Source organism: Actinomycetota bacterium (assembly GCA_019347575.1).
Classification (GTDB): Bacteria; Actinomycetota; Nitriliruptoria; order Nitriliruptorales; family Nitriliruptoraceae; genus JAHWKY01.
This window is the reverse complement of the sequence record JAHWKY010000001.1, coordinates 230,686-288,356: the sequence shown is the minus strand read 5'-3', so window position 1 is coordinate 288,356 and position 57,671 is coordinate 230,686. Positions and strand designations below refer to the sequence as shown.

General features: G+C 71.0%; 55 protein-coding genes, 2 tRNA genes and 1 pseudogene (2 of these 58 only partly in view). 21 read left to right on the top strand and 37 right to left on the bottom strand.

Going from position 1 to position 57,671, the window contains the following annotated elements; translation table 11 throughout:
• A protein-coding gene (locus KY469_01295; protein ID MBW3661706.1) for a hypothetical protein crosses the window boundary here: on the top strand, nt 1–487 show its 3' portion. 227 nt of this gene lie to the left of the window's left edge; 487 of the gene's 714 nt are visible here — the last part of the coding sequence; its start codon lies beyond the left edge, outside the window; it ends in the stop codon at nt 485–487.
• A gap of 57 nt (nt 488–544) precedes the next feature.
• Here KY469_01295 and KY469_01290 read toward each other — a convergent pair whose 3' ends face one another.
• The 4 genes from KY469_01290 to KY469_01275 are packed head-to-tail and all read right to left on the bottom strand — an operon-like array spanning nt 545 to nt 4,431.
• Nucleotides 545–1,324 (bottom strand): SDR family oxidoreductase, encoded by a 780-nt coding sequence (locus tag KY469_01290; GenBank protein MBW3661705.1) that lies wholly within the window; start codon nt 1,322–1,324, stop codon nt 545–547.
• Nucleotides 1,317–2,219: an SDR family NAD(P)-dependent oxidoreductase gene (locus KY469_01285; GenBank protein ID MBW3661704.1), complete on the bottom strand. Its 903-nt coding sequence runs from the start codon at nt 2,217–2,219 to the stop codon at nt 1,317–1,319. The genes KY469_01290 and KY469_01285 overlap by 8 nt, the downstream gene beginning before the upstream one ends.
• Nucleotides 2,216–3,241, bottom strand: coding sequence for an acyl-CoA/acyl-ACP dehydrogenase (locus KY469_01280; GenBank protein ID MBW3661703.1), 1,026 nt, complete (start codon nt 3,239–3,241; stop codon nt 2,216–2,218). The genes KY469_01285 and KY469_01280 overlap by 4 nt, the downstream gene beginning before the upstream one ends.
• Nucleotides 3,242–3,243: 2 nt before the next feature.
• A complete protein-coding gene (locus tag KY469_01275) occupies nt 3,244–4,431 on the bottom strand; it encodes an acyl-CoA dehydrogenase family protein (protein ID MBW3661702.1) in 1,188 nt (395 codons plus the stop codon).
• Between the two features lie 165 nt (nt 4,432–4,596).
• Here KY469_01275 and KY469_01270 point away from each other — a divergent pair, with 165 nt between their 5' ends.
• The 3 genes from KY469_01270 to KY469_01260 all read left to right on the top strand — a co-directional run bounded on the left by KY469_01270 (nt 4,597) and on the right by KY469_01260 (nt 7,141).
• The gene (locus tag KY469_01270; GenBank protein MBW3661701.1) at nt 4,597–5,529 is read left to right on the top strand and encodes a cyclase family protein; all 933 of its coding nucleotides are present in this window, start codon (nt 4,597–4,599) and stop codon (nt 5,527–5,529) included.
• Between the two features lie 165 nt (nt 5,530–5,694).
• Nucleotides 5,695–5,949 (top strand): hypothetical protein, encoded by a 255-nt coding sequence (locus tag KY469_01265; GenBank protein ID MBW3661700.1) that lies wholly within the window; start codon nt 5,695–5,697, stop codon nt 5,947–5,949.
• A 40-nt stretch (nt 5,950–5,989) separates the two neighbouring features.
• The gene (locus tag KY469_01260; protein MBW3661699.1) at nt 5,990–7,141 is read left to right on the top strand and encodes an NAD(P)/FAD-dependent oxidoreductase; all 1,152 of its coding nucleotides are present in this window, start codon (nt 5,990–5,992) and stop codon (nt 7,139–7,141) included.
• A 16-nt stretch (nt 7,142–7,157) separates the two neighbouring features.
• Here KY469_01260 and KY469_01255 read toward each other — a convergent pair whose 3' ends face one another.
• Nucleotides 7,158–9,446 carry a carboxypeptidase gene (locus KY469_01255; protein ID MBW3661698.1) on the bottom strand — a complete coding sequence of 763 codons (2,289 nt, stop codon included), beginning with the start codon at nt 9,444–9,446 and terminating at the stop codon, nt 7,158–7,160.
• A 350-nt stretch (nt 9,447–9,796) separates the two neighbouring features.
• On the opposite strand from KY469_01255, the gene KY469_01250 reads away from it, so the two are divergent.
• Genes KY469_01250 through KY469_01240 form a run of 3 tightly spaced genes read left to right on the top strand, consistent with a single transcriptional unit; the run spans nt 9,797 to nt 11,917 of the window.
• Nucleotides 9,797–10,255 (top strand): nuclear transport factor 2 family protein, encoded by a 459-nt coding sequence (locus KY469_01250; protein MBW3661697.1) that lies wholly within the window; start codon nt 9,797–9,799, stop codon nt 10,253–10,255.
• A gap of 1 nt (nt 10,256) precedes the next feature.
• The gene (locus tag KY469_01245) at nt 10,257–11,036 is read left to right on the top strand and encodes an SDR family oxidoreductase (protein ID MBW3661696.1); all 780 of its coding nucleotides are present in this window, start codon (nt 10,257–10,259) and stop codon (nt 11,034–11,036) included.
• Nucleotides 11,036–11,917, top strand: a complete 882-nt coding sequence (locus tag KY469_01240) for a TIGR03619 family F420-dependent LLM class oxidoreductase (GenBank protein ID MBW3661695.1) — start codon at nt 11,036–11,038, stop codon at nt 11,915–11,917. Before KY469_01245 ends, KY469_01240 begins: the two co-directional genes overlap by 1 nt.
• A 51-nt stretch (nt 11,918–11,968) precedes the next feature.
• Here the strand turns inward: KY469_01240 and KY469_01235 are convergent, their stop codons facing one another.
• From KY469_01235 to KY469_01205, 7 genes are all read right to left on the bottom strand, one after another.
• Nucleotides 11,969–13,540 (bottom strand): AMP-binding protein, encoded by a 1,572-nt coding sequence (locus tag KY469_01235; GenBank protein MBW3661694.1) that lies wholly within the window; start codon nt 13,538–13,540, stop codon nt 11,969–11,971.
• Nucleotides 13,537–13,983 carry an SRPBCC family protein gene (locus tag KY469_01230; GenBank protein ID MBW3661693.1) on the bottom strand — a complete coding sequence of 149 codons (447 nt, stop codon included), beginning with the start codon at nt 13,981–13,983 and terminating at the stop codon, nt 13,537–13,539. Before KY469_01230 ends, KY469_01235 begins: the two co-directional genes overlap by 4 nt.
• 32 nt (nt 13,984–14,015) lie before the next feature.
• Nucleotides 14,016–14,924 carry a TIGR03619 family F420-dependent LLM class oxidoreductase gene (locus tag KY469_01225; GenBank protein MBW3661692.1) on the bottom strand — a complete coding sequence of 303 codons (909 nt, stop codon included), beginning with the start codon at nt 14,922–14,924 and terminating at the stop codon, nt 14,016–14,018.
• 65 nt (nt 14,925–14,989) lie between these two features.
• Entirely contained in the window at nt 14,990–16,234 is a 1,245-nt protein-coding gene (locus tag KY469_01220) for an acyl-CoA/acyl-ACP dehydrogenase (GenBank protein MBW3661691.1), read from the bottom strand.
• An 8-nt stretch (nt 16,235–16,242) separates the two neighbouring features.
• The gene (locus KY469_01215; GenBank protein ID MBW3661690.1) at nt 16,243–17,328 is read right to left on the bottom strand and encodes a MaoC family dehydratase N-terminal domain-containing protein; all 1,086 of its coding nucleotides are present in this window, start codon (nt 17,326–17,328) and stop codon (nt 16,243–16,245) included.
• The gene (locus KY469_01210) at nt 17,325–18,458 is read right to left on the bottom strand and encodes a CoA transferase (protein ID MBW3661689.1); all 1,134 of its coding nucleotides are present in this window, start codon (nt 18,456–18,458) and stop codon (nt 17,325–17,327) included. The genes KY469_01215 and KY469_01210 overlap by 4 nt, the downstream gene beginning before the upstream one ends.
• 56 nt (nt 18,459–18,514) lie before the next feature.
• Nucleotides 18,515–19,705 carry an acyl-CoA dehydrogenase family protein gene (locus tag KY469_01205; protein ID MBW3661688.1) on the bottom strand — a complete coding sequence of 397 codons (1,191 nt, stop codon included), beginning with the start codon at nt 19,703–19,705 and terminating at the stop codon, nt 18,515–18,517.
• A gap of 222 nt (nt 19,706–19,927) precedes the next feature.
• On the opposite strand from KY469_01205, the gene KY469_01200 reads away from it, so the two are divergent.
• Together KY469_01200 and KY469_01195 are read left to right on the top strand one after the other, a co-directional pair.
• Nucleotides 19,928–21,325 carry an HNH endonuclease gene (locus KY469_01200; GenBank protein MBW3661687.1) on the top strand — a complete coding sequence of 466 codons (1,398 nt, stop codon included), beginning with the start codon at nt 19,928–19,930 and terminating at the stop codon, nt 21,323–21,325.
• Nucleotides 21,326–21,533: 208 nt separating this feature from the next.
• Nucleotides 21,534–22,133 carry a hypothetical protein gene (locus tag KY469_01195; protein ID MBW3661686.1) on the top strand — a complete coding sequence of 200 codons (600 nt, stop codon included), beginning with the start codon at nt 21,534–21,536 and terminating at the stop codon, nt 22,131–22,133.
• A gap of 18 nt (nt 22,134–22,151) precedes the next feature.
• Here KY469_01195 and KY469_01190 read toward each other — a convergent pair whose 3' ends face one another.
• From KY469_01190 to KY469_01170, 5 genes are read right to left on the bottom strand one after another with little or no spacing between them, the layout of a single operon-like run.
• Nucleotides 22,152–22,802 carry a hypothetical protein gene (locus tag KY469_01190; protein MBW3661685.1) on the bottom strand — a complete coding sequence of 217 codons (651 nt, stop codon included), beginning with the start codon at nt 22,800–22,802 and terminating at the stop codon, nt 22,152–22,154.
• Nucleotides 22,802–23,335, bottom strand: a complete 534-nt coding sequence (locus KY469_01185; protein MBW3661684.1) for a hypothetical protein — start codon at nt 23,333–23,335, stop codon at nt 22,802–22,804. The genes KY469_01190 and KY469_01185 overlap by 1 nt, the downstream gene beginning before the upstream one ends.
• A 56-nt stretch (nt 23,336–23,391) precedes the next feature.
• The gene (locus KY469_01180; GenBank protein MBW3661683.1) at nt 23,392–24,606 is read right to left on the bottom strand and encodes a M15 family metallopeptidase; all 1,215 of its coding nucleotides are present in this window, start codon (nt 24,604–24,606) and stop codon (nt 23,392–23,394) included.
• Nucleotides 24,603–26,417 (bottom strand): zf-HC2 domain-containing protein, encoded by a 1,815-nt coding sequence (locus KY469_01175; GenBank protein MBW3661682.1) that lies wholly within the window; start codon nt 26,415–26,417, stop codon nt 24,603–24,605. The genes KY469_01180 and KY469_01175 overlap by 4 nt, the downstream gene beginning before the upstream one ends.
• Complete coding sequence (locus KY469_01170) at nt 26,407–26,943, bottom strand: sigma-70 family RNA polymerase sigma factor (protein MBW3661681.1); 537 nt, start codon at nt 26,941–26,943, stop codon at nt 26,407–26,409. Before KY469_01170 ends, KY469_01175 begins: the two co-directional genes overlap by 11 nt.
• A gap of 181 nt (nt 26,944–27,124) precedes the next feature.
• On the opposite strand from KY469_01170, the gene KY469_01165 reads away from it, so the two are divergent.
• Together KY469_01165 and KY469_01160 are read left to right on the top strand one after the other, a co-directional pair.
• A complete protein-coding gene (locus tag KY469_01165; GenBank protein MBW3661680.1) occupies nt 27,125–27,337 on the top strand; it encodes a hypothetical protein in 213 nt (70 codons plus the stop codon).
• Nucleotides 27,338–27,351: 14 nt separating this feature from the next.
• On the top strand, nt 27,352–27,585 hold the full coding sequence (locus KY469_01160) for a general stress protein (GenBank protein ID MBW3661679.1): 234 nt from the start codon (nt 27,352–27,354) through the stop codon (nt 27,583–27,585).
• Here KY469_01160 and KY469_01155 read toward each other — a convergent pair whose 3' ends face one another.
• The 4 genes from KY469_01155 to KY469_01140 form a co-directional block, all read right to left on the bottom strand.
• Nucleotides 27,586–28,194 (bottom strand): NAD(P)H-dependent oxidoreductase, encoded by a 609-nt coding sequence (locus tag KY469_01155; protein ID MBW3661678.1) that lies wholly within the window; start codon nt 28,192–28,194, stop codon nt 27,586–27,588.
• 51 nt (nt 28,195–28,245) lie between these two features.
• A complete protein-coding gene (locus KY469_01150) occupies nt 28,246–29,412 on the bottom strand; it encodes a bifunctional 3,4-dihydroxy-2-butanone-4-phosphate synthase/GTP cyclohydrolase II (protein MBW3661677.1) in 1,167 nt (388 codons plus the stop codon).
• Nucleotides 29,413–29,610: 198 nt separating this feature from the next.
• The gene (locus KY469_01145; protein ID MBW3661676.1) at nt 29,611–30,171 is read right to left on the bottom strand and encodes a VTT domain-containing protein; all 561 of its coding nucleotides are present in this window, start codon (nt 30,169–30,171) and stop codon (nt 29,611–29,613) included.
• A 32-nt stretch (nt 30,172–30,203) separates the two neighbouring features.
• Nucleotides 30,204–31,745, bottom strand: a complete 1,542-nt coding sequence (locus tag KY469_01140) for an ABC transporter substrate-binding protein (protein ID MBW3661675.1) — start codon at nt 31,743–31,745, stop codon at nt 30,204–30,206.
• A gap of 131 nt (nt 31,746–31,876) precedes the next feature.
• On the opposite strand from KY469_01140, the gene KY469_01135 reads away from it, so the two are divergent.
• The 4 genes and pseudogenes from KY469_01135 to KY469_01120 all read left to right on the top strand — a co-directional run bounded on the left by KY469_01135 (nt 31,877) and on the right by KY469_01120 (nt 34,859).
• Nucleotides 31,877–32,686: an SDR family oxidoreductase gene (locus tag KY469_01135; protein MBW3661674.1), complete on the top strand. Its 810-nt coding sequence runs from the start codon at nt 31,877–31,879 to the stop codon at nt 32,684–32,686.
• Between the two features lie 6 nt (nt 32,687–32,692).
• Nucleotides 32,693–32,915 (top strand): annotated as a pseudogene (locus KY469_01130) (IS110 family transposase).
• Nucleotides 32,916–32,972: 57 nt separating this feature from the next.
• Nucleotides 32,973–33,296, top strand: a complete 324-nt coding sequence (locus KY469_01125) for a winged helix-turn-helix domain-containing protein (GenBank protein MBW3661673.1) — start codon at nt 32,973–32,975, stop codon at nt 33,294–33,296.
• Nucleotides 33,297–33,431: 135 nt separating this feature from the next.
• A complete protein-coding gene (locus KY469_01120) occupies nt 33,432–34,859 on the top strand; it encodes a hypothetical protein (protein MBW3661672.1) in 1,428 nt (475 codons plus the stop codon).
• Between the two features lie 378 nt (nt 34,860–35,237).
• Here KY469_01120 and KY469_01115 read toward each other — a convergent pair whose 3' ends face one another.
• The 4 genes from KY469_01115 to KY469_01100 form a co-directional block, all read right to left on the bottom strand.
• The gene (locus KY469_01115) at nt 35,238–36,095 is read right to left on the bottom strand and encodes a helix-turn-helix domain-containing protein (protein MBW3661671.1); all 858 of its coding nucleotides are present in this window, start codon (nt 36,093–36,095) and stop codon (nt 35,238–35,240) included.
• A 31-nt stretch (nt 36,096–36,126) separates the two neighbouring features.
• On the bottom strand, nt 36,127–37,161 hold the full coding sequence (locus KY469_01110; GenBank protein ID MBW3661670.1) for a GDSL family lipase: 1,035 nt from the start codon (nt 37,159–37,161) through the stop codon (nt 36,127–36,129).
• Nucleotides 37,162–37,201: 40 nt separating this feature from the next.
• On the bottom strand, nt 37,202–38,011 hold the full coding sequence (locus KY469_01105) for an SDR family oxidoreductase (protein MBW3661669.1): 810 nt from the start codon (nt 38,009–38,011) through the stop codon (nt 37,202–37,204).
• 109 nt (nt 38,012–38,120) lie between these two features.
• On the bottom strand, nt 38,121–39,257 hold the full coding sequence (locus tag KY469_01100) for an LLM class flavin-dependent oxidoreductase (protein ID MBW3661668.1): 1,137 nt from the start codon (nt 39,255–39,257) through the stop codon (nt 38,121–38,123).
• Between the two features lie 240 nt (nt 39,258–39,497).
• Here KY469_01100 and KY469_01095 point away from each other — a divergent pair, with 240 nt between their 5' ends.
• The 4 genes from KY469_01095 to KY469_01080 all read left to right on the top strand — a co-directional run bounded on the left by KY469_01095 (nt 39,498) and on the right by KY469_01080 (nt 45,356).
• Nucleotides 39,498–41,012 (top strand): cupredoxin domain-containing protein, encoded by a 1,515-nt coding sequence (locus tag KY469_01095; GenBank protein ID MBW3661667.1) that lies wholly within the window; start codon nt 39,498–39,500, stop codon nt 41,010–41,012.
• A gap of 147 nt (nt 41,013–41,159) precedes the next feature.
• Entirely contained in the window at nt 41,160–42,590 is a 1,431-nt protein-coding gene (locus KY469_01090) for a DUF1800 domain-containing protein (protein MBW3661666.1), read from the top strand.
• Nucleotides 42,590–43,897, top strand: a complete 1,308-nt coding sequence (locus KY469_01085; protein ID MBW3661665.1) for a DUF1501 domain-containing protein — start codon at nt 42,590–42,592, stop codon at nt 43,895–43,897. Before KY469_01090 ends, KY469_01085 begins: the two co-directional genes overlap by 1 nt.
• A gap of 1 nt (nt 43,898) precedes the next feature.
• On the top strand, nt 43,899–45,356 hold the full coding sequence (locus KY469_01080) for a hypothetical protein (protein MBW3661664.1): 1,458 nt from the start codon (nt 43,899–43,901) through the stop codon (nt 45,354–45,356).
• 157 nt (nt 45,357–45,513) lie between these two features.
• On the opposite strand, the gene KY469_01075 is transcribed toward KY469_01080, so the two are convergent.
• The 4 genes from KY469_01075 to KY469_01060 all read right to left on the bottom strand — a co-directional run bounded on the left by KY469_01075 (nt 45,514) and on the right by KY469_01060 (nt 49,294).
• Nucleotides 45,514–46,971 carry an acyl--CoA ligase gene (locus tag KY469_01075; protein MBW3661663.1) on the bottom strand — a complete coding sequence of 486 codons (1,458 nt, stop codon included), beginning with the start codon at nt 46,969–46,971 and terminating at the stop codon, nt 45,514–45,516.
• Between the two features lie 6 nt (nt 46,972–46,977).
• Nucleotides 46,978–47,616, bottom strand: a complete 639-nt coding sequence (locus tag KY469_01070; GenBank protein MBW3661662.1) for a TetR/AcrR family transcriptional regulator — start codon at nt 47,614–47,616, stop codon at nt 46,978–46,980.
• 119 nt (nt 47,617–47,735) lie between these two features.
• The gene (locus KY469_01065) at nt 47,736–48,380 is read right to left on the bottom strand and encodes a cysteine hydrolase (protein MBW3661661.1); all 645 of its coding nucleotides are present in this window, start codon (nt 48,378–48,380) and stop codon (nt 47,736–47,738) included.
• A 77-nt stretch (nt 48,381–48,457) separates the two neighbouring features.
• Complete coding sequence (locus KY469_01060; protein ID MBW3661660.1) at nt 48,458–49,294, bottom strand: LLM class F420-dependent oxidoreductase; 837 nt, start codon at nt 49,292–49,294, stop codon at nt 48,458–48,460.
• 119 nt (nt 49,295–49,413) lie between these two features.
• Between KY469_01060 and KY469_01055 the strand changes: the two genes are divergently transcribed.
• Together KY469_01055 and KY469_01050 are read left to right on the top strand one after the other, a co-directional pair.
• A complete protein-coding gene (locus KY469_01055; protein ID MBW3661659.1) occupies nt 49,414–50,055 on the top strand; it encodes a thymidine kinase in 642 nt (213 codons plus the stop codon).
• A 694-nt stretch (nt 50,056–50,749) separates the two neighbouring features.
• A complete protein-coding gene (locus KY469_01050; GenBank protein ID MBW3661658.1) occupies nt 50,750–50,947 on the top strand; it encodes an HNH endonuclease in 198 nt (65 codons plus the stop codon).
• Nucleotides 50,948–51,015: 68 nt separating this feature from the next.
• On the opposite strand, the gene KY469_01045 is transcribed toward KY469_01050, so the two are convergent.
• The 8 genes from KY469_01045 to cimA all read right to left on the bottom strand — a co-directional run.
• A tRNA-Glu gene (locus KY469_01045) sits at nt 51,016–51,089 on the bottom strand.
• Between the two features lie 67 nt (nt 51,090–51,156).
• Nucleotides 51,157–51,228 (bottom strand) — tRNA-Gln (locus KY469_01040).
• Nucleotides 51,229–51,285: 57 nt separating this feature from the next.
• A complete protein-coding gene (locus KY469_01035; protein MBW3661657.1) occupies nt 51,286–52,626 on the bottom strand; it encodes an MBL fold metallo-hydrolase in 1,341 nt (446 codons plus the stop codon).
• Nucleotides 52,627–52,642: 16 nt separating this feature from the next.
• A complete protein-coding gene (gene gltX / locus KY469_01030) occupies nt 52,643–54,163 on the bottom strand; it encodes a glutamate--tRNA ligase (GenBank protein MBW3661656.1) in 1,521 nt (506 codons plus the stop codon).
• Nucleotides 54,164–54,254: 91 nt separating this feature from the next.
• Complete coding sequence (purB, locus tag KY469_01025) at nt 54,255–55,631, bottom strand: adenylosuccinate lyase (protein ID MBW3661655.1); 1,377 nt, start codon at nt 55,629–55,631, stop codon at nt 54,255–54,257.
• Nucleotides 55,632–55,699: 68 nt separating this feature from the next.
• Nucleotides 55,700–56,053, bottom strand: a complete 354-nt coding sequence (gene arsC, locus KY469_01020; protein ID MBW3661654.1) for an arsenate reductase (glutaredoxin) — start codon at nt 56,051–56,053, stop codon at nt 55,700–55,702.
• Between the two features lie 44 nt (nt 56,054–56,097).
• The gene (locus KY469_01015) at nt 56,098–56,901 is read right to left on the bottom strand and encodes a fumarylacetoacetate hydrolase family protein (GenBank protein MBW3661653.1); all 804 of its coding nucleotides are present in this window, start codon (nt 56,899–56,901) and stop codon (nt 56,098–56,100) included.
• A gap of 69 nt (nt 56,902–56,970) precedes the next feature.
• On the bottom strand, nt 56,971–57,671 hold the final stretch of the coding sequence (cimA, locus tag KY469_01010) for a citramalate synthase (GenBank protein MBW3661652.1). It continues 919 nt past the right edge of the window; the window shows 701 of its 1,620 coding nt (coding positions 920–1,620); its start codon lies beyond the right edge, outside the window; the stop codon is at nt 56,971–56,973.

Sequence of the window (57,671 nt, the reverse complement as noted above, 5' to 3'; positions counted from 1 at the left end):
CCCCGACGCTCCTGGCGTCGACGGTCCCACCGTCGCCGACGAGGCCTCGAACGGTCGCAGCGGCGAAGGCACCGACGCGGATGAGAGCGCGGATGAGAGCTCCGAGTTCGGCGACCGCGTCAGCGACGACGCCGCTGACCCCGATGACCCTGGCGTCGACGGTCCCACCGTCGCGGACGAGGCCTCCAACGGCACCAGCAGCGAGCCCGGTAGCGGGGACAGCGCCCCGCCCGCCAGTGGCGAGGAAGGGACCGACCGCGCGGATGACACCCCCGCGCCCAACTCCGTGCCGTCGCCGGTTCCGCCGGAGGATGCCGGCAGCGACGCCGAGGGCACCGCACCCGAGGACCCCGAGGACAGCGGCGACGCCTACACCCCCGAGGACCCCGAGGACAGCGGTGACGAGTACCGCCCCGAGGACCCCGAGGACAGCGGCGACGCCTACACCCCCGAGGACGTCCCGTCGCAGCCCACGAGCCGTCCGTAACCCCGAGCACCATGCGATCGGCCCCCGCCATGGCGGGGGCCGATCTGCGTTCGCGGGTCACGGGTGCTGGCTACTGACCGAGAGGACCTCACCGGTCAGGTAGCTCGACAGGTCGCTGGCGAGGAACACGACGACGTTGGCGACCTCCCACGGTGTCGCGGAGCGACCGAGCGCCGCGTCACGCTCGAGCTCGTCGAGCAGGTCCTGGCCGGTGACCTTCGCGAGGTGCTCGTGGATGGCGAGGCTGGGGCTGACGGCGTTCACCCGGACGCCGTGGGGCGCGGCCTCGATGGCGGCGGCGCGGGTCAGCGCCATAACCCCGGCCTTGGCCGCCCCGTAGTGCCCCTGCCCCGCCTGGGCGCGCCAGCCCAGCACGGATGCGTTGTTGATCACCGTTCCCTGCTTCCGCGGGATCAGGTGGCGCAGCGCGGCGCGGGTGCAGCGGAACGTCCCGGTCAAGGTCACGTCGATGACGCGTGCCCACTCATCGTCGGTCATGTCGACGAGATCGGCTCGGCCGCCGAGGCCGGCGTTGTTGAACACGATGTCGAGGTGGCCCAGCGCGCCGATCGCCCCCTCGAACAGCGCATCCACCTGATCCCGGTCGCTGACGTCGCAGGCGACGGCGTGGTGGGTCCGGTCGGTCTCGTCGTTGAGCTGCTCCAGGGCCTCACGCAGGCGGCGCTCGTGGCGGTCGCTGAGCACGATGGTCGCGCCCTCCTCGGCCATGCGCTTGGCGGTCGCGAACCCGATGCCGGTCCCGGCGGCAGCCGTGACGAGCGCGTGCTTGCCGGCGAGGAGGTGGCGAGGCTCGGGGTACGGAGGCGGCTCAGGCACCTGGACTCCTCTCCCACTCGTGGCCCGCGAACTCACGGACGAGATCGTCGAGCTCCCAACGGCGGTCGCGGTCACGCTCCTCGGCGTAGGGCCAGCCCCGGAGGAGCTTCAGCTCGCCGCCGCGCACGAACACGACCTGGCCCGTGGCGGGGTTGAGGTCTCGCGGGGCGGCGAGCCAGGCGACGACGGTCGCGACGTTGGCCGGGTCGAACACATCGAACGCATCAGGATCGTCCGGAGCGGCGACCATCTCGGCCATCGCCTCGACCTCGGTCGTCATCCGGGTCCGCGCCGCCGGTGAGATCGCGTTGACGCGGACGCCGTAGCGCTCGAGTTCATCGGCGAGCGTCACCGTCAGCCCGGCGATACCGGCCTTGGCCGCCGCGTAGTTCGACTGGCCGGGCTGGCTGAACAGCCCGGCGTTGCTCGTGGTCATCACGACCGCCGCGTCGACGGCATCGCCGGCCTTCGACCGCTCGCGCCAGTACCCGGCCAGCACCCGCGTGGGGCAGAAGTGCGCACGGAGGTGGCCGCGAACGATGGCGTCCCACTCGACCTCGTCCATCGACACGAACATGCGGTCGCGGAGCATCCCGCCGGAGTTGACCAGGGCATCGACCTGCGCGAACTCGTCGAGCGCCTGCGCCAACGTCGCCTCGGCGCCGGACATCGTCGCGATGTCCTCGGCGTTGCCCACGGCCTCGGCCCCGAGCGCGCGGACCTCCTCGACGACCTGCTGCACGCGTGTCGGGTCGTTGCCGCTGCCGTCGCGTGACGTGCCGAGGTCGTTGAGGACGAGCCGAGCTCCCTGACGCGCGAACTCACGCGCGTACGCCGAGCCGAGCCCACCGGCGGCTCCGGTGATGACGCAGACGCGGCCATCGAGCGCGGTCACCGAGACTCCTCGTCGAACAGGTCCGCCGCGATGCGACGCCGGTGCTCCCGAGCCGAGCCGTACGCCTGCTGCAGCGCCAGCCCCCGTTTGAGCCACAGGTGCAGGTCGTGCTCCCAGGTGAAGCCGATGCCGCCGTGGAGCTGCAACGCGACCCGGTTGGCGAGGCTCGCGGCGTCGTTGGCCGCGGCCTTGGCGACGGCAGCGGCGTGCGCGCGGTCGGGACCGTCGTCGTCGATAGCCCCGGCGGCGTGCCACACCGCCCCGCCCGCAGCGGTCAGCGCGACATGCACGTCCGCCAGCTGGTGCTGCACCGCCTGGAACGCCCCGATGGGTTGGCCGAACTGCTGGCGCGTGCGGGCGTACTCGACCGTGGTGTCGAGCAGACGCCGGGCGATCCCCGTTTGGAGTGCCGCGGTGCCGACCGCGCCACGGTCACGCGCTGGCTCCAGGATGGCCGGACGGTGCGTGACCGCGCTCCGGCTATCCACGATGGCGTGGGCATCGAAGAGCCTGCGGGCGCGGTCCTCCGTCACGACGGGTTCGGCGCCGAAGTCGGTCAGTGCGAAGAGGCTGCCCTCGATCTCGGTGAGGAGGAGGTCCGCGACATCGGCGTCCACGACGTACGGGGCGCCACCGAGCTGGACGGTCACGATGGCATCGCCAGCGGCGATGCGTTCGAGCCAGCCGTGTGCCCACGCCCCGCCGGGAGTCTCCTCGGCGAGGCGCGCGATCTCGGTGAGCAGCGGCACCCCGACGGCGACGGTCTCGAGCAGAGGCTCGGGCAGAGCGGCGTAGCCAGCCTCGCCGAGCACGAGCACGACCTCGCGGAAGCCCCCTCCACCACCTCCATGTTCCTGGGGGACGGTGAGGCCCGTGAGCCCGGCGTCGGCCAGCCGCTTCCAGACGTCGCGGCCGCGGTCCTCTCCGTCCCACAGCGCGCGGAGCCGCTTCGGCGGCGACGCCGCGGCGAACAGGTCGCGGGCCATCTCCCTCAGCGCGTGCTGTTCCTCGGTCGGGAACACGCTCACGCCTTCGGCAGCGCGAGCACGCGACGGGCGAGGATGTTGCGCTGGATCTCCGACGTGCCGGCGTAGATCGTCGCCGCGCGCGCGTACCAGTAGCGCGAGTGCCAACCGGCGACGTCGCGCAGCGGGGCGCGGTCGTCGAGGACCTCGCCGTGCGCCCCGAGCAGCTCGAGGCCGAACGCGTAGAGGTCGCGCTCGAGCTCCGACCACAGCAGCTTCGTCACCGACGCCCCGTCCCCGAGCGAGCCCCCGGCCGCGAGCGTCGCGACCGTCGCAGCTGCCTGATGGCGGTAGCACTCGACGCGGACGTGCAGACCCGCGATGCGGTCGCGCACGACGTCGTCCGTGTCGAGCCCAACGGCCCTCGCGATGTCGATGAGGTCGCGCAGGTCACGCTCGTAGCGGGCAGGCGGGGCGGCCGGGGCGTCACGCTCGGCGGCGAGCGTGGTCATGGCCACGGGCCAGCCGTCGTCGATCTCGCCGATGACCTGGTCGATGGGGACGCGGACATCGGTGAAGAACACCTCGCTGAAGCCGGCGTGTCCATCGAGTTGGATGATGGGGCGGACCTCGACGCCGTCGCTGCGCAGGTCGATGGCGACGAACGTGATGCCGGCGTGCTTGGTGGGTCCGTCGGGTGTCGAGTCGGCGCGCGGGGCGCTGAAGTTACTGGTGCGCACGAGCGCGAAGATCCAGTCGGCGTACGCCCCGTAGCTGGTCCAGATCTTCTGGCCGTTCACGACCAGGTCGTCACCGTCGCGCTCGGCGCGGGTGCGCAGCGATGCGAGGTCGCTGCCGGCATCGGGCTCGCTGAAGCCCTGCGACCAGATCGTGCGCGCGGCGAGGATGTCGGGCAGCCAGCGCTGTCGCTGTGCATCGGTCCCGTGCGCGAACAGCGTCGGGGCGAGCAGGTTCGTGCCGAGGACGGTCACGCGGTCGGGACCGTCCGCGCGGACGTACTCCTCCTCGAAGATCGCCTGCGTGACGACATCCGCGCCCCGACCGCCGTACTCCTCGGGCCAGTGCAGCGCCTGGAAGCCGGCCTCGTGCAGCTCTCGCTCCCACGACACGTGCTGCTCGAACGCTTCGGGTGAGCCGGGAGGCGGCAGATCGGGGACGTGGTCGGCGAGCCACGCGCGTGCCTCGTCGCGGAACGCGACGTGCGCTGAGGTAAGGGGCGGATCCACGACGGCCGAGCCTACCTGACGCCCCGTCAGGTCCCGTCCCGTGATCCTCCGGCCCCGCCATCTGGGCCCCCGCAGCTACCGCCTACAACGCCCTCGACGAACTTGAATGGTTGGATGCATCTGAGTGCCCCCAAGTATCCAAGTTCGTGAGGGACGGAGGTCGGGATGGCGGTACCTGAGGTGTTCGCGGAGCTCGCGGGGCGCGTGAACAACTGGGGACGGTGGGGCGACGACGACGAGTTCGGGACGCTGAACCTCGTCGACACCGTCGCGGTGAAGCGCGGCGCCGAGGCGGTGCAGAGCGGCGAGCGCATCTCGCTGGCGCTGCCCTTGCACGCCGACGGGGTCCAGACCGGGCTGGTCCCACCGGGGCGGCAGAACCCGGTGCACACGGTGGTCCAGGCCAACCACCGCCCGCACGACGATCCCGACTCCGTCGCGAGCAGCGACGACCGGCTCGAGCTGTGGCTGCAGGCCGCGACGCACTGGGACGCGCTGTCGCATGTCAGCTACCGGGGCAACCACTACAACGGCATCCCCACCGACGCCATCACGATGGAGGAGGGGGCGACCCGGCTCGGCATCGAGAAGGTCGAGGCGCTGGTATCGCGGGGCGTTCTGCTGGACGTCGCCAGAGCGCTCGGCTCCGAGCGGCTCGAACCCGGCTACGCCATCACGCCCGACGACCTCGACGCCGCGCTCGAACTCGCCGGCACGCAGCTGGAGGCGGGAGACATCGTGCTCGTCCGCACGGGGCAGATGATGCTCGCCCACGCCGGCGACCGGATGGGCTACCTCTACCCCGCCCCCGGCCTGTCGATGCACTGCGCCCCCTGGTTCCATGAGCGTGACGTCGCCGCCGTGGCCACCGACACGATCGGCCTCGAGGTGTACCCCAGCGAGATCGACGACTGGTCCCTGCCGGTCCACCTGCTCCACCTCGTCGAGATGGGGCTGCTGCAGGGGCAGAACTTCGACCTCGAAGAGCTCGCGGCCCAGTGCACCACCGACGACCGCTACACGTTCCTGCTCTCGGCACCACCCGAACCGGTTGTCGGGGCGTTCGGGGCGCCGGTGGTCCCCATCGCGGTGAGGTGACCCGGGGCGCGCAGCGCCGCCGGTGGCTCACCCGCGTGACCACCGTGCTCAGCCACCTCGTCTCGGCGGAGAAGATGCGCAGCCGCCGGGCCGCGCGGACGCGGTCGGGGACGCTCGCGAACGACCCTGCGCCACGTCCCCCTGCTCCTCGTCGGCCTCGGGCTCGTGACGCTCGAGGTGGTGCTCTGGGTCACCGGCGTCGTCGGTCCTGCCGTCGCCGCGGGGATCGTCCCGGTCGCCCTGCGCGTGGCGATGGTGCGCTACGAGATGGTCAGTGTCACCCGGACCTCTGGAGCCCGGCAGCGGGTCCACCGCAAGTCGGTGTACGTGACCGCGAAAGCGTTGCGGGACACGCAGATGTTCGCTGCTGGTCACCTCCTCGCCGTCATCGTCCTGCCGCGCGTGGTCGAGGCGCTCTGACCACCGCTACGGTGACCGTTCCTCGACCCAGGAGGGGCGTGTGGCGCGGGTGCTGGTCCTCGGCGGCGGCTTCGGCGGACTCGCCGGGGCGCACGAGTTGCGGACCCTGCTCCCCGACGAGCACGAGGTCACGGTCGTCGCGAGGGACGATCGTTTCTTCGCGGGGTTCGCCAAGCTCTGGGACCTGGGAGACGTCCGCCCGCTCGAGCAGGGCACGCGGTCGCTCACAGCGCTGAGCGAGCACGGGATCGGGTTCGTGCAGGCGACGGTCGACCGCATCGAGGCGGCAGCGGGACGGGTCGCGACCAGTACCGGCGATCTCGACGCGGACTTCCTGCTCGTCGCGCTGGGCGCGGTCGACGACCCCGATCACCGCGGGGCGCTCGCCGGTCCCGCTGCCCTGAACGTCTACGACGCCGACGCACTGCCGACGATCAAGCGCGCGCTCGACACGCTCGAGGGCGGACGCGTGATCGTCGGGGTACTCGGGGCGCCGTTCAAGTGCCCGCCCGCCCCGTTCGAGGCGGCCTTCGTCGTGGAGGAGCGACTCCGCCGCAACGGCAGCCGCGACCGCATCGAGGTGCACGTCGCCCACCCCGCCCCGATGACCCTGCCCGTGGCCGGGGCAGAAGCGAGCACCTTCATCGCGGAGGCGCTCGCCGAGCGCGGCATCGGACTGCACCTCGAGCACGGCTACGCCGCGCTCGACGGTGACGTCCGCACGGTCGCGTTCTCGAACGGCGAGACGATGGAGTTCAGCCTGTTCCTCGGCGTCCCGCGCAGCGTCCCTCCCCCGGTCGTGGCGGACAGCGACCTCGCCGGTGAGGGGGGATGGATCCGCCCCGACCGACTCACGCTCCGCACGGAGATCGACGGGGTCTACGCGGTCGGCGACTGCACGTTCATCCCCACCGCTGCCGGCCAGCCACTACCGATGGCGGGCGTGTTCGCGCGGGGCGAGGCGATCTCGGCGGCACGCAACATCGCGGCCGAGATCGTCGGAGGTGAGGAGTCGCACTTCGACGGCCACGGGTCCTGCTACCTCGAGCTGTGGGACCAGCGCGTCGCCGTCGTCGAGGGTGACTTCTACGCCGACGGTGGCCCCGTGGTCGGCCTGTCGCAGCCGACCACGGAGGCTTTCACCGCCAAGCAGCGCTTCGAGCAGCAGCTCCTCGACGCGTGGCTCGGCTGACCGCGGCCCGTGCGGTTCAGCCGCAGATCGCGCCCACGTCGACCTGCTCGCCCCGCTCGACCGCGACCCCAGCCTGCCCCGCGAGTCCCTCGGGCGTCATGCACGTGAGCGTCCAGCTCTCGAAGCTGCGAGGTGTCCGCTCGCCGATGACGTCCTGCGTCGACGCGTTCAGCGAGTACGCGGCCGTGGGGTTGATGATGTTCGTCACACGGAGGGTGTAGCTCCCCGCGGGGACACCTGCGCCGTCGGGACCGGTCCAGGACAGCGAGTTGATCGGTCCGAACTCGGTCGCCTCCGCGACCACCGCACCGTTGGGGTCGACCAGGCGCAGGTGGTACTCGGCGTAGTTGAACACCGTGCCGCTCAGGGTCGCGGCGGCACGGACGGTCGCGGTCAGGATGTCGGCGTCCTCGGTCACGACGAACGTGTGGTTGTTGGCGCGGATCCCGAGTGTCGGTGGGGTGACGTCGTTCACGGTCAGCTCGTCCTTTGGGTCGCTGAGGATCGGCGCCATCCGCGACTGCACGAAGGGGCGCGTCGAGGGGTTGACGTGCCACTCGAAGCTGCCGCCGTCATCCACGATCATCGCGGTCGCAACGGTGTCGCCGACGAGCGTGCCGTTCCACAGCGGGAAGACGCCGGTGCGCTCGAGGGTCAGCGTGGCGCCCGCCGGCGCCGTACCGGTGATCAGCGAGTGCGTCGTGGCGTCGACGGCGTTCTCGAACGCGATGAGCATCGCCTCACGGTTGCCGCCGCCCACCGTCTCGTGCTCGTGCTCGCCGCAGTCCGCAGCGTTCTCCGTCGTGACCGCGCCCGCGTTCTCGGGGGTCACGGCCTGAGCAGCGGCCGTCTCGCCGGTGTACTCGGCGATGACCTCCTCGAACGGCGGGTGGAACTCGGTAGGCCCGATCTCGAACGTGTAGCCGAACCCGCCGGTGGCGTTGTAGCTGTAGTCCTCGGTGGTGCCGGTGGTGTCGTACAGCTCCCAGCCGAACTGGTTGCTGTAGCCGTTCTGTGCGGCCATCAGCTCGCCCAGCCACTGCGCCCCGCGGTCACCCTCGGCGGTCGGGAAGCACTCGTCAGGCGAGAAGCCGACCGGGTTGCCGTCGGGGTGGATCGTGCTCGGCTGCACGCCGACGGGGCGAAGGATGAGGTTGGAGAAGGTGTGGTGGGTTATCAGGGTCGTCACCTGACGCGTGGAGATCAGCGAGCGGATGGCCTGCGTCTCGGGCTCCGAGAACGGGCCTGCGCCTCGGTAGGTCGCCGCCCACGGGTCCGGGGAGGCACCCGGCCCACCCCACAGGGCGCCGTAGTTACGGTTGAGATCGATGCCGGTCCCTGACCCGCCGGGCGAGGCGACCAGAAGGCACGTGCCCGCGGGGTGGGTGAAGCCGTCGAGGTAGCGGCAGTTCTTGCGCTTGTAAGCGTTGCCGGGCGTGGCGAGGATCGCGGTGGTGCCCGGGCCGAGGACGCTGTCCGGCACGCTGGTCACGGGGTCGTAGGTCTCGTCACGCAGGTCGATGAGGTCGCCCGAGGTGCGCGACGCGTCGAAGCCGTCGGGGTTGGACACGGGCACGATGATGGCCCGACCGCGGGTGAGCAGGTCGACGATGCGCTCGTGGTCTGGATGGTCGGGATCGGTGTAGCCCTGCAGCAGCTCGTAAGCGAACTCCATCGGCAGCTCCGCCGAGGGCCACTCCCTGGCGTGGTGGGCGCCGAACATGAGGAACACGGGGCGGCCGTCCTCGGGCTCGTTGACGTCGACGCCGATCTCGATCCCGGTCAGGTCCCGACCCTCGAGGGACTCGCCGATCGAGATGCGTTTGGCCACGTCGGGATGGTCGGAGACGAGCTGGTCGATCTCGTTGCCGAAATCCTCGAGCACCCGGTAGCTGTTGCGCCCGGAGGGCAAGTCGGTCGCGGGGTTGGCTGCCGCGAAGGCCGCGTCGAACTCGCGACGCTCGACCTCGCGCGCCACCAGATCGCCAATGCGAACATCCCACGTGAGCCCGGCCGCCCGCAGGGCCGCCTCGTCAGCCGAGGAGTGCAGCACGACCTCGACGTAGTCATGGCCCGCATGCTCGGTCAGGTCCAGGCCCAGGTCGGTGAGCCGGTCCTTGTCCGCTCGCGTGGGCGTGTCCACCGTGACGAGCTGCGGGGTGAAGTCGTCCGCGGCGGTCGGGGCGGATGCCGAGTCCGAACCGCCGCTCGCCGGCGCGAAGGCCAGCGCGAGCGCGGCTGCGGCGCACAGGGCGAGGGCGGTGCGCCCGCGGGTGACGACGGAGCGTCGCGGGGAGAGGAGCATGGAGGCTTCCCTTGGTCGCGGGCAGCGTCGGGCGACGCGCCGTCGGTTGCTGGACTTCTGGTTCGTACTTCGACGGCGCACGCCCGAGTTCCTTGTCGAGCGAAGGGAACTTTCTCGTGCGCTGTACGGTCCGGCGCTCCCCGGTCCGGGTCAGCCCGCGTATCCGCCTCCGACCACCTTGACCTGACGGAGCGTCAGGTTTCGGGCTAGGCTCGGAGGCGTGACCGATCAGGCCTCACCCCCCAGGCCGGCAACGCCGGCCCCTCCCCCCTCCAGGGGGGAGGCATGACCGATCAGGCCTCACCCCCAAGGCCGGCAACGCCGGCCCCTCCCCCCTCCAGGGGGGAGGCGTGACCGAGTGGGACACACGCGAGGTCTCTGACCGCCTGCAGATCGCGGAGCTGCTGGCGACCTACACGCACGCCATCGACGCGCGCGACTTCGACCTCGTCGCATCGTGCTTCACCGAGGACGCGACGCTCGACTACACGGCCAGCGGCGGACCGCGCGCGCCCCGCGACGAGTCGGTCGCGTGGCTCGCCGAGGGACTGTCCGGCATCCCCTTCACCCAGCACTACGTCACCAACCAACGCATCACGCTCGACGGCGACGACGCCACCTCGCGCGCCTACTTCCTGCACCCGCTCTCCCTCCCCGGTCGCCCCGAGCCCGTGCTGATGGGTGGCACGTACCTCGACCAGCTCCGCCGCACCGACGAGGGATGGCGCATCACCGAGCGGGTCCAGAGCCTCACCTGGGTCCAGGGCGTGGACCCCGCCACGCTCGGCGTGACCATCGACGGTGCCTGAGGTGCTGCTCGAGGGGCGGGCGGCGATCGTCTCGGGGGTAGGTCCCGGCATGGGGCGCTCGATCGCGCTCGCCCTGGCGCGTGAGGGCGCGAACGTCGCCCTCGGGGCGCGGACCGCGTCGACCCTCGATGAGGTCGCTGCCGAGGTGGAGGCGCTGGGCCGCCGCGCCCTCGCCGTACCGACCGACATCACCGACGCCGGGGCGTGCGAGGCGTTGGCGGACGCCGCTGCGGAGGCGTTCGATGGCATCGACGTGCTGGTCAACAACGCGTTCGTGCAACCTCCGCTGGAGACCATCGAGGACAACGACATCTCGGTGTGGGAGGACGCCTTCCGCATCAACGTGTTCGGCACGCTCCAGGTGACCAAGGCGGTCCTACCTCACATGAAGGCGCGCGCTTCGGGCTCGATCGTGTTCATCAACTCGATGTCGATCCGCCGGATCCGCCGCAACTTCGGGGCGTACGCCGCGACGAAGTCGGCGCTGATGGCGACCGCCCAGACGCTCGCCAAGGAGCACGGTCGCGACGGCATCCGGGTCAACTCGATCGTCCCGGGCTACATCTGGGAGGACAAGCTGAAGTGGTGGTTCGGTCACCAAGCCGAGCAGCGGGGCGTCGACCCCCAGATCGTCTACGACGAGGTCGCCTCCGAGAACCCCCTCCACCACCTCCCGACGCCGGACGAGATCGCCGACGCGGTGCTGTTCTTCGCCTCCGACCTGTCCCGGGTCATCACCGGACAAGCCCTCGACGTCAACGCCGGCCACTGGTTCCACTGATGCGCTTCTGGATGGGCATCGCCTTCGCCGACAGCGACCATCTCGTGCCCTTGGGGCAAGCCGCCGAGCGCGCCGGGTTCCACGGTGTCGCGATCAGCGACCACATCTTCTACCCGCAGGAGTTCTCCGAGCCCTACCCCTACAGCGACGACGGCGCCCCGCCCTACCAGCCCGACACGGCGTGGCCCGATCCCTGGGTCACGATCAGCCACCTCGCGGCGGTCACGGAACGCTTGCGCTTCAGCACCAACGTCTACGTCCCGGTCGCGCGCGATTTGTTCACCGTTGCCAAGGCCGTGAGCACGGCTGCCGTGCTGTCGGGAGGGCGGGTCGAGTTCGGCGTCGGTCCCGGGTGGTGTCGCGACGAGTTCGACCAGATGGGCCAGGACTTCGCGACCCGGGGGCGACGACTGAACGAGATGCTCGAGGTGCTGCCTCAGCTGTGGACGGGCGAGTGGGTCGAGCACCACGGCGAGTTCTTCGACTTCGACCCGCTGCGCATCGCCCCGACCCCGCCCGACCCGATCCGCATCATCGTCGGCGGACATAGCACGGCGGCCTACCGCCGCGCCGCCCGGTACGGGGACGGCTGGCTCGGCGTCCTCTACACGCCGGAGGAGGCGGAGCGTCGGGTCGGTGAAGTCCACGAGGCGCTCGAGGCGGCGGGGCGCGACCCCGACGGTTTCGACCTCACGCTGTCGCTGCTCGCCCGCGACGACCTCGACCTGTACCGCCACGTCGGGTCGCTCGGCGTCACCGGCATCCTCCACGCCCCGTGGATGCTGGCCACCGATCCGGACGGCAACCACAGCACCGCGCTCCCCGACCGCCTCGCCGCCATCGAACGCTTCGGGGCGGAGGTCATCGCCCCGCTGACCTGACGAGTGGGAGCCGCAACCCGCGCACAGCGCAGCGAACCGCTCCCACTCCGGCTACTCGGGCGCGTACGGGGTGTAGGTCGGGGCGCCCCGCTCGCGCATCCACACCGGATCGCGGACGTCGAGGCCCTGCTCGGCGAGGCCGCGGGTGACGGTCTTGTTGGTGGCGGTGTGGGGCATGCGCGACAGGATGCGGATGTAGGTCGGACGTGCCTTCCGGCCGAGGTCGCGGCGGCTGTCGACCCAGTAAGCGAAGTGGTCGGGGTCGAAGGACGTGCCCTCGCGGAGCACGATCGCGGCGACCACCGCGTCGCCCACGTCGTCGGGCACGCCGTAGACGGCGACGTCGACGATGTCGGGGTGCTCGCCGAGCGCTTGCTCGATCGGGGCGACCGCGAGGTTCTCGCCGTCGACGCGGAGCCACGTGCCGAGCCGCCCCGCGAAGTACAGGTGCCCGTCCGCATCGCGGTACCCGAGGTCGCCGCTGTGGAACCTGCCGTCGTGCACACGCTCCGCGTCGGCTTCCTCGTTGCGCCAGTAGCCCTCGAACCGGCCGACGGAGTCGACCCGGACCAGCTCACCGATCGCCTCCTGCGGGTTGCGTAGGAGCCCCTGGCCATCGAGGTCCGCGACGGCGCACTCCTCCCCCGTGTCCGGGTCGAGGACGCGGACGTCACCGACCGGCTGTCCCAGCGAACCTGGCGGCGTCTCCTCCGTGCGGAACACCGCGATGCCACCCTCGCTCGAGCCGTACGCATCGGTGACCCGGCAGCCGAAGCGCTGCGCGAAGCGCACGACATCACGGGGCGAGGCCTCGTTGCCGAACACGCGGCGCAGGGGGTTGACGTCGTCGCCGGGGCGCTCCGGTTCGGCCAGCACGTAGCTCAGGGGCTTGCCGACGTAGTTGGCGTAGGTCGCCCCGAACCGCCGCACGTCGGCCATGAACCCCGACGCGGAGAAGCGTCGCCGCAGCGCCAGCGTCGCCCCGACCGCCAGCGAGGGTCCCCACGCGGTAAGCAGCGCGTTGGAGTGGAACAACGGCATCGCGCAGTAGGTGACGTCGTCGGGTCCGAGCTCGACCATCTTCGCCGCCGCGATGGAGCTCGCGACCACCTTGTCGTGGCTGTTGCGGACCGCCTTCGGGTCGGACGTCGTTCCCGACGTGAAGATCAGGACGAAAAGGTCCTCCGGCGACGGCCCGACGGTCGGGATCGGCGCCGGCGCGTGGGTCTGGACCACCTGGAGGTACCCGCGCGACTCCACGTCCCACAGCGGGACGTCGACACCCTCGACCAGCGCGAGGTAGCCCGCATCGGTGATCACGAACTGGCAGTCGGTGTGGGCGACGTCGCGCTCGAGATCGGCGGGCGAGCGCGTCGGGTTCAGGCCGACGACCACCGCCCCGGCCATCGCTGCGGCACCGAGCAGCAGCGGGTACTCGGGCGCGTTGTCGAGGAGGAGACCGATGTGGAACGGTCCGTCGTGCCGCTCGGCCTGGAGGAAGGCCGCCCGTGCGGCGCTGAGCCGGACGTGCTCCTGCCACGACCACGAGCGGTCCTCGAACCGCAGCGCGGGGCGCGGATCGTCGGCGAGCCGGCGGTACAGATCGGCGACCGTGAGGTTCACCGGCTGCGATCCCGCTCGAGGTGATCGCGCAAGCGTGAGAGGATGCGACGGTTCTCGGCACGGATCTCGCCGCGCAGCCGCCAGAGGTCGTACCGGGCACGGCCGCGGGCACGGAAGTGGTAGTGGCGTTGGACCCGGGTCCCGCCGGGTAGCTGCTCCAAGCGGTAACACGTCGTGATGGTGGCATCCCCTCTTCCCCCGAGCGCCTCTCGGAACGCCAGCCGGACCGGTGGCTCGAACCGCGTCACCTCGCCCTCGGCGAAGCGTTGCTGGAACACGTCGCGGTAGCGCGTCCCCGCGCCGACCGGCGCGTCCCCATCCACGTCGACGGTCCGGAACGAAGCTGACGCGCCGAGCCAGTCGCCGTAGCCGCGCAGATCCGACAGCAGTTCGAACACCGCAGCCCGGTCGGCGGCAACGTCGACCTCCATCCGCAACCTCACCGCGTCTCCGAGCGAGCCATCCCAGGCAGGCGTCAGTCTGTCAGGAGAGGCAGGACCTCCGCACCGAACCGGCGCAGCTGATCGTCGAGTTCGTCGGCCGACCGTGAGCGGAACGTCGCCTGCACGTGCGAGACGCCGAGATCACGCAGCGGCCGCAGGTGCTCCGCGAGCTGCTCCGGCGCCCCGCTGGTGCACCAGCGCCCGACCTCCCAGTCGGGCTCGCCGACGTACAGAAGCTCGTTGGCGCCCACCGCGATGTCGGCGGGATCGCGCCCCGCTGCCTCCGCCGCCTCGCGCAGCACCGCGATCTGCTCCCCGAGGAGGGGGCGGGGTGTGCCCTGAGGCAGCCAGCCGTCGCCCCGCTCGCCCACCCGCCGAAGCGCGCGCCGAGAGGAGCCGCCAACCCAGATCGGGGGCCCGCCGTCCTGGACGGGGCGGGGCGCGACGCCGACGTCGGCGACGTCGAGGCGGTCGCCGTGATGCTCGGGCCACTCGTCGACGAACGCGGCGCGGATGACGTCGATGGCCTCGTCGAGCACTGCGCCCCGACCGTCGAAGTCCGCCCCGAGTACCTCGAACTCGACCTCGACGTGGCCCGCCCCGACACCGAGCAGCGCGCGGCCGCCCGACAGCACGTCGAGGGTGGCGAACGCCTTGGCGACCAGCAGCGGGTGGCGCAGCGGCGGCACGAGCACGTGCGACAGCAGCGCAACCCGCTCGGTCACGGCTGCGAGCCAACCGAGCGTGGCGACGGTGTCGAACCACACCGTGCCCATCTTGTCGGCGCGGTCGCGTGGGATGGCGACGTGGTCGCACACGCCGATGTAGAGCAGGCCTGCCTCGTCGGCAGCGCGGGCGACCTGCGCGAGCTCGGCTGCTCCCGCGTCGAGCTCCCAGTCCTCGACGTACAGCCGGCTCTGGGATTGCACCGGGAGCTGGATCCCCACGGACAGCCGGTCCGTTGGCGGGGCGATGCGCGCGGTCGCACCCGCCCCTCTCGCGGCACTCACAGCAGGTCCGTATCGCTGTGCTCAAGCAGCCCGGAGGGCGGTAGCACGGACCCAATCGCTGGGTCCTTGCCTGCCCCGAAGCCGCCGAACGCGGAGGTGATGCCGACGAACGGGGTGCCATCGAGCTCGGGGGCGGCGACCGCCTCGAGCATGCGCCCCGGACCGCCCCAGCTCAGCTCGAGCTGCTTGGCGCGTCGGGTGTAGAGCTGCACGTCGATGGCACGGGTGAAGCCGATGCCGCCGTAGACCTGCTGGGCCTGCTTGGTGACGCGCTTGTAGACGTCGCACGCCTCGTACTTGGCAAGGTGGATCAGCGGGGCGACGTCCTCCCCCTGGTCGCGCCGCCACGCGGCCTGCCACACGAGCACCTCGGCTCCGACCAGTTCGGTGGCGAGGTCGGCGATGGGGTGGGCGAGGCCCTGGAACGATCCGATCGGCTTGTCGAACTGGACCCGTTCCTTGGCGTAGGCCACCTGCATGTCGAGTGCCTTGCGCGCCCCGCCGATGGCGTAGGCGGCCGCCGCGATGCGCCCGTCGAGCAAGGCGGCCTCCAACGCCGCCCACCCGGCACCGGGGTCACCGAGGAGGTCCGTCGCGGCGACCTCGACGTCGTCGAGGTCGAGCTGGAACTCCGCCTCCGACGACAGCACCGTGGTGTGTGTCAGGGTCACGCCGGGACCGGACGGGTCGAGCAGGAACGCCCCGATGTCGGTCGGGGCGTCGCCGGTACGCGCGAGCACGATGATGCGGTCCGCGCTCGACGCGAACGGGAGGCGGATCTTCGTCCCCGACAGCCGGAACGCGTCGCCGTCCGCCTTGCCGGTCAGCGCGACTCCCTCCGGCCCGTCGGAGCGCTGCGGCTCGTGCCAGGCCACCGTGAGGATGGCGCCGCCGGTCGCGATCCGGGGCAACCACGCGCCCCGCTGCTCGTCCGACCCCGCGGCGAGCAGCATCTCCGCGGCGATGACGTTGCTCACGAGGTGCGGGGCGCTGACCAGCGCGCGGCCGAGTTCCTCGTGGAGGACGACGAGCTCGAGCGCGCCCATCCCCGAGCCGCCGTACTCCTCGGGCAGGCACAGGCCCAACAGGTCCATCTGGGCGAGCCCGTCCCAGACGGGGCGGGCGAACCCGGTGGGGTCGTCCTCGAGCTTGCGGACCACCTCCGGCCCGTGCCGCTCCTCGAGGAAGCCGCGCACCGCCTCGCGCAGCGCCTGCTGCTCGTCGGTCCACGTGAGGTCCATGGTTCCTCCTAGTCCTCCAGATCACCGGCGGCGGCTGGCTGCCACCGGTCGCCGCTGCGCGCCCACGGGTTGTCCTCGGCGTCCGTCGGCAGCGCGACGCGTACGGCCGCCTCGGTCATGATCCGGTCCTCCACGCTGATCGTGACGCGCAGGTCGGTCCAGCTGCAGCCGATGTCATCGGTGTGCCGGCCCGTGACCGCCCCGTCGAACACCATCCGGTGCCCTGGCTGGATGCTGGCCTTCATGCGGAAGCGCATCTTCCCCAGGCGCCCGCCCGGCCCGGTCCAGTCGGTGACGTAGCGCTCGATCCACCCCGCCTGGTTGGGGGTGTTGAGGAAGATGTCGGTCCCCTGCTTGGCCATGGCCCAGGCGTGGTCGTGGTGCTGGGGCTGCCAGTCGCGGCTCGCCGACGCCCCCATCACCACCGTGCGGGCGGTCACGTCGACCGCCAGCTCCGGCAGCGACGGCCCGGCCGCCCCGCCGGCGTTGACCTCCTGCGAACTTGAATGGTTGGGGGCACCTGACTGCCCCCGAGTATCCGAGTTCGTGGCGGACCCCTGCGAAGCGGGACCTCGCCGGTAGCCGAACATGTTGTAGGTCTCGATGCCTGCGACCTCACCGCGCTGGTTGGTGTAGGTGACGTCGATACGCCAGTAGCGCCCCGTGCCGAGCCGGTTGGTCCGGGGCGCGCTGATCTGGCTGACGGTCTGGCGCGTGGAGATGAGGTCACCGGGGCGGACCGGCTCGTGGAACTCGATCTCGTTGTAGGTGACCACCCCCTCGGGGAGGTCGAGCGCGTCCTTCAGCCGGAAGTGCACCTCCAGTGGCCGGATCGGCTCGTCGCCGTCCGGCACGTCAGGACGGAACATCAGCGGCCGCATCCACACCGACAGCATCGACGGCGGGGCGATCCAGCCGCTCGTGAGCTGCTCCGCCACCGTCTCGTCCCACCACAGCGGGTTGGCATCCTCGACCGACTCGGCCCAGTGGAGGATGTAGCCGCGCTCGCAGACGATGTTGCCGGGGCCCGCGTCGAGCGTGTAGCCGACCCACTCCGCGACCTCCGCGTCGAGCCCAGCCGCCTCGGCACTCACGCCACCACCCCCTGCTCGAACAGCGTGTCGAGGTCATCGACGCCGGCCTCCGCGAGCACCTCGCGGGTCTGCGTCCCGACCCGCGTGGGCATCGGTTCCGTTGACCGCACCGCCCCGGCGATGACCGCCGCGACCTGCCTCACGGTGCCGTGCTCGGGGTGGATCGCCGCCCCGAACGCCCCGCGCGCCGCGAGGTGGGGATCGTCCGGCACCTCGCTGACGGCGAGCACCGGCGCGACGCAGGTGTCGTGCGGGGCGAGCTGCGCCACCCACTCGCCGCGGTCCTTCGTGGCGAAGCGCTCGGACAGCGCCGCGCGCAGCTCATCCTGTCGTTCCTCGTCGTACTGCGCGGCGGCGAGTTCCTCGGGCAGCTCGAGCAGGCGGACGAGGTTGGCGAAGAAGCGCGCCTCGATGGCCCCGACGGCGACGAAGCGATCGTCGGCGCAGCGGTACACGTCGTAACAGGCGTAGCGCCCCAACAGCACGTTGCTGCCAGGGCCGGGCTCGGCGCCGGCGGCGAGCGCCTCGTCTACGTGCAGGCTCATCAGCGACAGCACACCCTCGGTCGCGGAGACGTCGAGGTACGCGCCCTCGCCGGTGCGCTCCCGACGCAGCAGCGCCGCGAGGATGGACATCGCCGCGTGCATGCCGCCTCCGGCGGAGTCGGCGACGGTCGCGCCCGGGATGGTCGGCGCCCCGTCGGCGCGCCGACCCTGCGCCCCGAGGAAGCCCGCGACCGCGAGGTAGTTGAGGTCGTGACCGGCCCAGTCCGCGTAGGGACCGTCCTGGCCGTACCCGGTCGGCGCCGCGTACACGATGGCCGGGTTCGCAGAACGGCAGGCGTCGTATCCGACGCCGAGACGGTCGGCGACGCCGGGGCGGTAGCTGTCGAGCACGACATCCGCCGTCGCGACCAGCGCGAGGAACGCCCCGACGCCGCGCTCGTCCTGCAGGTCGATGCGGACCTGGCGCGTGCCGCGCCCCGCCCCGTAGGCGTGCCACACCGGCTCGATGCCTCCCGACAGGCGCCCGACCTTGATGACGTCCGCCCCGAGGTCGGCCAGCCACGCCGAGCAGCGCGATCCCGGCCCGACCGTGGAGGTGTCGAGCACGCGCACGCCGACGAGCATCGGGGCGTCCGCCTCGGGCGCGTCCGTCGGAGCTGGTGCCACGTCGGCCACCGCGGTCAGCGCTGGACCGGCAGGCCGAGACCACGGCGCGCGATGATGTCGCGCTGCACCTCCGACGTGCCCGCCCCGATGGTGTCGACGATCGAGTAGCGGTAGGTCATCTCGAAGATGCCGTCGAGCGGGGCGTTGGGTTGGTCGCGCTTCAGGACGCCGGCTGCACCCGCCAACTCGAGGAAGGCGTCGGCGAGCTGCTGGCCCAGGCGCGTGGTCCACAGCTTGAACATCGCCGCTTCGATGTTGGGTACCTCACCGGCAGCGGCCTTGCTGATGACCTTGAGCGTCAGCATCTTGGCGAGCTCGAACCTCACCGCGAAGGTGGCCAGGGTGCGACGGATCTCGGGGTCGTCGCGCAGCGGCTCGCCATCGCGCTCCGCGGTGCGGACCCAGTCGCGGAAGCGCTCGTACTTCTTGAGGTAGGCGCTGACGGTGTAGAGCGTGAAGCGCTCGAAGTCGAGCGCCTCGGATACGTAGTAGAAGCCGCGGCCGACCTCGCCGACGACGTAGCGGTCGGGGACGAACACGTCGTCGAGGAAGACCTCGTTCACGCGCTCGTCGCCGATGGTGGGCATGTCGGTGATCTGGATGCCCTCGGCGTCCATCGGCAGCAGGAACAGCGTGACGCCCTCGTGCTTGCGCGGGGCGTCAGGGTCGGTGCGCGCGGCGAGCCAGTACCAGTCGGCGAAGTGGGCCGAGGTCGTGAAGCGCTTCTGGCCGTTGATGACCCACCCGCCCCGCTCGTCGTCGCGGGTGGCGCGGCAACTGAGGCTCGCGAGGTCGGAGCCCGCGTCGGGCTCGGTGTAACCGATCGCGAACTCGACCTCGCCGCGGCGGATGCGCGGCAGGAACTCGTCCTTGAGCTCGTCGCTACCGTGGCGGATGAGTGTCTTGCCGACGATGCCGACGTCCTTGCCGATGTAGGGCGCCCCGACCGCGGCAAGCTCCTCGTTCAGCAGGTACTCGTGCAACCCCGCGGAGGCGCCCCGACCTCCGTACTCCGCGGGCCAGGAGAGGCCGAGCCAGCCCATGTCGGCCATCGCGTGCATGAACTCGCGCCGCTTCGGCGTGTCGACGAGCTGCGCCATCCCCTCGCGGCGCGGATCCATCACGTCAGGGTCGTAGTGGTCGCGGATGAACGCACGCACCTCGTCCTGGAAGGCGCGCTCCTCGGCGGTGAACTCGAAGTCCAAAGCTCGCCTCCTGACCCGTGCTGGTCCTCGTCCGCAGAATCTGACGGTGTGTCAGGAACGTAGCTGACGGGGCGTCAGGTCCACAACGGTCGTAGATGCGTGGCTGGTCGCCGGAGCCGTGCGGGGCGTCATCGAAGGTTGTTGCTCGATGTGCGCGCTGAACACACGTTAGGACGATGTGTTCGAGTCCAGATGTCACACCCCCTCTCTAGCTTGGGCGTCGTGATCGAGACGCGTCGCTCCTCCAACCGCCGGGCCGAAGCCCGCAGCGGCGGCGCGCGTGCGGAGGTCGGGGCGTCGGTGGCGGGTGAGGTGCGGGGCGGCTACGACCCCGGCGAGGACATGCCGACGGTGCGCGATGTGGGTGAGGCGCTAGGTCTGATCACCCAGGGCCTGGACGCCCTGGCGGCGCTGGATCTGCGCGACGAGATCGACCGGGACGTCGCCGATGCCGCCGTCGCGGCGCAGCGCGAGGTCAACCGCCTCCAGGCGCAGCAGACCCGACTCCTCGAGCGTGTCCGGGCCAGCGGCGTTCACCGCCTCGACGGGGCCGTCTCGATCGCATCGTGGTACGCGGCCCAGACCGGCCTGGACGGGTCTGCCACGACCCGGATCGCCCGGCGTGCCCACCGACTGGACTTCTTTCCCGAACTGCGGGATGCCTACCAGGCCGGAGACATCTCCTCCGAGCACGTCGACCCGGTCGTGCGCGCCACCACCGCACGCCGGTTGCGGGCGCTGCAAGCCGCCGAACCTGCCCTGGCAACCCTCGCCCGCCACGGCAGCCCCACCGACGTGCGCCGCGCCGTCAAGCTCATCCGCGACCACACCGATCCTGACGGTACCGATGCCGAAACGCTGGGGCCGGGGCTGGACGAGCGCCGCGAGCTGACCGTGCACCCCTCCATCGACGGCCTCGGAGACCTGCGCGGCACGCTCGTACCGGACGTGCACGAGCTGTTGGCGCAGCTGCTGGAGACCCTGGCCACCCCCGACGGCAACGACGTACCCAAGGAGCAGCGCCGCACCGCCGCCCAGATCCGCCACGACGCCTTCGCCGAGATGCTCAAGCGAGCGGCGGCCGCGACGTCCGAGACCAAGAACGGGGCCCGTCCCCACGTCAACCTGATGATCGACCTGTGGACCCTGCTCGGCAAGGACGCCGCCGCGACGTTCGAATCGCGTCTGCGCCGTACCGGCACCATCGACGATGACACCGCCCGCAACCTGCTCACCCGCTGGGGGCTGCACGAGGACGGCTTCCTCACCAACGTCATCCTCACCGCCGGCCCCTACCGCCCGGTCGCGTTCGGACGCTCCCTACGCACGCTCCCCGACTGGCTCCGTCCGCTGCTGGAGCACCTCCACCACCGCTGTCGCTACCCCTACTGCGACCGCCCCGTCGCCTGGACCGAAGCCGACCACGTCATCCCCTGGGCCGACAACGGCGATACGGAGTGGGACAGCACCCTGCCCGCCTGCAAAGGCGACGACAGCCACCACGCCATGCACACCACCGGCGGCTGGAGCGCCGCCTACGACCCCCACACCGGCATCGCGACGTTGACCTCGCCCACCGGCCACCAGATCCGCACTCACCCACCCCCACGACGATGTTGAACCGACCCGACCACGCGTCGACGACGCGGGCGTGTGAAGCCGGACCTCTCAAGTTCGTGGCCCATGGGACCGACTGACCCCGGAGACACCCGGGGGACTCGTCCTGCGAACACTCCACACCGCACTGGCCACGACCGTCGTCGCGGTCGTACTCGCGTGCGCCGGGGCTGCGGCGAGCGCCGAGGCGCCGATCGAGGCCCTGCTCATCGTGCCCGACGGGGCGGAGCTCGTGACCGGCCCGGACGGACCGGTGCATCCCGACTACGGCAGCTTCCTAGATGCACATCAGGGCCTGGACATCCACCGCGAGATCGGCGCACTCGGGATCATCCGGCGTGGCGACCAGCGTCTGCTCGTGAACGCTGTGCGTCTTCGCGATCGCGACGAGGCAGCGCGCGCCCTGGCTGCGATGGACCCCTCTTCCCTACCCGAGTGGACACCGGTCCCTGAGGTGGCTCCTCACACGGTCGCGCACCTGGCCACGGTCGGGACGGAGGGCAACGGGTTCACGCTGCTCGAGGTCGCACGCGCGACCGGCCGCGACCTCATCGTCTACGCCCAACTCGACCACCAGCCGACCGTCAGCGACCTCACACGAGAGGCGCTCGCTGCACACATCAAGATCTTCCCCGACGTGACGCCACCGGCCGGGACGCCGCAAGGAGGCGCGCCGTGGCTCGTCGTCGCCGGCGGGGCTGCCGGGCTCGTCGCTGTGACGCTGCTCGTCGTGGGCCGACTCCGCCGCCCGAGAGCACAGGCAGCCCCGCCGACCCCGATCGACCCCGGGCGTATCCGCGTCAACTGGTAGCCGCGCGCTGGTGCAGGATCAGCCCCGTCGCCTGCGGGGCAGGATCGACGCCAGCGCGACACTGCCCACGATCCCGCCACCGATCGGCAGCCACCCCGGCCCACCCGAACCAGTGACCGGCGGCACATCCGTGTCGAGAACCGCGACCTGCTCACTCAGCTCGTCCGTGAGGGTCGCGCTCTGGACGTCCGCGGCGATATGCAGGCCCAACGTGGGTGCGACGTCCGCGAGCGGGTTCACGCATCCAGCGTCGCAGAACATCAGCGCCCACTCTCCGGTCTCGACCTCCGGGACGGTGAACGACGCCTCGGCCACGAGGAGGTTGGCGTCGCCGTCCTTCAGATCGACCGCCCCGACCTCCAGGGCCACCTCGGGCGGCGACCACCAAGCCCCCGGCTCCGGCACCATCATCGCCTCCTCGAGGGCGGCGACATCGATGCCACGCAGGAGGTAGGCCGCGTAACCCTGGTGCACGCGGGCCGCGTCGGCCTCGGCGACCGTGGGGAACATGACCGTCGCGCGGGCCGTGACCTCCTCGCCGATCGCGAGGTAGGTGTCGTCGAGCTGGATCCAGCTCCACCAGCCGCCGGCGGCGGCGGGCCCGACCCACAGCGTGAGGCTCGCCGCAGCGGACGCGAGCGCGACCGACAGGGCCCGTCGGGAGACCATCAGACGAGCTGGGGTTCGCGCTCGTCGGCCGCCGTCCGTCCACGGTTGCGGAGCGACCTCACCGCCAGCACCAGGCTGAGGAGCGCGAACCCGATCGTCGAGGCCGGCCACCAACCGGCGGCGTTCGAGCGTTCATCCGCTACCGCGGACGCGAGCGCCCCGCCGTCGACGAGCACCGCCCCGGCCATCCCGTGACCTTCGGGCGTACCGTGAAGCGTGCAGTAGACCGTCGCGACGCCGGACTCATCGAAGCTCACCTCCCAGCTCTCGCCCGGCTGCAGCACACCGCTGTCGAAGCTGCCGTCAGCGGCGGTGAAGGTGTGGGGCGCCTGTCCCTGGTTGATGACGGTCACGCTCATCCCCGGTGCGACGGTGTGCGCCGTCCCCTGGAAGCAGTGATCGAACATCTCGATGGTGGACGCCTCTGAGTAGCCATCACAGATCGCGCCACCTCCACCCCCGGCTCCCGCGGGTGCAGCGGACCACAGCGTGGCGATGGCGATGAGCGTGCTGATGACGAGGACGCGGCGCATGGTTCCCTCCCGATGATGGCGCTCATCTCGTGCGACGAACGACGACGCGCGAACGTTCAGTCAGCAGCTCGCGCCTTGACCATGACCAGGTCGGGCGGACCGCGGTACTCGAAGTGCGCCGGGTCGGGGACCAGCCAGAAGCCGCCCCAGGTGAAGCCCCAGCGCTCCAACGTCTCGACCAGCCGCGGATCCTGGACCGAGGCGATCCCGGTCGGGTTGGCGTCGTAGTTGAGGTCGAACGCCACACCCCACGCGTGGTGCGAGACGCTGCCACCTGGGGTGGTGAGCCGCGGGTTGTGGCACCCCGCGAAGGCGGTGGGGTCCACGAGGTGTGCGAGCCCGCGCGCGACGAGGTCCTCCAGCGCCCCGCGCAGCGCGTCCACGATGCCGCGGTGGCACCGCACCACGCCGAGCAGCGGCACCTCCTCGCTCACGATGTTCGCCGCCTCGAACGCCGGGTCCGGCTCGAACTCGCGCTCATCCCCCGGTGGTGGACGGAACGAGAACTCCCCGAAGCGCTCCTTGACGAGCACCTGAGGGAGCACGGCGTCCCCATGGCGCAGGAACGGGGTCTCCCCCGGTGCCCGGACGCGCAACGTGAGGTCGGGTGCGGCGCCGCGGATCGCGCTCTCGACGGCGGCGCGCTCACCCTTGTACGTGAGCAGCACGAACCGGTCGGTCACGATCCCGACATCGCTCGCGGTCGCACGCGCGACCACGACCTCAGCACCGGCGACGTCCTGGTCGTCGACCACGGCGCCGATCCGCAACTCGACCCCCGAGGACGTCACGAGGATCCCTCCAGCTCCGGTACCCCGCAGACGCGCCGAGGTCTCGCCGAGCACGGCTTCGCCCCCTCGCAGTCCGGCGAACGTCGCGGCGCTGGTGGGAGGCAGCAGCGCGGCGTACCCGACGGGATCGACGGCCAGCGCGTCGAGCGGCACGACCGAGCCATCCGCCCACGACCCCACGACCGCACCGTCGGAGTTGCGTGACTCGACGAGGTCGACGCGATCGCCCGCGACGACGGTCGTCGAGGTGATACCGGGCAGCGCAGCCAGCGTGTCCGCGAGGTCGGTCGGGACACCCCCCGACCCCCAGACGAGCAGGATGCGCTCGGCCGGAGCGGGGAGCGGGGCGGCCGCGACCACCGGCACCTCGGACGCAGCGGGCTCCTCGGGCACGGCCGGCGCCTGCACGGCGACGACGGTGAGCGCCCCGAGGACGACCCCCGCCAGGGCGACGGCGACCAGCTGCGCGATGCGCCTCACGCAGCGGCCTCCAGGCTGTCGGCCACGGCCAGCAGCTCGGTGAGGTTCAGCGTGCGGCTCCTCAGGGCCACGAGGGTGTCGCCCTCCACCCACTCGAGCTCACCGCGGCCGGGGGTGTAGCGCCCCGCCGTGCCGCGCACCTCGACCCCGAGCACATCCGCTGCGAGCGGGGGCCCGAGCTGGATCCCCGACCGCTGCACGATCACCAGCGCGCGGTCGCCGGCTCCGGCGTAGCCGAGCACGACAGCACCGTCGCCCACCTGCACACCCGGTGGGCCGAACCCGGCCAGCTCGGTCGGGACCAGCAGTCCCGGTCGCGCATCGATCGCCTCCGTCAGCATGCTGGCGGCAGCCTCGGCCCAGCCGCTGGGGACCGCGCGCCCCGTCACCTCGAGCGAGTCGGCGACCCGCAGGAGCTCGACCGGTGCGATGCTGCCCGTGACCACGACGTCGACGTCGTCGCCGTGGAGCGCGACCGTGCGACCCCCCTCCGCGACGTACACGACTCCGTCCTCCAGATCCACGCGACGGACCACCCCACCGAGGTCGCCGAAGAGCCGCGGCTGGTCCCAGCTCACGGTGGCGCGGACCTTCACCCAGGCACGACCATCGGTCCAGCTCGCGACCCGGATGTCGGTTCCCTTGGTGGGCAGGACCGCGCCGGTCAGGTGGGGCGCGAAGCCGTCCGGCAGCCACGTCGGCTCCGGGACCTCGACCGGACCCGGTGTGAACGCTCCGGCTACCGACGTCGCCTCCGTCGGCACGGGCGGAGCGGCGATCTCGACGTCCTCGTTGATCGCGATGGCACGGAAGCGCACCGCGAGGATCACGTCACCTGCCGCGTCGGCGTACCCGTGAGCCGCCGCCCAGCGCTCACGTTCGTCACCAGACCCGGCCGTGACGACGACGTCGAGCGGCACCATCCAGCGCTCGTCGAGCCACACCTCGGCACGGTCGGAGGGATGGAAGGCGCGCCAGTTCCCAGCACTCGTCAGCGTGTCCAGCACCGGCGCGACCTGCGCCGCCGGAACGGCCACGCCGACCGTGTCACGGGAGCCGATACGCCGGGTGCCCAGATCCTCCACGGGTCCGTCGGGCGCGAAGCTGGTGACCGGCACGACCAGGTCGAGCGCCGACGGAACCGGTGCCGCGAACGGCTCGCGCCGCTCCCACGCGACCGTCCTCGGCCCCAGGCTGCATCCCGGCTGCGCCGAGGACGGACACCGAGGGGTCCCGCGTTGCCACGCGCGGTCGTCATCCACGACGAGGGCCGTGTCGTTGCTCCGCCACTGCTTCGATGGGTACTCCGTGCGGTCCTCGAGCACGAGCACGAGCGTCTCGGGCGCGCGGTAGACCAGCGAGCCCTCGGCGCGCCGCACGGGAACCTCGGGGTGCCAGCCGTGCTCGACGATCTCGACCTCAGCGGTCAACGACTCCACCCCAGCCTGTGCGGCGAGGACGCGGCGGCCGATGCCCTCGGCGACCGCGGGGTTCGGGGCGAACAGACCCGCCGACAGCGCCCCGACCGCGAACGCGACGACGAACGTCGCGGCCACCAGGAACAACGCGGGGCGGCGCGACCGGACGCGGGCTCGCTGACGGCGCTCGAGCTCGCGACGCACGCTCGACGCGATGTCGCCGACCTCGGCGACCGCCTGGACCCTCAGCGAGTGGCGGATGAGGTCCGTCCCGTGGAGGAAGGCCCGGCAGTCGCCGCAGGTGGCGACGTGCGCGTCGAGAGCGGCCGTGCCCGAGGTCAGCTCGCCGTCGGCGCGCTCGGACAGCAGCTCCTGCGCGAGGTCACACCTCACCGGTGCCCTCCTCGTCGCCGTCGGCGAACCAGGACGTCACCTGGCGCCGGGCGTGGAACACGCGGCTCTTGACCGTCCCCTCCCGGATGCCGAGGAGCTCGCCTGCTTCGCGGTAGGTGAACCCCGCAACCTCGATGAGCAGCAGCGCCTCGCGCAGCTTGGGTGACAGGTCGGCGAGCGCGTGCTCGAGCTCGGTGTGCAGGTCGGGTCCGGGACGGTCGAGTCGCGGTCGCACCGCCGCCGTGAGCGCATCCCGGCGACTCCGGCGCCGCAGCTCGTCGATGGCGAGGTTGCGTGCGACCTGGAACAGCCAGGTCGAGAAGCGCGACCGGAAGCGGTACGACGCGAGCTTGGTGTGCAGCCGTAGGAACGTCTCCTGAGCGAGGTCGTGCGCGAGATCGGGGTCGGTGACGAGGTAGCGCAGGAACCGCCACAGGGGGTCCTGGTACGCACGCACGATGGTCTCGTACGCGGCCAGGTCGCCCCCAGCCGCTGCTCGCACGAGATCCGCCGGTGGCTCGTACACCCCACGCCTTCGGCCGGTACCGACGCCGCATCGTCCTCCACCACGGTGTGCTCGTCCACCGCCGTCACCCGTTGCGACGACCGAGGACCCCCGAAGGTTCAGTGTGATGCCAGGCTGCGCCCCGACGCGGGGCGTAGGTTCGAAGTGCCTTCACAGGTACCACCGACCGACGGAGGGAACCGTGCCGACCACCGACCGTGAGACCATCGCGACCTACACCACGCCGGAGGAGGCGCACGCCACCGCCGACGAGCTCAGGGCGGAGGGCCACGACGCCGGGGTGCAGCGGGTCGATGACGATGGCTACGAGGTCACGGTGCCGAGGAGCGAGGCCATCGGCGCCGAACGTCTCGCCACCGAGCGAACACAGCGCAGCGTCCAGACACACGCCTGATCGGAGCCAACATCGTGCCCGAGCAACCACCACAGATGCGCCCCGAGAACCAGCCCGTGACGGTGGCGACCTACACCTCCGAGGCGGACGCGCGCCAGGCCGTCGAGGATCTGCGTGCCGAGGGGCACACCGAGGTCGACATCGTCGAGGTGGGAGACACCCAGTACGAGGTGACGATCACCGGTGGCAACCCGCCCGACGCCCAGGACGATCTGACCCCGAGCGTCACGCCGCCTCCTGGCGAGTAGTCAGGCGGTCGCGGGCGCGCTGGCCGCTGCGACCGATCGCAGGCGCAGGGTCGCGAACTCGGTGACCTCCTCACCCACCATCCCGAGCTGGAAGCGGGCGCGCTCGTCGATGACCTCACCGTCGTCGTCGTACACCTTCACCGCGACGGTGTTGATACCAGCCCCGAGCGGCGTGCACCAGCCACGGAGCGCGTGGACGATCGTGCGCAGCTGCTCGAGCGTGGTGACGACCCCCTGCCACCCGGCTCCCGTGGCGATGCATCCCACGGGCAGGCCGGTGCAGTACGCCCGCTCGTCGTCCCTGAGGTCCTCGGTGTAGTCGATGGCGTTCTTCACCAGGCCCGAGACGCCACCGTGGTAGCCCGGTGAGGCGAGGATGAGGCCGTCGGCGCGGCGCAGCTCCTCGATCAGCTCGACCGCGCGGGGGTGACGCTCGGGGTTCTCGGGCGCGTACATCGGCAGCTCCGCGAGATCCGCACCGAAGAAGCCGCGCGTCGTCGCGCCGTGCTCCTCGGCGCTGCGCAGCGCGAAGCGCAAGGCCTTCTCGGTGGAGGAGAACGGGCGGGTCGTTCCGCCGATCCCGACGATGTGGGGCTGGCGCTCGGTCATCGGTCGTCCTCCGGGCGGGGCGTCAGCGTCGGCCGTCCGCGGCGTCAACGGTCAGGCGGTCTCGGACTCGAGGCGCAGCTCGTGGCCGAGCTTGTCGCGCTTGGCCTCGAGGTACTTGAGGTTGTGCTCCGTGGGGGCGGTCTCGAGCGCGACCCGCTCCACGATCCGCAGACCGTGCCCCTCGAGTGCCGACCGCTTCAGTGGGTTGTTGGTCAGTAGGCGCAGCGTCGTCAGGCCCAGGTCAGCGAGGATCTGCGCACCCGTGCCGTAGTCGCGGCTGTCGGCGGGGAAGCCGAGCTCGAGGTTGGCCTCGACCGTGTCCTTGCCCTCGTCCTGCAGCTTGTAGGCGTGCAGCTTGTGCACGATGCCGATGCCGCGACCCTCGTGGCCGCGGATGTAGACGACGACGCCGGCCCCCTCTTCGGCGATCAGGCGCATGGCGTCGTGTAGCTGCACGCCGCAGTCGCAGCGAAGCGACCCGAACACGTCGCCGGTGAGGCACTCCGAGTGCATCCGCACCAGCACGTCGGCGCGTCCCTCGACGTCGCCGCAGACGAGCGCGACGTGCTGCAGACCATCGCCGGCGGACTCGTAGCCGATGGCGCGCCACGCCCCGAACGCCGTGGGGATGGTCGCCTCCGAGACTCGGTGCACCAGGGACTCGGCGCGGCTGCGGTACGCGATCAGGTCGGCGATGGTGACGACGTGGAGGTCGAACCGCTCCGCGATCGCGAGGAGCTGAGGCAGCCGCGCCATCGTCCCATCGGGGTTCATGATCTCGCAGATGACCCCGGCCGGTGAGAGCCCGGCGAGCCGTGCGAGGTCGACCGCGGCCTCGGTGTGGCCGGCGCGGCGCAGCACGCCGCCGTCCTGCGCCCGCAGGGGGAACACGTGGCCGGGGCGGCGGAAGTCGGCGGGGCGCGCGTCGGCCGAGACGGCACGGCGGATGCACCGTGCCCGGTCGAGGGCGGAGATGCCGGTGTTGCCGCGCTCGTCGAGATCGATCGAGACCGTGAACGCGGTCTCTTCCAGCCCGGCCGACTCCGGCACCATCGGCTGGATCGCCAGCTCCTCGAGGCGCTCACCCGTGAGCGGCAGGCACAGCAGGCCGCGGCCGTGGGTGATCATGAAGTTGACCGCCTCGGGCGTCACCCAGTCGGCCGCCATCACGAAGTCGCCCTCGTTCTCGCGGTCCTCGTCGTCGACGACGATCACCATGCCGCCCGCGCGGATGGTGTCGATCGCGTCCTCGACCGTCGACAGGTCACGTCCGGGACGTGGTCCCGCGAAGCGCACCTCGTCCAGAGCGTCCACGCCGTCCACCTCTCTGGTCGATGTTGGTTCGATATATCGAACGCTCGGTCGCTATCGTGAAAGCGAGCCTACGCCGGGGGCGGGGAGCACGTCAACCGTCGATCAGCCGCGGACGAGGTCACCGAGGGAGGCGAACAGGCTGCTGCCGACCACGACGAACACCACGATCCCGGGCACGATCCCGATGGCGGTACCGATGAAGAACACCTGCCACCGGACGCCGGTGACGCCGAGGAGCCAGTCGGCTGGGGGGAGCTGTCCCGTGACCAGCCGCAGCGCGATGACCTGGGCCGTCCCGCCCCGCGCGAGCCGGTCGTCGAAGGCGCGGACGCGGGGCGGGATGCGGCTCGCGACCCAATCGCGGGCGACGAACCGTGCCCACGCGAACGCGATGGCGCTCGCCCCCAAGTTGCCGATCCACGACAGCGCGACCGCGGCCGGCCACGACCACGCGAGTCCGGCGGGGACCATCCACACGAACCCCGGCAGCCCCACCGGCTGGACGATCCACATCGACAGCACGTACACGGCTGGGCCCCACGGGCTGGCGAGGAAGTCCTGGAACCCGTCGCCCCGCAGGGCGTCGTCGAGTCCGGTCGCGAACACGAGCAGGGCCACGCCGACAACCGCGGCGACGGCCACCAGCCGCAGGCGCCACGCCACCACGCGGCCGCGAAGGGGCCTGCCCTCGGCCGTCACCCGCGCAGATCGACCAGGCCCCCGCCGCACTCGAAGCCGGAGGCCGGGGCGAGCCGCACGAACTGGCCGTTCTGGACCTGGGTGTACAGCTGGCAGTCGCTGGGCCACTTGCGCCCGATCTCCTGCGGCGGGTGGATGCCGTTCATGTCCCAGCCATCGACCTTGGCCAGCTCGGCCAGCAGCTTCTCGCGGGTGAGGTCGGGCCCGATCTTCTTGGCGAGATCGATGAAGAGCCACGCCGCCGACCAGGCGTAGACGCCCAGCGCGGTCGCGCGGTTCCCCGGCGCGACCCGCTGCACCCACTCGTCGTACTCCTGCAGCTCGGCGTACTGATCGATCTCCTCGAGCATGACGCTGACGAGCGGGACGATGACGCCCTCGATGGCGCTGCCGCCCTGCGCCAGGAAGTCAGGGTGGTAGACGTTGGCCTGGAACAGCAGAACGTCGGGCTCGTAGTCGCGCTTCTGCTCGATCGCCTGGGCGAGCTTGATGGCCTGCTGCCACGCGCCTTGGAACGCCACGATGCGCACGCCTTTGTTGGCGAGGTCCTCCACGTGCGGGGCGTAGTTGAACTCGCTGATCTGGATCGACTGGTAGACCGGCCACTCGTAGCCGATCGACTCCGTGCCCCTCTTCGTCATGCCGGTCTGGTACCGCGTCACCTCGCCCTCGATGAACAGGTACCCGGCCTTGGTGATGGCCTCCGGGTCATCCTTGAAGACGCTGTTCTTCAGCCAGACGTAGTCGCCGATGGTCTGCACGTTCGCGGTCATCGCGTCCGCTGGGTAGACGACCTCCGAGTCCTGGAGCACGGGCGTGAGCGCGGTCGCGCGGATGTCGGGGATGCCGCAGTCCTCCGCGGGGGAGGTGACGCCCTGGTCGAAGGCGGACATCGACCCCACCGCGGCGACCGTCTTGTTGCAGGCGTCGAGGTAGGCGTTGCGGTTGCCGTTGACGTCCATGCGCGCGTCGTACTCGATGAGGTCGAGACTACGGCCGTAGATGGTCCCCTCGGTGGCGCGGAACTTCTCGACGGCGGCCCGCACCGCGAACTGGGTCTCCTCGAACAGCCCCGGCACCGGTCCGCTCGTATCGGACACGTTGGCGATGGTGATCCTGTCCTCGGTGACACCGACGTCGGTCTCGCCGCCGTTGCCGCCGGCGGGCATGGCGCGCGTGTCGGTCGTGTCCTCGCCGGCGGGTGCGTCCGTCGGCGCGGTCGCGGGGTCCGGCTCGGGCTGTGCCTGTCCCGGCTGCTGGCCGGTCGCGGGCTGGCCCGAGGTGGACGGGCCCGACGGAGCGGTCGAGCCGCTCGGAGTGGTGGCCGCCGGGAGGTCGGTGGCGGTGCCCGACGGGGCCGCGGCGCTGGCCGGATCGAGATCGACGTCACCGTTCGTGGTGACGCTCGCCTCCCCTGGCGCCCCGCCCCCGAGCTGGTCGATCGCGACGCGGATCTCATCCTCCCCCAGACGCGCGCCACACGCGACCGTCACGAGCGCGAACAGGAGCAGGCCCGCGATCGATCTCAGCCACGTCACGGTCAGCCTCCAGATCCCCTTGCACGGTACTTCGACACGCGAGCCCGTGAGCCCTGTCCCGAACCTGACACCCTGTCAGGTCTGGGTCTAGTCTCACACCACACTGCCGCCCGCCCGAGAGGTGCCACCGCATGGCCGACGACGTCTTCTCCGCGTTCTCGCTCGAGGGCAAGGTGGCCGTGGTGACGGGCGGGGCGAGCGGGATCGGCGAAGCCACGGCGCAGGTGCTCGCCGCTGCCGGCGCGTCCGTCGTGGTCGGCGACATCGCGCTCGAGGGCGCCGAGCAGACGGTCAAGTCCATCGTCGACGCGGGTGGGAACGCGGTCGCCGAGGCGACCGACGTGACCTCGCGGGGCGACGTCGATGCGATGGTGGCACGTGCCGTCGAGGAGTACGGCCACCTCGACGTGATGTGCAACATCGCGGGGGTCGCGGCCGACGGGCCCGCGCTCGACATCGACGAGGTCGACTTCGACCGGCTCATGGCGATCAACGCCAAGGGCGTGATGTTCGGGGCGCAGGCAGCTGCCCGGCAGATGATCGAGCAGGGAAGTGGCGGCAGCATCATCAACGTGTCGTCGACGTCGATCGACACGCCCGCCCCGGGCTACGCCCTCTACGCCATGACGAAGGCGGCGGTCGCGCAGCTGACGATGACGATGGCGTTCGAGCTGGGCAAGCACGGCATCCGCATCAACACCGTCGCCCCGGGTATGACGATCACGCCGTTCACGTTGCGCCACAGCTACGACGAGGACGGCAACCTCGACCAGGACAAGTACGACGAGTTCGTGCGGCGGATGAGCCACCTGTCGCCGCTGCGGATGGTGGGCGAGCCGATCGACCAGGCCCACCTCATGCTCTACCTCGCCTCCGACGCCGCCCGCTGGTGCACCGGCCAGGTCTGGCGCGTCAACGGTGGCCAATCCATGCCCCGCTAATGGGTGAACAGGCACCTCGCGGACGCCTGCTACCAGTGGGCGTTCGCGGCGATCACCGCAAGCCCCGGCGCCCGAGCGTTCTACGACCAACGCGCGGCCAAGGCGACACCACTAAGCCCTGCGCGCCCTGGGCAACCGGCACGTTGGGATCCTCCATGGCTGCCTCACCCACTACACCCCATACGACGAACACCTCGCCTGGCGTCACCGGCAGGCACTCGCTGCTTGACACCTACAACCGTGGGATATCTAGCCCACCTTCGTCACCGGCTCGGTCGACGCCTGGTTGTCGTGGGTGCTCGGCAGCGAGCTCGGCGAGGACGACGGACGGTTCGGGGTCCTCAACCTCCTGGACCAGCGCGAGGGGCGCGCCGCGAGTCGAGCGGAGCTGATCCGGCATCTGTGGGGCACCTCGTACCTCGGCAGCAGCAACGTCGTCGACGCGGTCGTGAGGACCCTGCGACGCAAGCTCGGCGGCCACGCCCACCTAGTCAAGACGGTCCGCGGAGTGGGGTACCGGCTCGCCAGCCGTCGAGCTGAACAACCGGCGATCTGCTGCCCACCGGCATCGAGCGGCCGACGGTGCCCTGGTGAGCGACAGCTCCGGTGACGATCCTGGGCCACGGCCGGGCCGGACTTCCCGAAAGGCACGTCGAAGTCGCCTCTTCGGGCGCCCCATCGCGCACGGTCCCAGGCGAGGCCACCTGCGATACTCCTGGATGGAGCTCGAGCCGAGGAGGGGGCGGTGACGGTCCGCACGGGTCCGGTCGCGCGGACGGCGAGGGTGCCGCAGGGACTCACCGCCCGGTCGCGCTCACGTCGAGGCCCCTACGCCACCGACGAGCTGTTGAGGTTGCAGCGGTCTGCCGGTAACCGCGTGGTCGTGGCGCTGCTCGGACGCGCAGACGCCCCCGCAGGTACGCATACAGGCAGCTCGAGGATCCAGCGTCGAGAGCTGCGCGACAACCCTCGTGTGAGCCGTGTGCTGCTACCCCAGCACTGGGAGCGATCCGACCGGATCAGCTGGACCCAGCGCTGGAAGTCGGCCTGCCAGCACAACCTGCTCCACGTCCGCCGCGGTGAATACACCACGATCGAGCAGCGACGCGACTTCTACCGCTGGTTCTACGAGGCGACCGCCGCACGCGGCTACCACACCCGCTGGGCGCTGGCGGCCTACATCGTGGCCAGCGGCATGGCCGAGATGGCATCGGTGGACCTGACCGAAGGCATCTCGCCCATCACCAATGAGCTGCAGGGTCTGGCCCGGATCGGCAACCAGGTCATCTTCGACGACGTGCTGCCCAAGCTCAAGCGGCTGTGGGTCAATGGGCCTCTCACCGGCGCGGCCGCGTTGCAAGCCGATGCCGAGATCCTCGCCGAAGAGCAGACGCTCATCCAGACCATGTACGACGACCTGTCACCGGACACGATGCGGCGGTTCCAGCGCATCGCCAACAACCGGTACACGCGCACGCAGCTGGGTCGCGGACTGGGACTGGGCGGCCACGTCTCGTCAGGGCGCCACCGGCGCGGCGGCGGCGTGCCCACCTTCTCTTCGGTCACCGGCAACGGCGATATCAACCGCCCCGAGGATCGCTGGAGCTACGGGATGGAATTGGGGGCTCGGTTCAGCACCCTGCCCGCCTACGGCAGCATGCGATCGATGCCGGCCGTGGGGTCGGACTACCGCTCGGGCGCCGCCTTCCGCCGGCTCAACGTCCGACCCAACCTGCACATGCTCGACGCTCGGCTGAACGACACCGACGTCCCCGAGGGCGAGGTGGTCCAGCTCCTGAAGAACCTGAACGAGACGGTCGAACAGCCCGAGCTGATGTCGAACCGGTGGCGCATCCGGAACCTGGCCGACGCGCTCAACGCCAGCGAGATGCGCGAGGGGATCGAGAAGCTGCGGCGCGTCCCGGTGCGCGACCGCCTGTTCCTCATGGGCGGCTCGGTCGGCTACGACTGGTCGGAACTCGACTACAGCGACGTCCAGTCGATAATCACGAACGCCGCGCCCAACGACCGTCGCCAGCTCCACGTGACCTACTGGAAGAACAGGTTCATCCAGATCTGCGACGACGACACGATCGTCGACGCCACCCGCGATCTGGGCTTGCCGCCCGCCACGGCACGGGCATGGATCCGCGCGGAGCGCTCGTGGCTCTGACGTCGCCACGTCCACGAGCCGTTCGAGTTCGATCCATGTGCTCTCGACCGCGGTGACGCGCCGACAGCCGGGTAGGACGGAGCGTGTCCGGTCGGTGAGGAGACGTTCGCGGCGAGCGCGGTCGCGATCCGGTACCTCGGGGCCGAGCCGGAGTTCATCGGCGCCGAACGGGACTACACCTCCACCGGGGACGGGGCGCTGCTGACCGACGACGGGGACGTGGCGGAGCGGGCGCGGTTGCTGTCGACGTAGGCGCGGACCCGGTGCCGCACCACGAGCACTCCGAGCTCGGTCCAACTACCCCCTGTCGAACCTGATGGCAGGGGGGGCGGGCAGCTCTGGGCACTGCGACGACCCGGTGGCACGGCGGGGGAACGTCTACGCGGGACGTTGGCCGGCGAGGGCCGCGGTGACCTCCTCCGCGGCATCGACCAAAGTCGTGGCGTACCCGGGGACGTCCTCGGCGGGGATCTGACCGCGGAAGCCGATGAGGAACAGACCCAGCGCGACCTCGCCCCCGGGACCGAACACCGGCGCCCCGATGTGGTTGATGCGGTAGGCGGCGTCACCCGCGAGCTCGAGGAGCGCGTACTCGTCGGCGCCCTCGGAGCCGTCACCGACGTGACCCGCCTCGGTGAGCGCCTCGACGAGGCGCTGCTGGCCCTCCCCCGCCAGCGCGACCGAGTAGCCGCGCTCGCGCACGGCCGCCAGCGCGCGTCGGTAGAGCTTGCGCTCGCGCTCGCTCACCGACGGTCCCAGCCGTCCGAGCCACGCCTCGATGGCGTCGTCGCCGGCCCACGCCACGAACACCGTCCCGAGCGGCGGCACCAACGGCAGACGCTGGCCCGGGGCGATGTTGATGCCCAGCGGGCGGGGCGTGCCCGCGCGGGCGAGGATGACGATCTCGTCGCCGATGCCGGCCGACGCGATGACCTCGAGGTCGAACTCGTCGGACAGCTCGTCCATCGCGGGCCGGGCCAGCCGTGCGGCGGGGTACGCCCCGGCGGCCGCGTTGCCCACCGCGATGAGGGCGGGTCCCAGCCCGTAGGTCTTGCGCTCCTCGTCGCGGGTGAGGTAGCCGGCGTCGGTGAGCGTGGTCAGCAGCGAGTGCGCCGTCGCCTTGCTGAGATCGAGGTCGCGGGCCAGCTCGGACAGCGTCCGCGGCTGGTCGGGTGCCGCGGCGAGGTGGTTGAGCACCGCGACGCAGCGCTCGATGGCCGGGGCGCGCCTCGCCACCCGTCACCTCCTCCCTCGTCCCTACTCCGTGTCAGCCGATGATCGTCCGGGCCTGCGCCCCGATGGCCGCGGCCATGCGGGCGTGCCCCTCGTCGCTGGGGTGGATGCCGTCGGCGAGGTGCTCGGGTCCGATCAGCTCCGACCCCCGGAGGAGGTGGAGGTGCTCGTCGTCCTCCATCCGGTACGCGACCTCGAGCTCCATCGCGTCGCGCAGCTGCGCCAGCGTCGCCCCGAGCCGGTTCGGGGTCTCCTCCGCGCCGGGGCGCACGACCGGACTGACGACCTGCATGGGCGTCGTGCCGTGCTCGTCGCGCAGGACATCGAGGAACGCCCCGACCCCCGCGCGGAACAGCGCCACGCTGTGCGGGGTGCGCGTCCAGCAGTTGGTGCCGTGGGACACCGTGATGAGGTCGGCGTCGAGCGCGGCGATCTGCTCCGCCGAGGCGATCTCGCCCCGCGCAGCCCCGGCGTAGCCGAGGTTGACGACGTCGAGACCGCGGTCGCGCCCCGCCACCGCTGGCCACGCGAGCGCCGGGGCGGACGCGGTCCACCCTTCGGCGACCGAGTCGCCGTAGACGATCCAGCGATGCTGGGCCGGCGCCGGCGCGATGTCGCCACCCACACCCCGCACGTCGAGCACTACCGGCCGCATGCCCTCGGGGAGGTAGACGATGGTGCGCTGGTCGTCGCCACCGAGCGGGACCCGTGCGGTGCCCGGGCCGACGACCGCGCGGTCCTCGCCGAGGAGCGAGCCGCGGTGCCACGCCGCGAACGTCGTCCCTGCCCCGTCGCCGCGGTAGCCGAGCTGGTCGGTCTCGGTGCGGTACTCGATCCCGAGTTCGCTGGCATCGCCGATCAGCTCGAGGCGGACCCCGACGGGGATCGAAGCCATCTGCCACGTGTCGCCCGGCAGCCGGAGCCGGTCCCGCGGTGCGGCCCGGGGGTAGGGCACGCGTCGGCTGCCGGGCCACACGACCCCGCGCAGGTACGGCTCGGGACCCTCGGGGCGCTCGCCACGCCCCGCCTCGGGACCCGAGACGAGGTGCGGAGCGGACTCGCTGCTCACGTCGTCGCCGATCCGTCGCAGGCACGGGCGTCGCGCCGCATCAGAGGTCCATGGGGTAGGGGAACTTCGCGCTCACGCCACCGTCCACGACGACGGTCTGGCCGGTGATGTGGCGGGCCAGATCAGAGACGAGGAAGAGCAACACCCGCGCGATATCGCTCGGCTCCGCGATGGCGCGCAGCGGCGTGTTGGCGACGTTGGCCTCGCGGCCTCGATCGCCGACCAGCTCCGACACCCTCGGGGTCCACACGAAACCCGGCGCGACCGCGTTGACGCGGATGCCGCGCGGGCCGAGTTCCACGGCGGCCGAGCGCACCAGCGACATCAGTCCTGCCTTGGCCGCCCCGTACGGGGCGTGCAGCGGGGCGGAGGTGATGCCGCTCACCGATGCGACGAAGGCCATCGCCCCGCCGTCCTCCATGGCCTGCGCGCCGAGCTGGGTCAGCAGGAAGCCGTGGCGCAGCACCATCTCGAACGTCCACGTCCAGTCGTCGTCCGAGACGTCGAGCAGCGGGCGGTAACGGGCCATCCCGACGATGTCGACGATCGTGTCGAGACGGCCGAACTCCGCCACCGCGCGATCGACCGCACCGGCGATGTCATCCCGGGACCGCACGTCCGCGACGTGTGCGACCCCCCCGACCTCCGCCGCGATCCGCTCGGCCAGTGCCTGGTCGTAGTCGAGGCACAGCACCCGCGCCCCGACCTCCGCGAGGGCGTGCGCAACCTGCCGGCCGATGCCCTGGCCCGCGCCAGCGACCAGCACCCCGCGACCATCGAGCCGCAGCAGGTCGGCGTAGACCGGCACCTCGCTGTCATCGAAGCTGGTGTCGGCGCCACCGTCGGTCACGAGGAGTGCTCAAGTAGCGAAGCGGTAGCACACCAGGAGTGCTCAAGTAGCGAAGCGGTAGCACACCAGGAGTGCTCAAGTAGCGAAGCGGTAGCACACAAGGACGTGCTCACTTCTCGACGACGGTGACGGAGGCCTCGGCGTCCACCTCGGGCAGGACGTGCTTGCCGATGAGCTCGATCGACCTCATGATCGCGTCGTGGTCGAGGTCGCCGAACTGCATGTAGCAGAGCAGCTGGTCGACCCCGAGGGACTCGTAGGTCTTCATCTTCTCGATGCACTGGTCGGGGTCGCCCACGATGATCATGTCGTAGTCGTTGAACATCTTGGGCTCGAGGTCGCCCTCGGCGTGCTTCTTCATCAGGGGGAAGAGCTTGTCCTTCTCCTCCTGAGGGAAGTGGGGGAACTCCCACTCGAGCATGAACTCGGCGAGGTGCTGGTACCACCACCACACCGCGTCCCAGACCCCGTTGGTCTCGGCCTCGTCCATCGAGTCGGCGCAGTGCACCAGCGTGTACGCCGCGGCGCGGTTGTTGACCACGCGCGTGAGCGGCTCCTCCATGCGCTCGCAGGCCGCGCGGTAGCGCTTGATGACATCGGCCATCACCTGGATGGGTTGCATGATCGCGAAGCTCAGCAGGCCGAGCCCAGCCTCGCCGGCGACCTCGGCCGACGAGGGTGACGTCGCCGCGACCCAGCACGGCGGGTGCGGGTCCTGCACCGGCTTGGGCGTGACGTTGCGCTTGGGGAAGGTGAAGTACTCCGAGTCCTCCTCGTAGTACTGGGTCTCCCACATGCCGACGACGGTCTCGATCGCCGCACGCCACTTGTCACGTGACGCCTCGCGGTCGACCCCGAACGCGGTCTGCTCCATCGGCGTCGAGCGCCCCGTCCCCCACTCGACCCGACCGTTGGACAGGACGTCGACGGTCGCGACCTTCTCGGCGACGCGGATCGGTGGCGTGAACTCGTGGGGCATCAACGCGACCCCGAAGCCGAGCCTGATGTTCTCGGTGATCTGGCTCAGCGCGCCGAGGGTGGCCTCGGGGCACGAGGAGTGCGACCGGCCCTCGCGGAAGTGGTGCTCCACCATCCACACGGTGTTGAACCCCAGCTTGTCCGCCAGCGCGATCTGCTCCAGCGCCTCCCTGTAGGCGCGCTGCTCCCGCTTGCGCTGGTTCTGCGGCCACGGCTCGGGGCCCCAGGGCTTGGGCACGTCGATCTCGTACAGCAGGTCGAGCTTCATGGCTTCCCTCGCGAGGTGTTCGTGATAGCGAACAAGTGGTCGACTTGGCGAACAGAACCGTACGTCGCAACCTCACGCGGTGTCAACCGCAGGCAGACGTCACCGAGCCCGGGTGAACCGAGCGCGCCCCGTGTGCGTAGAGCACGGTGAGGAGGATGGGAGGCTCCGCCACACCCGAGGGCAGGAACACGGGCGGCGGGGGTCGAAGGTCCCAGCAAGTCGATCGCTGGAAGGGGAGCCATGCGATCCCGGAACCTGTTCGCGCTCGCTGCGGTCGCAGCGCTGATCGTCGCGGCCGCCCCGCCCCTACCGTCCGCGCTCGATGCCACCACGGCCCCGACGGCCCCCGCCCCGCCCGGTCAGCACATCACCGTGATCGCGCTCACGTACGTGCCCGAAGAGGTGACGATCGAGGAGGGGGCCAGCCTGACGCTGACGAACGCCGACCTGCCCGCACCCCACAACGTCACCGCCCGCGAGTACGGCGAGGACGGCGGACCGCTGTTCGCCAGCGACACGATCGCCGCGGGTCAACAGGCGGACGTCACCGGGACGTCGCAGCTCGCGCCCGGCACCTACGACTTCTACTGCACCGTGCACCCGACCACGACGACCGGCACGCTCGAGGTGATCGAGCGCGTGACGCCGGAGTCGCCGGTGCCGGTGCCCGACTCCGCACCGGTGCCGTCCGCGGGTGCGGTCGCCACGCCGACCAGCATCACGGTGCGAGACGACACGATGTACGCGGCGAGCTGGTCGCAGGGCACGGTCGAGGCGCTGCCGATCCTCGAGGCCGGCTTGCTGGGGCCGGCGGAGTCCTACGCGACCGGGTTCAGAAACCCGCTCGGGATCGTCTTCGACGACGACGGCTGGCTCTACGTCGCGGACTCGCACCCCTCGGCGCGCGACGACCGCGATACGGCGGGGCGGGTGTGGGCCATCCCTCCGGGAGGAGGTGACGCTGCCGAGGTCGGTGAGGTGGTCGTGGACGAGCTGCCGAACGGTCGGCACAACACCAACGGGATGGCGATCCGGGGGGACCGGCTGTACGTGACCAACGGCAACTCGACCGACGACGGCGTCTCCGGAGGCCTGCCGGAGGAACCCCTCAGCGGCACGCTCATCTCGATCCGCATCGGGGCGCGTGAGCTCACGCCGGACGATGCGGTCTTCGGCGAGATCCCCGAGCCCGACGAGGGCGAGGAGCTCGTCCTGCCCGACCTGCTCGTCGAGGCCACGGGGATGCGCAACAACTTCGACGTCGCGTTCCGACCCGGCACGACCGAGGCGTGGATGACGGTCAACGGCCCCGACCAGCTCGACCCCTACGGCGAGGACACGCTGGTCGCGGTGCCCGACGTGACGTTCGTGCACGACGCCCCGACGCACTTCGGCTTCCCCGAGTGCGTCTACGCGAACCTCGATGGTGAGTGGGACGTCACCCAGAACGAGGCGGTGGCGACGACGTGTGGGGAGCACACCCCTCCTGAGCAGCTCCTCGGCCTGCACGTCGCCGCCACCGGCCTCGCCTTCGGGCCCGACGGCGACCTCGTCCTCGGGCGCTTCGGCAACTTCTTCGGCACGACCCCTCGCGGCCGCGACATCGTGCGGCTCGACATCGGCCCTGACGCATCAGCGGGCGAGCCCGAGACGATCGCGGTGCTCCCGGCCCCGCTCGACGTCACCTACGACGGCGACAACCTCTACGCCGCCGACTTCGCCCTCGGTCAGATCCTGCTCATCGCGGGTTCCTGACCTCCTGTACGGTGGCCGCAGGGACGCCTGGACGGGCAGGAGAACGGGCAACCGCCGTCGAAGTTGGCGGCTGAGGAGCCATCCGCGCGGTTAACGAGAGGGCTCGGACAGCGTCCTCGGAGCACGACGTTCCTGGAGGGGAGAACCGTGTCCGAGCTCGCCACGCGCGAGGACGTCTCGCGACTGATCAACCGCGTCGCCTTCGGCGCCACCGAAGCCGACCTCGACAAGTGGAGCGGGCAGCCGTACGCCGACCTCGTCGAGCACCTGCTCGACGTCCCGACCGAACCCGCCCTACGCCAACCGACCGCTGGCGAGGTGCTGCACCGAGCCGACGGCATCGACACGTTCATCAACCTCACTGGCGATGACCCGGTCAGCCACTGGCTCGAGGTGATGCGTACGACGCCGTACCCGTTGGAGGAGCGGTTCACCTTCTTCCTCCACGATCATCTGGCGACCGCTCCCGAGGGCTCCGCCCCCAGCATCCAGCACGTCGCCGCGCAGATCGTCCGCATCCGCACGCATGCGCTGGGCAACTTCCGCGACCTGATAGCCGCCATCACCATCGACCCGGCGATGCTGTACTGGCTCGACGGCGACACCAACACCAAGGTCAAGCCGAACGAGAACTACGCCCGCGAGCTCATGGAGCTGTTCACGCTCGGCAAGCTCCCCCAGGTCTACACCGAGGAGGACGTGCGCGAGGCTGCGCGCATGCTCACCGGCTGGCGCCCCGCCGACGCGATCGACAAGCTCCTGAGGGCCGACGCCCCGTTCTTCGGCGGGCCGCAGACGCGCGACGACGCCCAGTTCTGGCCCGACGACCACGACGACGGCGACAAGGTCGTCCTCGGCCGCGCGTTCAGGTCCCGCGGGATCGATGAGTACCTCGACCTGATCGACCACCTCCTGGCGCAACCGAGCGCCTCGCGGTGGATCGCCTACCGGATGATCCGGGCGCTGGCGTACACGCCCGACGTCGGCAGCGTCTTCGGTGAACCGCTGATCGAGGAGGTCGCCGCGGCGCTGGTCGCCAACGACTGGGACCTGCGCCCCGCGATCCGCGCGCTGCTGCTCTCCGACGGCTTCCGCTACACCGATCGTGCCAACGGCCAGCAGCTCGTCCGTCCCCCCGCCGACCTCGTCGTGCACGCCGCGAAGGTCCTCGACCTGACCTTCGCCGACGATCTGCCGTTCATCAACGGCAGCTTCATCGGCGGCGCTGACGACTACCTCGAGCAGATGGGGCAAGTGCCGATGTACCCGCCGTCGGTGTTCGGCTGGCCCGACAGCGAGCACTGGCTCGGCACCACCGCCGTGGCCCACCGCTACCTACTGGGCTACGCGGTGATCGGAGCGACGCGACCCTTCGTGGGCTTCGGCACACACGCCGATCTTCCCGTCTCCAACGACCTCGACGGGTGGGCCGCCAAGTTCGGCCTCGCGGGGTTCTCGGTCAACACCAGCGCAGCCATCAAGGACTACTTGGAGAGCCAGGCCGGCCGATCGGAGTCGGTCCTCCAGGAGGGTGTCCTGATGCTGGTCCTGTCCGCGCCGGAATGGGAGGTCGTGTGATGCCACTCACCCGCCGTCAGTTCATCCAGACGTCCGGCACCGTCGCCGCCAGCCTCCCGCTCATCGCGCGGGTCGGCGAGGGCGTCGCGTTCGCCGAGGTCGATCCAGCCACGCGCCTGCGTCCCCGTCTCGTCGTGCTCGTGCTCGACGGAGGCAACGATGCGCTCAACATGGTGGTGCCGCTCGAGGACGTGCCCGGCGCAGCTCGGCGCACCGTCTACGAGAAGGTGCGTCCGTCCATCCAGATCCCGCGCGAGCAGCTGCTACGGCTCGACCAGTTCGACGACGCCGACCAGCAGCTCGGCTTCCACCCGGCGTTGACCTACCTGCACGGGCTGTACCAGGCCGGCCGCATCTCGATCGTGCAGGGCGTGGACTACCCCAACCACAGCTTCTCGCACCAGACCGGGACCGAGGCGTGGGAGTCCGGCTCGCCTCCCAACGACCAGGAGCTCAACACCGGCTGGCTCGGTCGTCACCTCGACCGCGTCGGCATCGGCGAGGGCGAGATACGGGGCGTGGGCATCGTGCCCGAGCTGCCGTTCATCCTCCAGGGCGAGCGTCAGAGCGGCATCGGCATCGCCCGGTTGCCGTTCACGCTCGCGGACGGATCGATCGGCGGCGCCGAGCAGCGCTACGAGACCGTGCAGCGCTACGCGATGCACGACCCCGCCGAGCGCCTACGGCGAGCGTACGGCCGTCGCCTCAGCTCCTCGATGAGCGTGGTGGGCGAGCTGTCGCAGGCGACCGCTCCCCCCAACGTCAACGGCAACGCCCTCGCGGTCCGGCTGCTGACGGCGCGCAAGCTCCTCGAGGGTGACTACGGCTGCGAGGTGGTCTACCTGCGCCAGAGCGGCTACGACACCCACAACGGCCAGGCGAGCCGGCACCAGGATCTGTACTCGGACCTGTCCGAGGGCATCCGGATCTTCTACGAGGGCACCGGCAACACCGGCCCGATGCCGACGGAGCTGGCCGACCGCACGCTCTTCATCATCACGAGCGAGTTCGGGCGGCGCATCGGCGAGAACGGCTCGGGCGCCGCGGCGGGCACCGACCACGGCGCCGCCGCCCCGGTCCTCCTCATCGGGCCGCCGCCGGAGTCGTCGGCCGGTCCCGAGACGCTGACCCCCGGGCTGTACGGCGACCACCCGCCCATGGGTACGCCCCTGGCCCCCGCCGACAACCTCGCCATGACCCAGGACATGCGGCGGGTCTACCAGTCGGTGCTGACGTCCTGGCTCGGGAACCCCGAGCCCTACTACGGCAGCGGGCTCGACCCTCTGCCCGCACTCTTCGGAGGCTGATGTGCACATCCGGACCGCGCTCGTCCTCCTGACGGTCTCGGCGCTGCTCCTCGGGGTGGCGCCGACGACCGTCGGTGCGGCGCCCTCCGAGCACTACATCACGACGGTGAACTTCCAGTACGTGCCGCCACAGCTGCTGATCGAGTCGGGCGACGCGCTGACCTACGTCAACGCCGACCTCGCCGTCCACGACGTCCACTCGGTCGACGAGGACGTGTGGGGCGATCCCCTCTTCTCGAGCCGGATCATCGCCCAGGGCCAGTCCGCCCCGGTGGAAGGGGTCGAGGCGCTCGGGCCCGGCGACTACGGCTTCTTCTGCACCACCCACCCGGAGATGACCGGCACCCTCCACGTGCTGCCACGGACGAGCCCGCCGTTGCCCGTCCCCGTGCCGCCGCTGCCCTCGGTGGCAGCCGTGGCGACCCCGACGAGCATCGCGGTCGTGGGCAACAACGTGCTGGCGGCGAGCTGGGCCCAGGGCACGGTCGAGATGTTCCCGATCCTGGCCGGTGGAGTCCTGGGCCCGGGTGAGACGTACGCCAGCGGGTTCAACAACCCGCTCGGGATCGTCGTCGACGACAACGCCGAGTGGCTGTACGTCGCCGACTCGCACGGGTCCTCCACCTCGGGCCGGACGACGGCGGGGCGCGTGTGGGCCATCCCCGCGGGTGGCGGTGACGCCGCCGAGGTCGGACAGATCGTGGTCGACGAACTGCCCAACGGCCGTCACAACACCAACGGGCTCGCCATCCGTGGTGACCGCCTCTACATCACCAACGGCAACTCCACCGACGACGGTGCGACCGGTGGCGACCCCGAGACCCCGCTGAGCGGCACGTTGCTGTCGGTGCGGCTCGGAGCCCGCGACCTCGGTCCCGAGGACGCGGTGTTCGAGCTGGAGGATCCGGAGCAGCCCCTGCCGGAGCTGTTCGTCGAAGCGACGGGGATGCGCAACAACTTCGACGTCGCGTTCCGCCCCGGCACGCCCGAGGCGTGGATGACCGTCAACGGCCTCGACGAGCAGGATCCCTACGGCGAGGACACCCTCGTCGCGGTCCGCGACGTGGACCAGATCCACGACCCGCCGACCCACTTCGGTTTCCCGGAGTGTGTCTACGCCGATCTCGAGGACGGGTGGGACGTCGCCCAGAACCCAGCGGTCGAGGAGGAGTGCGGCGAGCACACCGCGCCCGAGCAGCTGCTCGGGCTGCACGTCGCCGCCACCGGCCTGGCGTTCGGACCCGATGGCGACCTCGTCGCCGCGCGCTTCGGCAACTTCTTCGGCGACGAGCCGGTCGGTCGCGACGTCGTCCGCATCCCGATCGACGACGATGGCGACGCCGGCGAGCCGGAGACGATCGTCAACCTCCCGGCGCCGATCGACGTGGCGTTCAACGCCACCGACCTGTACGTGGCAGACTTCGCACTGGGACAGATCCTGCTCCTGCGAGCGATCTGATCCCCTAGACGGATCCGGGGGGTCGGGCCTGGAGGGGTCCCGACCCCCCGGATCCTCTCCTCCCGCAGACGCGGCGGTACCCCTCTGCACGCCCCGCTACGCGTCCGTTCCGCCGGGATCGTCCGCTTCTGACCGCCCTGCCCAGGCGTCCGCCTCGTCAGCTGCCCACGAGCCGTGCCAGGGCGCGACGATCGAGCTTGTGCATCGCGGTAAGTGGCAGCGCCGCAACGGTGACGCCGTCCTCGGGGAGCTTGTAGCGCGCCAAACGCGCGGCCGCGTGCGCTCGTAGCTCGTCGAGGGTCGGCGGGCGCGCCGGGTCGACGGGGACCACGACGGCCACGCCGACGGCGCCCATCACCTCGTCGGGGCGCGGGGCGATCGCCACCTCCGCCACCAGCGGGTGCGCCGCGAGCACCGCCTCGACCTCCTGGGGGTGCACGTTGTAGCCACCGCGGACGTACATCTCGCGCTCGCGCCCGGCCAGCACCAGCCGTCCCCGGTCGTCCAGCGCACCGACGTCGCCGGTGCGAACCCAGCCGTCGACCAACGTCGCGGCGGTGGCCTCGGGATCGTGCAGGTAGCGCGTCATCGCCGCTGGCGAGCGCAGCCACACCTCGCCGTCGCGGACGTCGAGTTCGATGCCGTGGCGCGGTCGCCCGACGGTGTGCACGCCGTCGTCGTCGGGGTCGGCCAGGTCGATGGCGCAACCCAGGCCGCCGGTCTCGGTGGACGAGTAGCGGATGCCGAACGGTGCCTCGAACCGGGCCATCGCCGCCCGCACCAGCGCGGGCGGGGCGGGTCCTCCCCCGCTGACGACGAACCCGACGCAGTCGAGGTCGAGCTCGTCGACGAGCGGGTGGCGCAGCATCAACGCGAGCTGGGCCGGGATGCCCCCCAGGAAGCGGATGCGGTGCTCGGCGACCAGCCGCAGCGCCGTCTCCGCACGCCAGCGATCCATCAGGTGGGTGGTCATCCCGACGCGCAGCTGCCACGCGAGCTTGGTCATCGCCCCGATGTGGACCAGCTCGGTGGAGCCGAGGACCGGCTCGCCGCCCTCGCGCCGGTCACCGGCCTCGATGTCGGCGATGGCGGCGAGCTGGCGGTTCGTGAACACCGCGCCCCGCGGCGTACCGGTCGTGCCGGAGGTGAGCACGACCGCGACCTCGCGGTCCGGATCGTCGTCCAGCTGCGGTGAGGTGGCGTCGGCGACGCGCAGCGGGGTCAGCACGTCCGCGGCGGCGGGGGCGAGCACGACCTCGACGATGTCGAGGTCGTGCGGGGCGCCGTCCGTGAGGTCGGTGGTCGCGAGGAGCCAGGAGGGCCTGAGCTGGTCGAGGACCGCGCGCCGCTCGGTCGCGGTGAAGCGCGGGTTGATCCCGGTGGTGACCGCCCCGAGCTTCGCGAGCGCGACGTAGGCGACGACGAACTCCGGGCTCGACGGCAGCGCGAGCGCGACGAGGTCGCCGGCAGCGACGCCCCGGCGGGCCAAGCCGACCGCGACCTCGTCCGACAGCCGGTCGAGGTCGGTGTAGGTCAGCGGCCAGCCCGCGGAGGCGAGGTAGGCGGGGCGGTCGCCGAAGCGAGCGGCGGCATCACGGACGACCGTGGGCAGCACGTTCGCTCAGGCGTCCGGGGGTCGACGTCCGGTGACGCCGGTGAACACCAACCGCGCCAGGCTCACCCGCAGCGCGTCGTGCTCCACCCCCCAGGTCTCGAGGCCCGCGTGGTGCTCAGCGACGTGGGCCAGCATCGACACGAGCGCTGCTGCCTGCGCCACCGGTTGGACGTCGTCGGGATGACGGCCGTCGGCCTTCAGCTCGCCGATGAGATCTCCCAGCGCCTCGGTGACGGGACCCAGCAGGTCGTTGCGGATCTCGCGGAAGCGCGGATCGCCCTCGGCGATGTTGAGGTCGATGAGCCGGATCAGCGCGGTGTGGTCGTCCCAGAACCCCAGGAACGCGTCGACCATCGCCGTGGCCCGGCCGAACCCGGCGCGTCCCGACCAACGCCCGTCGAGCACGGCCTCGGCGAGCACATGCCCCTCGTCGGCGGCTCGTTCCGCGAGGACCAGGATCGCGGTCTCGACCTCGGGGAAGTACTGGTAGAAGGTCGCCGGCGAGGTGCCGGCTTCCCGCGCGATGTCGACCACCTTGAGGTCACGCCACGAGGTCGTCTCGAGCATGCCCGCGGTGGCGTCGAGCAGTCGTTCCCGGGTCGCGCGCCCGCGCCGTCCCGGCACCCGCCCGTCGGCGGCGCGGATGGTCTCGGACGGTTCCTGACGGTGTGTCACATCGCCAGCCTACTCCGACCTAACGCCCCGTCAGGTCGGCGATCGCGCCGACGCTGAAGAGTTGAGTACGCCTCGGCGCACCCAGCGCTTCAACCTCGCGGGTCTCCAGGGCCGGAGGTCCAATTGGCGACGATCTCGTCGACGGTGGTGAGGGTCGCCAGGAGGCGCAGGGTGTGCTCGATGACGGCGTCGGCGTACTCCTGTGGGATGCCCGCGATGCCGTCACGGGGCAGCACGACGCGGTACCCGCCATTGACCGCATCGAAGACGAGGTCGGTCATGCCGACGTTGATCGACACACCGACCGCGACGATCGTGCGCGCCCCGAGGTTGCGTAGTACCGGGTCGAGGTCGGTCCCGCCCATCGGGCCGAGGCCGTGCAACCGGGTGAGCACGAGATCGGTCGGGGCGGGTCCGAGCTCGGGGAGCACCTCGACGGCGGGCGAGCCGGGCAGCAGCTTCACGTCCGCACGCGTGGCCGCGTCGAAGAGCAAGGCGTTGTCGTTGGAGCCGCGACCGTCCTCGCGTCGCGCGGCGACGCAGTGCACGACCGCGACGTCGACCGCGCGCGCCGCCTCGACGAGACGCGCTACGGCCTCGACGAGCCCAGCCTCGCGCGCAGCGGTAGCCAGCTCCGGGAAGATCGCGGGCTCACCGAGCACGCCCCGCTGGCACTCCTGCGTGACCACCACGGTGTGGGCGGGGTCGACGAGGTCAGCGAGCGAAGGAGGCATCGGGGCGAGCCTACTCAGCCCTGTCCTAAACCGAGCGTGTGCATCCAGGCACGCCCACCGGGTCCCGATGCACACGCTCAGAGGTGGCGGGCAGCGAACGTCTCCAGCGCGCTGACCGCCTCGGAGGACCGCTGCCACGGCACGACGATGAGCCGGTCGACCCCGGCGGCGGCGTAGGCGTCGAGAGCGTCGCCCGAGCTGACCTCACCCATCACCGTGACGGTGACCCCACGTCGGTCGCGCCCCGCCGCCTCCAGCAGCTCGGCGAGTCGCTCCACGCGGGGCGCGACCGACCCGGGGGTGTGGGCCATCCCGATCCAACCGTCGCCCCGCTCCGCCACGCGCCGCAGCGCGCGGTCGGACTCCCCTCCGATGACGATCGGCGGGTGCGGGTGCTGCACCGGCTTGGGCTCGAACGCGACCGGCAGGAAGTCGAAGAACTCGCCGTGGTACTCGATCTCTGGCTCGGTCCAGAGCCGCTTGCACACGTCGATGGCCTCGTCGAGCCTCCGACCCCGCGTCGAGGGATCGAGTCCGACCGCCTCCCACTCGGTCTCGAGCCATCCCGCCCCGACCCCCACCTCGGCACGGCCGCCCGACACCACGTCCAGGGTCGCGAAGCCTCGCGCGGACACGAAGGGGTGGCGCAGTCCCAGCAGGTAGACGAACGTGCCGAGCCGGATCCGCGACGTGATGCCGGCGAGGTAGCTGAGGTACGCCGGGGCGTCGTACACCGGGGTCGTGGGAGGCACCGGCGGGTGCTCCTCCCCCGGCACGAGCTGTCCTTGGATGTCGAGCGGGAGGACGAGGTGCTCGGGGAGCCACACCGACTCGTAGCCCAGCTCGTCCGCCGCCGTCACCGCGTCCACCCAGACCACGGGGTTGAGGCGCCCGAGCGTGATGGCGATGTGCAGTCGAACGCCCTCCCGGTGCATCGGGACGCGACGCTACCCGAGCGACCGTCCGGTCGAGCGCCCCGCATCATCGGCAGCGTGGCGGGCGTCGGCTACGACGTCGGTCGAGGAGGTGGCACGTGGCCAGGCTGCGCTTCTTCTACGGCACCATGAACCGCGGCAAGAGCACCCTCGCGCTGCAGATCGACCACAACCGCTCCGGCGCGGGGCACCGTGGGCTGCGGATGACGATGCACGAGCGTGAGCGCGGCCGCATCACGTCCCGCATCGGCCTCGCCCGGGACGCGATCGACCTCACCCCGCACACCGACATCGAGGCGCTCGTGCGCGATGCGCTGCGGGGCGGCGACCCGGTCGACTACATCGTGGCCGACGAGGTGCAGTTCTACACGCCGGCGCAGATCGAGCAGCTCGCCCGGCTCGTCGACGACCTCGACATCGAGGTGTTCGCCTTCGGCCTGCTCTCGGACTTCACGACCAACCTGTTCCCCGCCTCCAAGCGGCTGCTCGAGATCGCCGACGAGCGCTGCGAGCTTCAGGTCCAGGCGCAGTGCTGGTGCGGGGCGCCGGGCGTGCTCAACGCCCGCACGGTACGGGGCGACATCGTGCGCGAGGGCGAGCAGGTCGTCGTCGACGACGTCGACGACGACGCAGTTGCCTACGAGGTGCTCTGCCGCGAACACCACCGTCTCGGCATCACGGCGGCGACCGCCGATCGGAGTCCCGAGCCCGCCGACTCCGAGGAGCGGGCGGGGCGCTGACCTGGCGTCGGACGGCCGAGATGTCGCACCCCACCGCTAGCGTCACGACGACCGAGCCGGGGGCGGCCGGGAGGTCGCCGTGCCCGCGCCCGTTCGCACCTGCTCCGTACCCGACTGCACGAACCCCTCGATCGCCCGCGGCTGGTGCCACGCCCACTACTCCCGCTGGAAGCGGTGGGGCGATGCGAAGCCCGAAGTGCCACTCGATCGGCCGCGCGGGGCTCCGCCGGTATGCGGCGTCGAGAACTGCGATCGCCCACGCCAGTCACGCGGCTGGTGCGAGAAGCACTATAAGCGCTGGCAACGCACCGGCGATCCCCTCCACGGCGACGACCGCCCCACCGCGTGCACCGTCGACGGCTGTGATCTGCCCGTCGACGGCCGCGGCCTCTGCCACGGCCACCTCCAGCGCCTGCTGCGCACCGGCGACGTCGAAGCTGACGTGCCTCTGGGCCGACGGCGACAGCCCGAGATCTGCACGATCGACGATTGCGAACGGCCGACTTCCAGCAGGGGTCTGTGCACGACCCACCGAGCTCGTGAGCGCAAGCACGGCGACCCGCTCGCCCACTTGCCCATCGTCACACCCACAGGTGATGGATACGTGAACCACGGCTACTTCATCGTTCCGGTACCAGCGGAGCTGCGCCACCTCTCGAACGGCGAAACCTCGTACCCGGAGCACCGCTTGAACATGGCCGCGTACCTCGGACGACCGCTCGCCCCCGACGAGGTCGTCCACCACCGCAACGGCGACAAGCTCGACAACCGCATCGAGAACCTGGAGCTGTGGTCGACCTACCAGCCGAAGGGCCAGCGGATCGAGGACAAGGTCGCCTACGCCGTGGAGATCCTCCGGCGCTACCCGGGGCATGCATACTCATGCAACTGAGGCGGGCGTCGCCTAAGACGACGTCCTCTGGTTCGGGAAGTCAGATGCCGCAGAACGGCTAGATACGGTAGCCCCGAGGCGATTTGAACGCCCGTTTCCGCCTTGAGAGGGCGGCGTCCTGGGCCAGCTAGACGACGGGGCCGTATGGTTATTCAGTTGTCCACCGGGGGAGACTCAGGCCTCGCTCGGCACCGGGACCACCGCCGGAGCTCGGGGGGAAGGACTCGAACCCTCAATAACTGGACCAGAACCAGTCGTGTTACCGATTACACCACCCCCGAAGGGCTCGCAGAGGGTAACAACCTGCCTGAGACCCCACCAACCGCGCAGCCAGGCGGCTAGCTTCCCGCGCGCCCCGCGCCCCCCGCTCCCGTGGCCAGCGTCAAAGCCAGCACCAGCGCCCCGAGTGCCAGCGCGACGACGACGCCACCGGTCACCGGCGTCGACGTGCCGCCGCCCCCATCCGAACCCGGCCCCGGCCCGGTGGAGCCGTTGGCGGAGCCGCCGCCACCAGCGGCTGCGACGCAACTCGACCCCGGCATCGCCGCCACCCAGCGGGGGTCGTCGAGTTCGAAGCGGACCGCTTCGAGGTAGTCCTCGGGATCGAACAGCCAGAGCACCTCCGGTGGGTGCTCGAGCAGGGCCATCTGCGCCTCGAACTCGTCGACGTAGGACGCCTGGCCGGCCGAGATGACGGGCGCCCACGCGTCGGCGTGGGTGGGGATGAAGACCTTGGGGTGGCCGTGTTCGACGTACAGGCGCGGATCCTGAAGGCCCGACACCGGCTGGTCGAACCCGAGGATGGCGTTGGCCATCACGTCGATGCAGCCGGGGAAGGAGTCGAGCGCCTCCTGGACCTCGGTCGAGGTGAAGATGGGACCGGCGGAGTCGCCGAGGTAGAGCGTGAAGTGCTCGCCGACGCGGAAGTGGTACGCCCAGGTCCCGCCCTGCTCGTCGCCGAGGGTCTCGAGGAAGCGCAGCAACGCCTCGGGGTCGTCGTTGAGCTGCTCGATGTAGGGCGCCGGATCACCCACCGGGAGGAACGGGTCGGGCTCGTTGTCCTCACCGGGCGGCGTCGCCGCGGAGTGGAGGTGCTGCAGCACGGTGACCGGCGCGAGGTCGGAGAACAGGCGCAGCTCCTGTGTCGTCCCCGGGGGTGGCTCGTCCATGGTCCCGGTGATGACACAGGTGAACGCGTCCTCGTTGCCGTCCCGCGCGGCATCCTCCTTGGCGGTGTCGCAGATCTCCTCACTGCCGACGACGACCGCCCCGGTGCGCCCCGCGACGTACCCGGCATCGGCGGCGTGGTCGAAGTGGCCGTGCCCGATGAGGATGGCCTCGGGTTCGATCGCGGCGAGGTCCTCCCGTCCAACCGGCGAGTAGTCGGCGTGGAGACCGATGATCTCCCAGGCGTCGAACAGGAACACGTGCCCACCCAGGCTCACGATGAACGAGGACACCCCGTACCAGTACAGCGTGACCGCGCCCCGATCGTCCCAGCCCGGGCCGAGCAACTCGTTGCGCGCAGCGACCGCCGCCGCCGAGGGCGAGGACGGTGGCAGTGGCTCGAAGTCCGCGACCGGGACGCGGTCCGGGGGGGCCTCCTGGGCCCTGGCGTTCGCGCCGCCGAACGCGCTGGACAGGACCACGATGGCGACGAGCGTGACAACGCGACGCACCTACAGGCCCCCTCTCTCAGACGAACGTAGCTCGCGCGTGCGCGAGCCGTCGGAGCGCGCGGTCACGTCCGATCAGCTCGAGGGACTCGAACAGCGGCGGACTGACCGACGAGCCCGTGGCCGCGACGCGGATGGGCTGGAACACCTTGCGCGCCCCGAGTCCCAGCCGTTCCGGCAAGGCGCGGAGAGCCTCCTCGATCGCCGTTGCGGTCCACGCCTGGACTTCCACGAGCACGTCCTCGGCGGCGGCGAGAACCCGACCAGCGTCCTCCGTCCGGAGGAACTTCTCCACGCTGTCCTGGTCGTGGTCGAGCTCCTCCGCCAGGAACGCGGGCGCGTAGCGCTGGACTTCGTCGAGGCGCTGCATCCGCTCCTGCACCAGCGGCACGAGGCCACGCACGATCTCGCGGTCCTCGGTGGCCGCCTCCGAGCGGATCAGCGGTTCGCCGTAGGTGCCATCCAGGTAGGGCATCAGACGGCGGGAGAGCTCATCCGCCGGGAGGTCGCGGATGCGCTCGCCGTTGAACGCCGTGAGCTTGTCCTCGTCGAACATCGCCGCGGGCTTGCTGACCCGGTCGAAGTCGAACGCCGCGATCATCTCGTCGAGCTCGAGCCGTTCGCGGCCGTCGCCAGGAGCCCAGCCAAGCAGTGCGAGGTAGTTGACGAGGGTCTCCGGCAGGTAGCCCTTGGCGATCAGTTCCTGGACCGCGACCGATCCGTGGCGCTTCGACAGCTTCTTGCGGTCGGGCCCGACGATCATCGACAGGTGCGCGAACGCGGAAGGCGGCTCCCAGTCCGGCTCACGCGCGGGGAAGCCGACCTCCTCGAGGGCGGCATCGATGAGGCCGTCCCCGCGTAGGACCCGGTGGAGGTGGACCTGGAACGGCGTCGCGGACAGCAGGTCCTCGCCCCGACAGATCAGCGTCATGCCTTGAGCGAGGTCGTCGGTCGTGTTGGCCAGCGGGTAGGTCGCCGAGCCGTCGGAGCGCACGAGCACGGGGTCGGCGACGTTCGCCCAGTCCCAGCGCACCTCGCCCCGCACGAGGTCGTCCACGACGAGCTCGCCCTCGTCGGGCAGACGCAGACGGAGGACGTAGGGTCGCTCGTCCAACGGGTCCTCGGGCGCGTCCGAGTTCGAGGCCTTGATGGTCGGGGCCAGGCCCAGCGAGCGTCGCTCGGTCCGCCACGCCTCGAGCTCGTCCGGGGTGCGCTGGTCGCGCCAGGTGTGCCCGGCGTCGTCGAGGTGGCGCGCGACCACACGGAACAGCTCGATACGCTCCGACTGGCGGTAGGGGCCATGCGCCCCGCCGACCTCCGGACCCTCGTCCCAGTCGAGCCCCAGCAGTCGGAAGCCCTCGAGCATGGAACGCATGGACTCGTCGGTGGCGCGCTCCTTGTCGGTGTCCTCGATGCGCAGGACGAACGCGCCGCCGTGCTTGCGCGCGTACAGCCAGTTGTAGAGGGCGGTACGGACGCTGCCGACGTGGAGCCACCCGGACGGGGCGGGGGCCATGCGGACGCGCGGGGTCGGGCTCACAGGTGCTCAAGTAGCGAAGCGATAGCACAACCTGAGTGCTCAAGTAGCGAAGCGGTAGCACGCGACATGTCGGGCTCCGGTCGGCGGGGCGTCAGAGGATGGGGGCGGGCTCGTACGCCGCAGCGTCGGGGTGGCGGGCGACGATGGTGCCGACCGCCTCGACGAAACCCCGCACCTGGCGGGCAGCGGCGCCCGCGAACGAGCCCGGCTCGGCGACCAGCCCGTCGAGCGCGGCGCGGTCGAGTGGGATGCGCTCGTCAGCCGCGAGCCGGTCGAGCAGGTCGTTGGTCTCGACCGCCTTCTCGCGCATCTCGAGCGCGACCGCCACGGCGTGCTCCTTGATGGCTGCGTGCGCCTGCTCGCGCCCCGCCCCCGCCCGCACCGCGGCGCTGAGCACGCGGGTCGTGGCGAGGAACGGCAGGTACCGGCGCAGCTCGCGCTCGATGACGGCGGGGTACGTCCCGAACTCCGCCATCACGGTCAGCAGCGTCTCGACCAGGCCATCGAAGGCGTAGAAGGAGTCGGGGAGCGCGACGCGGCGGACCACCGAGCACGACACGTCGCCCTCGTTCCACTGGTCGCCGACGAGCTCCGCGGTCATCGTGAGGTGACCCTTGAGGACCGAGGTCAGCGCCCCGATGCGCTCGCACGACCGGGTGTTCATCTTGTGAGGCATCGCCGACGAGCCGACCTGTCCCGGCTGGAAGCCCTCGGTGACCAGCTCCTGGCCGGCCATAAGGCGGATGGTCCTGGCGAGGTTCGCGGGGCCGGAGGCGAGCTGGACCAGGCACGACACGACGTCGAGGTCGAGCGACCGCGGATAGACCTGGCCGACGTTGGTGAGGGTCAGGTCGAAACCGAGGTGGGACGCGACCGCCCGCTCGAGCCGCGCCAGCGCGTCGGTGTCGCCTCCGAGGAGGTCGAGCTGGTCCTGCTGGGTGCCGACCGGCCCCTTCAGTCCTCGAAGGGGGTAGCGCGCGATCAGCTCCTCCAGCCGCCGGTACGCGACCAGCAGCTCCTCGCCCGCGTTGGCGAAGCGCTTCCCGAGCGTGGTCGCCTGCGCCGGCACGTTGTGGGAACGACCGGTGATCACGACATCGGCGTGCTCCGCGGCTGCCTCGGCGAGTCGGGCCAGCACCGCGACGACGCGGTCACGTACCAGCTCCAGCGCGCGTCGGACCTGCATCTGCTCGACGTTCTCAGTGAGGTCGCGCGAGGTCATGCCCTTGTGGATGTGCTCGTGACCGGCGAGAGCACAGAACTCCTCGATGCGCGCCTTGACGTCGTGGCGGGTGACGCGTTCCCGCGCGGCGATCGAGTCGAGGTCGACCTGCTCCACCACGGCGTCGTAGTCGGCGATCACGTCGTCACTCACGTCGACGCCGAGGTCGCGCTGAGCCCGCAGCACCGCGAGCCACAGCCGTCGTTCGAGGACGATGCGCTCGTGCGGGGACCAGATGGCGACCATCGCATCGCTCGCGTAACGGGTCGCGAGGACGTTGGGGACGTCGGGGCGGTCGCGTGCCTGGTCGGTGGTCAGAGCAGCGCCTCCACGTTCTCGGGTGGTCGCCCGAGGACCGCACGGCCATCGTCGGTCAGGACCACGGGGCGCTCGATCAGGATCGGGTTGGCGACCATCGCGTCGATCCAGCGATCGCGGTGCTCCTCGTCCCGCGGCCAGTCGGCGAGGCCCAGCTCGTCCGCCACCGGCTCCTTGGTCCGCACAAGCTCCCACGGCTGCATCCCGAGGCGGTCGAGCACCCCGCGTAGCTCACCAGCGCTGGGCGGCTCGTGCAGGTACAGGCGCACCTCCGGCTCGACGCCGGCGTCCTCGAGCAGGCCGAGCGTCTGCCGGCTCTTGGTGCAGCGAGGGTTGTGCCAGATCTCCACGGTGTCGCTCCCGCAACGAGGGGACACTTCGCAGGATAGGGCCGTCAGGCGTCGTCGCTGACCTCGCCGTTGCCCGGTCGGACGGCGGTGCGGTGGATCACCGGGTTCTCCAGCCGCCCGATGCCGTCGATCTCGACGCGCACGATCTCACCGGGCTCGATCGGGCCGACGCCCGCGGGGGTCCCTGTCAGCACGACGTCGCCCGGCAACAAGGTCATGATGCGGGAGATGTACCCGACCAGGGTCGGTACGTCGAAGACCATGTCTGCGGTCGTCCCGTCCTGGCGCAGCTCGTCGTCGACGTAGCAGCGGATGCCGGTATCGGTGGGATCGATCTCGGTGCTGATCGCCGGCCCCAGGGGGCAGAAGCTGTCGAAGCCCTTCGCGCGGGTCCACTGGCCGTCGCTGCGCTGCAGATCCCGGGCGGTCACGTCGTTGGCGCCCGTGAACCCGTAGATCCCTCCCGCCGCCTGCTCCGTCGTCGCATCGCGTAGCAGCCCACCGATGACCACCGCGAGCTCGGCCTCGTGGTGTACCTCCCGGGTGGCGCCGGTCGGGTAGCGGATGGGCTCGCCCGGTCCGATGACGGCGGTGGAGGGCTTGAGGAACAGCAGCGGCTCGGGGGGCACGTCACCGCCGAGCTCCGCAGCGTGATCGCGGTAGTTGCGTCCGACGCAGACGATCTTCGACGGCACCACGGGTGCGAGCAGTCGCAGCCCCTCCAGCGCCACGACCTCACCCGTCGGGGCGTGTGGCGTGAACGGGTGCGGCTCGATGACCGCGACTCCGCCCTCCTCGACGATGCCGTAGGCGGGCCCCTCGGTGTGCGCGAACCGGACGATACGCATGTGCTACCGCTCCGCTACTTGAGCACGCCTCATCGTGCTACCGCTGCGCTACTTGAGCACTTCGCGCCATCAAGACACCCAGTTGTCCCGCAGGATCGCGTGCGTGTACGCGTCCGACAGCGCCTTCCACGACGCCTCGACGATGTTGGGGTGGACCCCGACCGTATCCCAGTAGTCGCTGCCGTCCGTGCTGGTGACCAGCACGCGCGTCACCGCGTCGGTGCCCTGGGATGCCTCGAGGATCCGGACCTTGTAGTCGGCGAGATGGATGCGATCGAGCTGGGGCCAGGTGCCGTTGACCGCGCTGCGGAAGGCGTGGTCGAGCGCGTCGACGGGTCCGTTACCCTCACCCGCCCCGAGGCGACGCTCGTGCCCGATGAGCACCGACAGGATCGCCTCGGCAGGGCCTTCCGCGCTGGGGGAGTCCGAACCGCCCCCGACGGTGACCCGGTAGTGCTGGGTCTGGAACGGCTCGTCCTCCGGCAGCAGCAGACCGGTCGTGCGGCGCAGGAGCAGCTCGAAGGAGGCATCCGCTGCCTCGTAGGTCCATCCCTCCTTCTCGCGCCGCTTCACCTCGTCGAGGACCGCGGCGGCCTGCTCGTTGGTGATGTCGAGACCGAACTCGCGGGCCTTGAGGAGCACGTTCGAACGCCCCGCGAGGTCGCTGACCACCAGCCGCATGTTGTTGCCGACCGCGCCCGGATCGATGTGCTGGTACATGTCCGGGGCCTTGGCCATGGCCGAGGCGTGCAGACCGCCCTTGTGGCTGA

Bases quoted from the DNA above. Each gene is read 5' to 3' on its own strand.
- KY469_01015 (MBW3661653.1), bottom strand. From the start codon at position 56,901: ATGCGTATCGTCCGGTTCGCGCACACCGAGGGGCCCGCCTACGGCATC.
- KY469_01185 (MBW3661684.1), bottom strand. From the start codon at position 23,335: ATGCGCCGCGTCCTCGTCATCAGCACGCTCATCGCCATCGCCACGCTG.
- KY469_01240 (MBW3661695.1), top strand. From the start codon at position 11,036: ATGCGCTTCTGGATGGGCATCGCCTTCGCCGACAGCGACCATCTCGTG.
- KY469_01190 (MBW3661685.1), bottom strand. From the start codon at position 22,802: ATGGTCTCCCGACGGGCCCTGTCGGTCGCGCTCGCGTCCGCTGCGGCG.
- KY469_01220 (MBW3661691.1), bottom strand. From the start codon at position 16,234: ATGGACCTCACGTGGACCGACGAGCAGCAGGCGCTGCGCGAGGCGGTG.
- KY469_01085 (MBW3661665.1), top strand. From the start codon at position 42,590: ATGCCACTCACCCGCCGTCAGTTCATCCAGACGTCCGGCACCGTCGCC.
- KY469_01150 (MBW3661677.1), bottom strand. From the start codon at position 29,412: ATGGTGATCGTCGTCGACGACGAGGACCGCGAGAACGAGGGCGACTTC.
- KY469_01255 (MBW3661698.1), bottom strand. From the start codon at position 9,446: ATGCTCCTCTCCCCGCGACGCTCCGTCGTCACCCGCGGGCGCACCGCC.
- KY469_01095 (MBW3661667.1), top strand. From the start codon at position 39,498: ATGCGATCCCGGAACCTGTTCGCGCTCGCTGCGGTCGCAGCGCTGATC.
- KY469_01065 (MBW3661661.1), bottom strand. From the start codon at position 48,380: ATGCCTCCTTCGCTCGCTGACCTCGTCGACCCCGCCCACACCGTGGTG.
- KY469_01100 (MBW3661668.1), bottom strand. From the start codon at position 39,257: ATGAAGCTCGACCTGCTGTACGAGATCGACGTGCCCAAGCCCTGGGGC.
- KY469_01050 (MBW3661658.1), top strand. From the start codon at position 50,750: ATGGCCGCGTACCTCGGACGACCGCTCGCCCCCGACGAGGTCGTCCAC.
- KY469_01210 (MBW3661689.1), bottom strand. From the start codon at position 18,458: ATGCTCGTCGGCGTGCGCGTGCTCGACACCTCCACGGTCGGGCCGGGA.
- KY469_01155 (MBW3661678.1), bottom strand. From the start codon at position 28,194: ATGACCGAGCGCCAGCCCCACATCGTCGGGATCGGCGGAACGACCCGC.
- purB (MBW3661655.1), bottom strand. From the start codon at position 55,631: ATGGTCGCCATCTGGTCCCCGCACGAGCGCATCGTCCTCGAACGACGG.
- KY469_01135 (MBW3661674.1), top strand. From the start codon at position 31,877: ATGGCCGACGACGTCTTCTCCGCGTTCTCGCTCGAGGGCAAGGTGGCC.
- KY469_01270 (MBW3661701.1), top strand. From the start codon at position 4,597: ATGGCGGTACCTGAGGTGTTCGCGGAGCTCGCGGGGCGCGTGAACAAC.